The following is a 57,036-nucleotide window of genomic DNA, read 5'->3' on the forward strand; positions in this document are numbered from 1 at the left end:
GTCGGCATCTCGACGGTGGTGTGTGGCCCCGGCTCCATCGCGCAGGCGCACCAGCCCGACGAATGGATCGCCGCAAGCCAGCTGCAGGCGGCCGACCGCTTCATGCAATCGGCCGGCGCATGGGCCCTTTCCAGGTCCGCCACCCGTTCAACGACTCCAACTCTCAAGACAGCATGAAAAACCTTGACGCTGCCGCGCTGGCGGACGCCACGAGCAACCTCGCTCCCCTTTCCTCTTCCCACGAAGTTCCCGTGCAGGCCGCACGAACACAGGATGCGGCGCGCCGCACAATCCTCGCTGCCGTCATCGGCAACACGCTGGAGTGGTTCGACTTCGCGGTCTACGGCTTCTTCGCGCTCACGATCTCGCGCCTCTTCTTTCCCACAGGCGACGAGACCTCCTCGCTGCTGCTGACGGTGGCGACCTTCGGCGTGGGTTTCGTGATGCGGCCGGTCGGCGCGGTGGTCCTGGGCGCGATCGGCGACTCGCGCGGGCGCAAGGCGGCGCTGTCCACCACGATCATGCTGATGGCGCTGGGCACGGCCATGATCGGCTTTGCGCCGACGTATGCCGACGCGGGCCTCTGGGCGCCCGCCTGGATCGTGCTGGCGCGGCTGATACAGGGCTTCTCCGCCGGCGGCGAGGTCGGCGGCGCGACGGCCTTCCTGGTCGAGCACGCGCCCAAGGGCCGACGAGGCTACTTCGGGAGCTGGCAGCAGGCGAGCCAGGCCGGCGCGCTGCTGCTGGGTTCGGTCTTCGGCGCGACGCTGACCGATGTGCTCACGCCGGAGCAGCTCCAGGCGTGGGGGTGGCGAGTACCCTTCCTGTTCGGGTTGATCATCGGGCCGGTGGGCTGGTACATCCGCACCCGCACGCAGGAGCCCGAGAGCTTCCGGCAGGCCAGGGCGGCCGGCCAGCAGGCTTCGCCCCTCAGGCAGGCGCTGGGGTCCTATCGCAGGGAAATCATCGCCGGCTTCGGCGTGACCATCGTGTGGACGGTGTGCACGTATTTCTTCCTGGTCTACATGCCGACGTATGCGGTGCGCACGCTGAAGCTGCCGCAGAGCGTGTCGCTGTGGGCCAATGGCGCGGGGCTGATGGTGCTGGTGGTGCTGGCGCCCTTCTTCGGCGCGCTGTCGGATCGCATCGGGCGCAGGCCGCTGCTGATCGGCTTCGCCACCGCGATCCTCGTGCTGGCCTATCCGGCACTTTGGCTTCTCACGGCCGTGCCCAACCCGTCGACGCTGACCATCGTGCTGCTGGTCTTCGCGGTGCTGATCGCCGGCTTCACCGGCCCCGCGCCCGCTGCCATGGCCGAGCTCTATCCGCCGCAGGTGCGGTCCACGGGTCTTTCCATTGCCTACAACTTCGCTGTCACGATCTTCGGGGGCTTCGCGCCCTTCATTGCAACGGCGCTGATCGCGCGGACGGGGAATCCGCTCGCTCCCGCCTGGTACGTGGTGTTCGCGGCGGCGGCCAGCCTCGTCGCGCTGCTGGCGGCCGGCTCGGCCTTGCGCAACAGGGACCGACCGACAACAACGCAACCGACCGCTCTCCCGAAAAAAGAAAACACCGCATGCCAGACCTGAAAGACACCCTGAACTTGCTGAAGACACCGTTCCCGATGAAGGGAGACCTGCCGAAGCGCGAGCCCGCACTGGTCGAGCGCTGGGCGCAGCAGCGCATCTACGGGCGGATGCGCGAAACGGCCGCCGGGCACCCGCCGTTCGTGCTGCACGACGGCCCGCCGTACGCGAACGGCGACATCCATATCGGGCACGCGGTGAACAAGGTGCTCAAGGACATGGTCTTCAAGAGCCGCTTCTTCGACGGCTTCGACTCGCAATGGATTCCGGGCTGGGATTGCCACGGCATGCCCATCGAGCACCGCATCGAGCAGATGAACGGCCGGGGCCTGCCGACCGAGCAGGTGCAGAAGCTGTGCCGCGACTACGCCATGCAGCAGACGCTGAGCCAGAAGAAGGTCCTGAGGGTCGGCAACAAGGTCGACGTGAGGGTCAGACAGACCTCGTTCCTGCGCTGCAGGAGGTGCTGGCGGCACGACGCCACCGTGGTGGACGAGGAAGGCGAGCAAGGAATGCTCTGCGAGCGATGCCGGACAGTGCTCGCCGGACTTCCCGAACTGCACGGCGCCTGATGGCTCCGTCGCCGGATGGAGCCGGCAAAGAAAAAACCCCTGTAGCTGGAGAGCTACAGGGGTCACATCTTGGCGGAACCGGAGGGATTCGAACCCTCGATGAGGCTCTACACCCCATACTCCCTTAGCAGGGGAGCACCTTCGGCCACTCGGTCACAGTTCCTGAAAGAAGCTGAGATTATGCCACTACTTAGGTGCCCGGCTGATCCAGATCGAAGGCTTTGTGCAGTGCGCGCACTGCCAATTCCATATATTTTTCGTCGATCACGACCGAAGTCTTGATTTCGCTCGTCGAGATCATCTGGATGTTGATACCTTCTTCGGCCAGCACGCGGAACATCTTGCTCGCCACGCCCACGTGGCTGCGCATGCCGATGCCCACGATGCTGACCTTGCAGATCTTGGTGTCGCCGACCACTTCGGTCGCGCCCAGCGAGGGCATCACCTTCGACTGCAGCAGGTCGATCGTCTTCGCGTACTCGTTGCGGTGAACGGTGAAGCTGAAGTCGGTCTTTCCGTCCTTGCTGAGGTTCTGGATGATCACGTCGACTTCGATGTTGGCGTCGGCCACCGCACCGAGGATGTGATACGCGATGCCCGGCTTGTCGGGCACGCCGAGCACCGAGATCTTGGCTTCGTCGCGGTTGAAAGCGATGCCGGATACGACGGCTTGTTCCATGTTTTCGTCTTCCTCGAAAGTGATCAGCGTGCCGGACTTGGCCTCTTCATTGATGTCGATGTCCCACGGCGTGAAGCTCGAAAGCACACGCAGCGGCACCTTGTACTTGCCGGCGAATTCCACCGAGCGGATCTGCAGCACCTTGGAGCCCAGGCTCGCCATTTCGAGCATTTCCTCGAAGCTCACGGTCGTCAGGCGGCGCGCATCGGGCTCGACGCGCGGGTCGGTCGTGTAGACGCCGTCCACGTCGGTGTAGATCAGGCACTCGTTGGCCTTCATCGCCGCTGCAATGGCCACGGCCGAGGTGTCGCTGCCGCCGCGGCCCAGCGTGGTGATGTTGCCGTCGTCGTCCACGCCCTGGAAGCCCGTGATGACCACCACCCTGCCGGCATTGAGGTCGGACATGACGCGCTCGCTGTCGATGCTCTCGATGCGGGCCTTGGTGTAGGAGTTGTCGGTGCGCACCGAAACCTGCCAGCCCGCGTAGCTCACGGACTCGACGCCCTCGGCCTGCAGCGCGATGGCCAGCAGTGCCGACGAAGCCTGCTCGCCTGTGGAGGCCAGCATGTCGAGCTCGCGGTTGTGGGCCACGCCGGGTTTGCTGGGCGCCAGTTCCTTGGCCAGGCCGAGCAGGCGGTTGGTCTCGCCGCTCATGGCACTCGGAACCACGATCATCTGGTGGCCTGCGCGCGCCCACTTGGCGACACGCTTGGCGACATTCTTGATGCGCTCGGTCGAGCCCATCGACGTACCGCCGTATTTGTGAACGATCAATGCCATGGGTGAAATCAGAGAAAAGGAAAGGGCCGCTTGATGGGCGGCGCCCTGCAAGCGGTCAGAGCGAAGTCTTCGGCGAGGGCGCAACATTGTACCAATGCAGCAAGTCGCCCCTGCGTTCGACGAAACCGGCGCCCACCTTGAGGTGGATGCGATGGCCGCGCGTGGTGCAGGCACGGACCTGATCGAGCAGCTGTTCCAACTGCGCCGCGCTGGGCCCGCAGCCGTGCGAGCGCATCAGCCAGTGGCGCAGCACGTTGGCCTGGCGCGCGCGCGACAGTGCCTGCAGCGTGGCGATGCGCGGCGGGCTGCCCACGCTTTCCAGGTCGTGCGCCGCCAGTTCGTTCAGCAGTTGCTGAGCCTGCGCGGCGTGGCCCACACTGCGCGCGAAGGTGGAGCGGAACTGCGGAAAAGCCTGCTCCAGCGCGGGCAGCAGCACGGAGCGGATCCTGTTGCGGGTGTAGCGCGCGTCCTCGTTGGTCGGGTCCTCGATCCACGGCAGCTCGCGGCCGGCCAGCCATTCGCGAACCTCGGCGCCCGCCACCGCGAGCAGCGGACGGTAGATGTCGAGCCCGTTGCGCTGCGCATGCGCCGGCATGGCCGCCAGCCCCGGCAGCCCCGCGCCGCGCGACAGCGCCAGCAGCAGGGTCTCGACCTGGTCGTCGGCGTGGTGCCCCAGCACGACGGACCTGATCGCTCCCCTGGCCTCGTCCGCACGCGCCATCTCGGCGAATGCCGCGTAGCGGGCCCGGCGGGCGGCGTCTTCAGGGCTTTCGCCCGTCGCATGCCGCGCATCGACGCGATGGACGACCAGCGGCACGCCCAGGCGCTCGCACATCGAACGGCAATGCTGCTCGAATCCGTCGGCCGCAGCCTGCAGCCCGTGATGTACGTGGAAGGCGACCACCTGCCCCGGCCAGCGCGCTGCGCAGGCGGCCAGCAAGGCGGTCGAATCGGCGCCGCCGCTGAACCCCACCGCCAGCGGCCAATGCGCCGGCTCGAACGCGGCAATGGCGCGTTCGAAAGCGGAGTTCATGACGGCGCCTGTGAGTTACCTGCCGCCGCTGTCGGCCTTGGTGTCGTTGAAGCGGCCGTAGCTCTGCAGGCGCTCGTAGCGGCGCTCCAGCAGTTCCTTCGGCTTGAGGTCGCTGACCTGGCGGAAGGCGTCGTTGAGAGCGCGCTTGAGGAAGGCAGCCATCTGGCGATGGTCGCGGTGCGCGCCGCCCACGGGCTCGTTCACGATCTTGTCGACCAGGCCCAGCGCCTTGAGGCGGTGCGCGGTAATGCCCAGCGCGTCGGCGGCTTCCTGAGCCTTCTCGCCGGTCTTCCAGAGGATGGAAGCGCAGCCCTCGGGGCTGATCACGGAATAAATGGAGTACTGCAGCATCAGCAACTGGTCGCCGACCGAGATCGCCAGCGCGCCGCCGGAGCCGCCCTCGCCGATGATGGTGACGATGATCGGCACCTCGAGCTGCGCCATCTCGAAGATGTTGCGGCCGATGGCTTCCGACTGGCCGCGCTCCTCGGCGTCGATGCCGGGGTATGCGCCGGGGGTGTCCACGAAGGTGAAGACCGGCAGCTTGAACTTCTCGGCCGTCTTCATCAGGCGCAGCGCCTTGCGGTAGCCCTCGGGCTTGCTCATGCCGAAGTTGCGCGCGGTGCGCTCCTTCGTGTCGCGGCCCTTCTGGTGGCCGATGACCATGCAAGGCACGCCGTTGAAGCGGGCCAGGCCGCCCACGATCGACAGGTCATCCGAGAAATGGCGGTCGCCGTGCAGTTCGACGAAGTCGGTGAAGATCTCGTTGACGTAGTCCAGCGTGTACGGGCGCTCCGGATGCCGTGCGATCTTGGTGATCTGCCAGGGCGTCAGGTCGCTGTAGATGTCCTTGGTGAGCTGCTGGCTCTTCTTGCCGAGCTGATCGATCTCTTCAGAAATGTCGACCGCGGATTCGGTCTGCACATAGCGCAATTCTTCGATCTTTGTTTCGAGCTCGGCAATCGGCTGCTCGAAGTCGAGGAAGGTTCGTTTCGCCAACGTCTTCTCCTGTTTATTTCAATTTGCTGCCCGCGAGCCCGTCGCATCCCATTCCAGGAACACCGCGGAACCGGCTTTGCCGGGCCGCAGGTGTTGCCCCCTCGAGGGGGTTGGCGAAGCGACACGAAGTGCGCGCAGCCTGGGGGTGTTGCTAATACGTTACTGGAGCGGGATCCAGCGATCGCCAAATATACCAAGTCGCCACGCTGCAATAAGGCGCCCAGGCCACGGCGACATCGCGGGCATCGCTGCGGCTGACCGGGTCGCCCGAGAAGTAGTTGACGCTGATGCCGTTGAGCAGCCCCAGGTCGTCCACGGGCAGCACGTTCGGGCGCATGAGGTGGAAGATGAGGAACATCTCGGCCGTCCAGCGGCCGATGCCGCGGATGGCCACGAGTTCCTCGATGATCTGCTCGTCGTCCATGTCCTTCCATGCATCGACGTGCACCAGGCCCGAGTCGAAATGCAGCGCCAGGTCGACGAGGTACTCGATCTTGCGTGCCGAGAGCCCCGCGCCGCGCATGTCGTCGACCTTGAGCTTGAGCACGTTGGCCGGCGTCAGCTTGCGCGGCAGCGCGGCGAACTTGTCCCAGACCGACTGCGCGGCCTTGACCGAGATCTGCTGGCCGACCACGCTGCGCGCGAGCGTGGTGAACGCATCGCCGCGCGACTCCAGGCAGGCGTCGCCGAACTTCGGGATCAGCCGCTTCATCACGCGGTCCTTGCGCGAGAGGTGCTTGCACGCCTCCTCCCAATAGTCCGGCGTGTAGATCTTGACGCTGGGCTTCCTTGGGGCGGGCATGGGATTCGTCGTTCCGTTCACTGCGCAGCCGCCCAGGTCGTGCCCGTGGGCGAATCCTTGAGCACGATGCCCTGCTCGAGGAGTTCCTGGCGGATGCGGTCGGCTTCGGCGAAGTTCTTCGCGGCCTTGGCGGCGGCGCGAGCGTCGATCCTGGCCTGGATGGTGGCTTCGTCGAGCGTACTGCCCGCCTGCAGGAAGGCCCGCGGATCGCCCTGCAGGATGCCCAGCGAAGCCGCCAGCGCCTTCAGCAGCCCAGCGGTTTCGGGGGACTTGGTACGGTTCACCTCACCGGCCAGCTCGAACAGCACGGCGATGGCCTCCGGCGTGCCGAAGTCCTCGTCCATGGCGGCCTTGAAGCGGGCGGCATGCGGGTGGGCCCAGTCGATGGCCACCTCGGCCGGCACGACCAGGTCGAGCGCGGTGTACAGGCGCTTCAGCGAATTGCGCGCGTCGTCGAGATGGGCGTCGCTGTAGTTGAGCGCGCTGCGGTAATGCGTGCGCACCAGGAAGAAACGCAGGGTCTCGGCATCGTACTTCTGCAGCACCTCGCGGATGGTGAAGAAGTTGCCCAGGCTCTTGGACATCTTCTCGTTGTCCACGCGCACGAAGCCGTTGTGCACCCAGAAGCGCGACAGCGGCTTGCCGTTGGCACCCTCGCTCTGCGCGATCTCGTTCTCGTGGTGCGGGAACTGCAGGTCGGCACCGCCGCCGTGGATGTCGAAGGTCTCGCCGAGGGTGGCGCAGCTCATGGCCGAGCATTCGATGTGCCAGCCCGGACGGCCGGTGCCATAGGCGCTTTCCCATTTCGCGTCAGCGGGCTCGGTCGGCTTTGCGGCCTTCCAGAGCACGAAGTCGAGCGGGTCCTGCTTGCCATCGAGCACGGCGACGCGTTCGCCCGCATGCAGTTCGTCGAGCGACTTGCCGGAGAGCTTGCCGTAGCCCGGGAACTTGCGCACCGCGTAGTTCACGTCGCCGTTCTCGGAGCGGTAGGCCAGGCCCTTCTGCTCGAGCTTCTCGATGATGCCGAGCATCTGCGGCACGTATTCGGTGGCGCGCGGCTCGACGGTGGGCGGCTCGATGCCGAGCGCGCCGATGTCCTCGTGCATGGCCGCGATCACTTCGTCAGTCAGCTCGCGAATGGTGATGCCGCGCTGCACCGAGCGGGCGATGATCTTGTCGTCGATGTCGGTGATGTTGCGCACGTAGGTCACGGCGTAGTCGCTGGCGCGCAGCCAGCGCTGCACCACGTCGAACGCCATCATCATGCGGGCGTGACCGATATGGCAGAAGTCGTAGACCGTCATGCCGCAGACGTACATGCGCACCTGTCCCGGTTGCAATGGGGAGAATTCCTCCAATTCACGCGACAGCGTGTTGTAGATGCGCAGACTCATGAGATTCGGAAAACGTCATTTCGCGCGCGTGCGGCACGGGCGAAAGACGGTGTTTTTCAGGGGTGACTGGGACTGTGTTCGCGAGGGGGTCGACATGGCCCCTCGGTTACAATCCGGTCAAGTATAAACGGCCGCCATCGGGTAGCGTCCGGGTGTTCCCCAAGCCCGCGCCCCCGAGTTCGTTCCCCGCATCTCCCCCAAATCCGTCGAGGCTTCATGAAGCACTCCGCTTTCTCCAGACTCTCCATTGCCTTCGCACTGCTGTTCAGCCTCTGGGGCTCCGCGGCGCATGCGAACGAATACGACGACGTGAACGCGCTGCTGCGCCAGGGCAAGTCGAACGAGGCGCTCGCCAAGGCCGACACCTACATCGCCGGCAAGCCACGCGACCCGCAGATGCGCTTCCTGCGCGGCGTGATCCTCACCGAGCAGAACAAGCAGGCCGAGGCCATCATCGCCTTCACCCAGCTCACGCAGGACTTTCCCGAGCTCTCCGAGCCCTACAACAACCTCGCCGCGCTCTACGCGTCGCAAAGCAAGTTCGACCAGGCGCGCGCCGCGCTCGAACAGGCCATCAAGCTCAACCCGAACTACGCCACGGCCCACGAGAACCTCGGTGACGTGTACGCCCGCCTGGCGGCGCAGGAATACGTGCGCGCCCAGCAGTTCGCCAGCACCAACCCCAGCGTCGCGCCCAAACTCGCGCTGATCCGCCAGATCTTCACCTCGAAGACCGAAGCCGAGGCGGCCGCCCTGCCCGCCGCACCTGTGGTCATCCGCAAGCCGGTCGGCCGCGCCAGCAAATAATCTGTCGCCGCTGTCGCGGCACCGCCATGGTGTCGACGGCGCGGCACCGTTCCTCCATCCGCACACGGAGCCTCATTTGACGATCAACTCCTTCTCCTGTTTCAGCCGCCGCGGCGCCCTCGTGCTGGCCGCCGCATTCGCGTTCGCCGCCGGCGCTCATGCACAAGCGGCCACGCCGCGCGTCAAGCTCGCCACCTCGGCGGGCGACATCGTGGTCGAGCTCGACGCGGCAAAGGCACCCAAGACGGTCGAGAACTTCCTGCAGTACGTCAAGGACAAGCACTACGACGGCACGGTGTTCCACCGCGTGATCGACGGCTTCATGATCCAGGGCGGCGGCTTCACGGCCGACCTGCAGCAAAAGCCCACGCGCGCGCCCATTCCGCTGGAAGCGAGCAACGGCCTGAAGAACGACAAGTACACGATCGCCATGGCCCGCACCGGCAACCCCAATTCGGCGACCTCGCAGTTCTTCATCAACGTGAAGAACAACGACTCGCTCAACGCGCCCAACCCCGACGGCTACGGCTACACCGTGTTCGGCAAGGTCGTCGCCGGCACCGACGTGGTCGACAAGATCCGCGCGGTGGCCACCGGCAACAAGAACGGCATGCAGAACGTGCCGCTCGAGGCCGTCACCATCAAGTCCGCCACCGTCGTGGCGAAGTAATCGGATCGGTTTTCGAATCGGTTTTTCCCTTCCCAAGCAGGAGCCCAATCATGAGCAATCCCCAAGTCGAACTGCACATCAAGAACCTCGGCGTGATCACGCTCGAACTCGACGCCGCCAAGGCGCCGAAGTCGGTCGAGAACTTCGTCGCGTACGTGAAGAAGGGCCACTACGACAACACGGTGTTCCACCGCGTGATCCCCGGCTTCATGGTGCAAGGCGGGGGCTTCGAACCCGGCATGAAGCAAAAGCCCACCGACGCCGAGATCCAGAACGAAGCCAACAACGGCCTGAAGAACGACACCTACACCGTGGCCATGGCCCGCACCAGCGCGCCCCACTCGGCCACCGCCCAGTTCTTCATCAACGTGGCCGACAACGGCTTCCTGAACCACACCGCTCCCTCGGCCCAGGGCTGGGGCTATGCAGTGTTCGGCAAGGTCATCGCCGGCACCGAAGTGGTCGACAAGATCAAGGCCGTGAAGACCGGTCGGAAGGGCTTCCATGACGACGTGCCGCTCGAGGACGTCGTGATCGAAAAGGCCGTCGTCACCGCGGAATGACCCGCAACCGGCGCAACGCGCTCGCGGCAGCGACAGCAGCATGAGCACGGCGGCGAACCCAGCTTTCCCGGAGCTGGTGGCGCCGCCCGCGTGGCGCACGGTCGACCTCATCTCCGACCTGCACCTGCAGGCCGGCGAGCCCGCCACCTTCGAGGCCTGGCAGGGCTATCTGCAGACCACGCCGGCGGACGCGCTCATCATCCTGGGCGACCTGTTCGAGGTGTGGGTGGGCGACGATTCCGCCACGCAGCCAGGCTTCGAGGCCCAGTGCGCCGAACTCCTGCGCCGCACCGCGCAGCGCATGCCCGTGTTCTTCATGCACGGCAACCGCGACTTCCTCGTCGGCCCCGCGTTCGCCGCGCAATGCGGGCTCACGTTGCTCGACGACCCGACCGTGCTGGTGCTGCACGGCCAGCGCTGGCTGCTGAGCCACGGCGACATCCTTTGCCTCGAGGACACCGAATACCTGAAATTCCGCGCGCAGGTGCGCACGCCCGAATGGCAGGCCGCGTTCCTCGCCCGGCCGCTTGAAGAGCGCCGCGCGCTCGCGCGCTCCATGCGCGTGCAGAGCGAAGACCGCAAGCGCAATCCGTCGATGGTCTGGGCAGATGTCGATACGCCGGCCGCGCACGACTGGCTGCGGCAGGCCAACGCCCACGCGCTGGTGCACGGCCACACGCACCGCCCGGCCGACCACGACCTGGGCAGCGGCCTGCGCCGCATCGTGCTGAGCGACTGGGATGCCGCCGCGCACCCGCCGCGCGCGCAGTTGCTGTGCCTCTCGGCTGCCGGCGCGCAGCGCGTCGACCTGCGCTAGCCGCGCCGCCGCCAGCAATGTTCAAGTGGCTGCGCCGCCTGCGCGCCCTGCCCCCGATCCCCGAAGCCGCGTGGCAGGCCACGCTCCGGCGCTACGCCTTCCTCGGCGCGCTGCCCGAAGCCGACCGGCAGCGGCTGCGCTCGCTCACCGCCGGGTTCCTGCGCGACAAGGAATTCCACGGCGCCAAGGGCTTCACCATCACCAACGAAGTGGCGCTGGCCATCGCGGCACAGGCCGTGCTGCCGGTGCTGCACCTCAAGGGCGGGCTGAACTGGTACGACGATTTCGTCGGCATCGTCGTGCACCGCTCCGAGGTGGTGGCACGGCGCAAGGTGATCGACGAAGCGCAGGTGGTGCACGAGTACGGCGAAGTCGTGGCCGGCGAGGCCATGGAGCGCGGCCCCGTCATGCTGAGCTGGGACGACGTGCTGGCCAGCAGCATCACCAGCGAGCGCGGCTACAACGTGGTGATCCACGAGTTCGCCCACAAGATCGACATGCGCAGCGGCGACGCCAACGGCTGCCCGCCCCTGCCGCCGGGCTTCGCCGGCCAGCGCAGTTCGCGCGCGGCCCGTGAGGCGTGGCTGGCCGTCCTGCAGCCCGCGTACGACCACTTCCGCGAGCAGACCATCAAGGCCGAGCGCTTCGGCACTGAAGCGCCGTGGCTCGATGCCTATGGCGCCACCTCGATCAGCGAGTTCTTCGCGGTGGCCTGCGAGGCCTACTTCGTGAACCGCCCGAACTTCGCGCGCGACTTCCCCGGAGTGCTCGCGATCTTCGATGAATTCTTTCTGCCTAAAAGGCCCTGAACGTACGTCCAGCCTCAGTTGTTTGCCATCTATTTGATAGCAATTCAACCCTTAACATCGACGGGTTATCAACTCGTCCAAAAAGGCACACAACATGAGGGATTGGTTCTATCAGCTCACGGGCAAGGCGTGGATCGCGCTGGTGTTCGGCATCGGCATCCTGGGCTGGGCAGCGTATGCACAGTTCAAGGCCAGCTCGGACACGCACGGCACCGCCGTCGAAGACCTGGTCGCGAAGAGCGGCACGATCGTCAGCGGCAGCGAAGTCACCGAAACAACCAAGCGCCGCCGCGGCGGCAGCAGCACGCGTCGCTACTTCGTGCTCGACGCCAGGCTGGCCGACGGCAACACCGAGAAGTGGCGCGTCGATTACGCGGTCGGCCGCAGCAAGCTGGAGCCGCTGATCGACGAAGCCGTCGAAGTGCGCGTCGATCCCTCGGACAACAACCTGGTCTACGAAGTGAAGCTCAAGGGCAAGCCCGTGGTGTCGCTGGCCGACGTTCAGAAGATCATGGAGGTCAAGGACAAGGCCGCGGCATCGAGCGCCACCGACAAGGGCACGCTGATCGTCGGCGCCCTCGCCCTGCTGCTGGGCATCGGCGGGCTGCTGATCCGCCGCAAGATCCGCGACGGCTATCTGGCCGAGCAGGCTGCGCCAGTGCAGACGCCAGCCATCGGCGAGAAGGTCTGAACCCGGGCTGCAAGGCTCTTACGCAACTGCACCAAAGAAGAAGGCGCCCCACGGGGCGCCTTTTTCGTGGCCGGAAGGCCGCTTGCTCCCTACTTGCGCAGCAGCGCCTTCAGCGCGTTCTGCAGGCGCCGTGCGCTGGCGGCGTCGTGCGCCGCGGCGAGCACCTTGCCGGCATCCTGGCCCCAGGTCTGGGCTGGCGCCGGGTCGCCGCGCTTCGTCAGCAGCTTGAGCTGCAGGGCACGGCGCGCTTCGAGTTGCTCGGCGGGCGTCGGCACTTCGGCGGCCATTTCGAGGCGCAGCAGCGCTTCGGCGGCGTCGTTCGCGGCAGCCGAGGGCGCGGAGCCGATGGCTTGCGACCAGCCGCTGCGCACTGCCGGCGTGACCGCGCGGCCCAGCTCCTGGATGCTCGGCAGACGGCTGGCGTCGCGCTGCTCCCAGGCGCCCAGCACCTGCGTCAGGGCTTCGCCGTGCGCCTGCGCGGCAAGCTTGCGCAGCGCCATGTCGGCGCGCTCGAGTGCCTCGCGTTGCGCGCGGAAGGCTGCATCGCCCAGGCGCGGTCCGCGATCTTCGCGCGGCGGGCGGTCGCCGAAACGGCCGCCGGGCGCGCCACGGTCGCCACCACGAGGGGCTCCACGGTCACCGCGATCGCCACGATCACCACCAGGACGCCCTGGCCCCCCGGCACCGGGGCGGCCGCCGTCGCGACGGTCGCCGAAACGGCTGCCGGCACCGCCGCGCGCGGCAGGTGCCGGCTCGGCCTTCTTGCTGCTCGGGCGGTCGTCGCCGCGCATCGCCACGACGGGCTTGGGCGCGGCCTTCGGCGCTGCGGCCGGCGCTTCGACGGCTGCGGCTTCGCCGGCGTCGTGCGCCGCGCCATCGGTGCGGGCCGAAGCGTCGGCGCCGTCGGCGGGTGCAACGAGGTCAGCCGAAGCCGCAGGCGCTGCGGCCTCGGCGGGCGTGCCGGGCGATGCTTCCGCGTCGCTCGGGCTCGGCGCCTGTTCGGCGCTTTCGCTGAATTCGGCGGCCGCCTGCCCCGGCGCCACGACTTCGGTCGCGCCGACCGACGGACCGTCGGCCTTGGGCGCGGGCGGCGGCGTCTCGCCACGCAGCGCGCCTTCGAGGCGAGCGATGGCGGCGCGGATCTTCTGCGCATCGCCGCCGGCATTGGCCGCGTCGAGCGCCTTGGACGCCTCCAGCACGTTGCGGTCGTGCTCGTTCATCGCAGCCGAGGCCTTTTCACGCTCGGCGGTCTTGCGGTTGAAGGCTTCGTCGATGGGGGCACGGAAGGCGTCCCACAGCTTCTGTTCCTGGCGGCGGTCGAGCGGCACGGTCTGCGCCTCGGCCTGCCAGCGCTGCTGCAGCGCCTTGACGGCGTCGATGCGCAGCACCGGCTGCGCGCCGAGTTCGGTCGCCTCGGCGATCATGGCCTGGCGGCGTTCGATGCTGGCCTTCTGCGCGGTCTCGAACGGTGCACGGGCGGCGCCGAAGGCTTCGTTCCACAGCGGCTGGAGTTCGGCGAACACCTTCTCGCCCACGTGGCCGGCATCGCGCCAGCGGTCGGCGAACTGGTGCAGCGCGCGGTTGTGTGCCTTCAGGTCGGTGGCGCCGGCGTGCTGGGCCGCCCAGGCCTTAACCTCCTCGATCAGCGCGACGCGCAGCGCGCGGTGCTCGGCCGCGTCGGCGCGAACCTTCTCGAGCCAGGCCTCGACCACCTTGTGGGCTTCGTTGCAGGCTTCGTCGAAGCGCTTCCACAGCGCGTGGTTCGGCACGCCGCCCTGGTCGGCCTGCTTCCACTGGTCGCGCAGCGAGCGCAGCGTTTCCTGCATCTTGCGGCCGCCGAGGGCCTGGCCTTCGGGGCGCTTGAGCAGGCCCTCGGCCTTGGCGACCAGATCTTCGCGCACCTTGTCGGCGCTCCAGCGCTGCCAGCCTTCGAGTTCGCCGGCGGCGACCAGCGCGGCATGCACGCGGGCTTCGAGCGGTGCGTCGACCAGCTTGCCGTGCTCCTTGAGCACGGCGCGCAGCGCGGCGGCCGCGCCGGCGCTGGCCTTGCCGTGGCCTTCGGCAGTTTCCTGCTCGAGCTTGGCGAGCGCGGCCTGCACGGCTTCCTGGGCGGCGGCGCGCATGGCCGGGTCGACCTTGGGCGCAGCCGGGCGAGCGGGAGCAGCGGGCTTGGGCGCCACGACTTCACCGCGCGCGGCGCGCAGCTCGTCGGCCCACACGGGCACAGGCGGCAGCGGCGCGGCGGCATCCGCGGCGGCGGCAACGGCCTGGGCCAGCGCGCTGTGGAAGGCGTCGGACACCACCAGCAGTTGCGACCTGGACGATTCGAGCTGCGGCGCGAACTTGGCGTCGAGGCTGTTCCAGTTGGCATCGGCCACGATCTCGGCGGCCTGCTGCTGCCAGTGCGCCACGTCGGCGCGAAGCGATTCCTCGGCGACCTGGGCGTCCTGCCAGCCCTTGGTGGACAGCACCTCGAAGCGCTGCGCCAGCAGCACGGCGGCTTCGCGATGGACCTGCGCACGGTGCTGCAGGTCTTCGATGCCCTTGACGCGCTCCGACAGCTTGAGCTTCAGGCTGGCCAGCGGCTCGCGCGACAGCGGCGCGCCTGCCTTGGCGGCGTCGCGCTGCCAGGCGAGCGCGTCGGCGATGTTGAGCTTGGACTGGGCGACGAGCGCTTCCGCCTTCTGGGCCCATTCGGCGGCAATCGCCTCCTGGCCCTTGGCGCGCTTGAGCTCGTCGAGTTTTTCGCGCAGCAGGCGCGCGGCGCCCTTGTCACGCCCGCTCAGCTCCTTGAAGACTTCCTGCATCTGCTCGGGCGCGGGGTTGCCCGCGAGCCAGTCGCGGATGCGCGCGGCGCGCTCGCCGGAGGTCGGCGCGGTGAAGGCGCCGCCGGTCAGCGTGTCGAGGGCCTGAATGTCGTGTGGCTTGGAAGGAGTAGAGGTCACTGCGCGAAATCGTTGTCTTGGTAGAGAAAGCGAAGGCGCCGGCAAAGGCCGGCGCACATCGACATTTTCACCCACTTGCGGCCGGCCACTGAATTCCGTCGTGAAACGGAGGTGCTCGGCGGGGTCGTGGGCGGGGAAGCTGGCGGACTACATATATAGCAAGCCTTGGGAAAAAACCAAGTCGGCGCGACGGATCGGGCCGCCGCGCCGTGCCTGTTCAGCCCTACTTCATGGTCAGGCTGAGCTCGGCGCCCGGCTTCCAGTCGCTGCCGCTGGCGCTGGTGCGCACCGCGCCCAGGAAGAGCCGCTCGCTCGGCAGCTTCTTCGCAAGCAGGTAGTCGCGCACCGCCGCGCCGCGCTCCACGGCGAGCTGGCGCATCGACTCCTCGTCGACGGGCACGCTGGCGAACAGCAGCTTTTCCATGTCCTGCAGCGGCAGGTCCTTCGCCAGGCCGACGATGTTGCGCGGCTTCGTGATGTCGGCGCGCTTGTACACGGCGGTCAGCAGCTCGGGGTATTCGGCGTCGGTGACGGGCGGCACGTCGGTGCCGGTCTGGCCGCCGCGCACCGCGACGCGGCGCTTCTCCGCATAGGCAAGCTGGCGCACCCGCTGGCGCTGGTAGGCATCGCGCTCCTTCTCGAGGCTGGAGGTGCCCACCACCGTCATCTGCAGCGTGGGCCGGTCGGTCAGCGCCTTGGCGACCTTGTCCAGGCTTTCCCTCGCGGAGGCGCTCAATTCGGAACTGCCGGGTTCGAAGGTGATGGCGCTCGATTCGCCGCTGCCGCCGCCCAGGCCGCCCGTGAGCAGGCTGAACGGCGCCGTCACCGCCTTCACGACCAGGTTGACCACGGCCTTCCAGATCAGCGGGCCGACGCTGAACTGCGGGTCGTTGAGCGAGCCGCTGAGCGGCAGGTCGACGTCGATCACGCCGTTGCGGTCGGCCAGCAGCGCCACGGCCAGTTTCACCGGCAGGCTGTTGGTGGACCCCGCCACCTCGTCGCCGAACTGCAGCTGGTTGAGCACCAGCTTGTTGGTGGCGGTGAGCTGGCCATCGGGCGCGACCTTGTAGTTGACGTCCATGCTCATCTTGCCGCGCTCGATGCCGTGGCCGGCGTAGCGCACCGAGTATGGCGACAGCGGCGCCAGGTCGAGGTCGCGCATCCTGGCGGTGATGTCGAGTTCGAGCGGCTTGGCCAGCGGGTTGAGCTTGCCGGTGATTTCCAGCGCCGCGGTCTGCTGCGCCTTGCCGCGCAGCTCGAGGTCGGCGAGCGCGGGCCGGCCGCTCTCGCCCTTGGGCGGGTTCGACGAGAACGAGCTGAGCTTGCCGGTCAACTCGCTCAGGTCGGCCGAGTAGTTGGGCTTGACGAACAGGTCGGTGAAGTCGATCTTTCCGTTGACCAGGCTCATCGGGCCGAAGTTGATGACCGGCGCCGGCCCCGAATCGGCTGGGGCCGCCGGCGCGGCAGCGGTTGCCGCCGCCGCCGGCTTGGCGGGTTCGGGAGCCGCGCCGACCATTTCCTCGGCCGACATCGGCCTGCCGCCGGCGGCCTTCGGCGCCGAGGCCTTGGCTGCCGTGGTGGTGGTCGTGCCGCCCGGGCCCTTGCGGGTGCTGGCCTCGCCAGCTGCCGCGGCGGCAGCGGCCGCTTCGGCCTCGCCCTTCTTGGTCAGGCTCAGCAGGTTCAGCCGGCCGGTGGGGTCGACGATCACGCGGGCAAAGAAGTCGGTCAGCGTGGTTTCGCGCACGTCCACGTTCGGCGGCGCGCTGGGCGCGAGGCTGACCTGCAGGCCGCGCAGGCTCAGCGTCTTCCAGCTCAGCAGCTGGTTGTTGTTGCGGTCGAAGCCGGGCGACTGGGTCAGCGAGACGCTGTTGGCGCGGAAGTCGTCCAGCGCGGTGTCGCCGGCCAGCTTGACGCTCATGCCCGCCGGCGACGTCGCGTAGCGCACCGTGCCGCGATAGCTCGCGAAGGCGCGGCGGATGTCGACATTGAGGGAATCGGCGTAATAGGCCTTGAAGGCGTGCGCGGGGAAGGACGCGATCTCCACCCTGCCCTCGGCCGCCAGCGGCTTGAGCACGATGTTGCCCTTGTAGTCGAAGCGGCCGGGGTCGGAACGCCCGGAGCCGATGCGGCCCGAAACCTCCAGCGGCGAAGTCGTATTGGTTTCGGGCGCGAGCTTCTGGGCGTGCAGCTTGAAGGCCGTGACCTCGACCGTCACCGGCGTTGCGCCTGCCTTGTCTGAATAAGAGAGCGCGCCGTTGTCGACCGCCAGCGTGCCGACGGTCAGCGCCCAGGGCTTGGTGTTGGCACCGGGCTGCGGCGTTTCGGCGGTCGCGGGCTTGGGTGCGGCGACCTTGGCTTCGGCCTCCTTCGTGCTGCCGCCGGCGGGCGTCTTGAGCCAGCGCTCGAACATCCAGCGCTTCTCGCTGTCGCGCTCCACGCGGATCTTGGGGTTGGTGGCGGTGAACGAAGCCACGTTCAGCGTGTGCTTTGTCATGTCGGCCTCGGCGTCGACCAGCTCGAAGCGCCCGACGCTGGCCAGCGCGGTCTTGCCCTGGGTCAGCGCCAGGCCGTCGGCAGCAACGCGGCGCGCCTTGAACTTCAGGTCGGGCTGGGCCCAGGCGATGTCGATCTGGCCGCTGAGCTTGCCGTCGAGCGTGGGCTCGAGGCTCTGTGCCAGATAGGGGGCGGCCAGCGACAGCGGCAGCGCGTCGACCTCGGTCTGCACGTCGGCCACCTTGTCGGTGGCGCTGCCCTTGAACTTGAGCGAGGCGCCGGCGACGGCAGTGCTGCCGCTGAACTCGGCCGGCTTCTCCATCGGCCAGGTGACGCCTGCGACGTCGATGCCGAGGTCGGTCAGGTCGACGGCTGCGGCGGGGTTGACGGTTTCGTCGCGCCAGCCGATGCGGCCGCCGTTCAGGGCCACCTTGTCCACCTGCACCTTCAGCGCCGGCTTCGGCGCGGGCTTGCCTGCCGCCGGCGCGCTAGCCGCCGCGGCGGGCGGCGGGGCGGCCTTCTCCGCCGCACCGGTCGCCGGGTCGGTCGCGAGCAGGTTGAGCCTGCCGGCCGCGTCGCGGGCCACGGCGAGCTGAGGGTTGGCCAGGGCCAACTCGCTCAGATGGAACACCGACTCCAGCGGACGCACGTCGGCCAGCCCCAGCTTGAGCGACTCGAAGGCCAGCAGGTCGCGCCCGCGCGCGTCGGCGACCTTGGTGGTGTGGGCCTCGACCGTGCCGGTGATCTTCAGCCCGGTAGTGGCGGCCTGCTCGAAGCCGATCTTCAGGTCGGCGTCCAGGCTGCCCGCCTGCAGCTTCACCGGCAGGCCGCCCGGGATGTAGCCGAGGTACGGCACCAGGTCGAGCCCCTTGAACTGCACGTGGGCGTCGGTCTTGCGGCTGTCGGCGAAGGGCGTGGTGAAGGCGGCCGAGTCGAACTTGCTGCCGTTGAGCGCGAAGGCGAGCTTGGGCTCGGTGTTGATGTCGCGCTTGGAGTCGAGGTTGCTCAGGAAAGGCACCTTGAGCACGAAGTCGCGCAGCTCGTGCTTGCGCTTGACGGTCTGGTCGTCGAAGTCGACCGAGCCGCCATTGATCGCGATGTTGTAGATGGCGAAGCGCGCGGGCTTGGCGTTCGGGTCGGGCGGCGGGCCGGCCGCGAGCCTGGCCAGGATGTCGTCGATGTCGTACTTGCCGTCGGCCAGGTGGGTGAGCAGGATGGCCGGGCCGTCGATGGTGACGGCGTCGATCACCGGCGCGAGGCGGAAGATCGACTGCAGCTCGGCGTCGGCATAGATGCGGTTGACCGCCACCTGCGGCTTGCTGCCATCGGCGGTGGCAATGCGCAGGTCGTCCAGGGTGAGTTCGAGGGTCCAGGGCTTGAAGTCGATCTTGCCGACGGTGACCTGGCGGCCGAGCTTCTCGCTCGCGATCTTCTGGAGCTGGCTCTTCGCGATCGGCGGCACTGCCAGCCAGGCGATGACCCAGATGGCCAGCAACGAAAGCAACGCGACGATCCCACGCCGCACCCATTTGTTCTGTTTGATCGAAGCTACGTCCATCGCTGGAGTGTGCCGCAAACATGCGCCGACGCTAGGTACGCAGAAAGGACGCAGGCCTCGTCCCGGAAGAATTACCGAAGAAAGGTCTTCATCGGCTCTCCCAGATGAAGAAAGCCCGGTGAGTCGACGGAATGTCTAGTCACCGGGCTTGATGGCGGGCCCAAAACCCATGCCATCGATTCGCGCGACGGGAAGTCAATGGTTCCCGCCGTGCTGGCAGCAAGAGATTGCCACCGTGGCTCCTCGACCGCCGAACCCTCGGACTTGCACCTCGGGTTTCCCGGGCCTCGGAAGAACGCCTGAAAAGCCAGGCCCGTCCAGATTAGGCGTCGCTCCCTCCGATTGCAAACGTGTTTTACAAAGGGATTTCCCCTAAGCCGAAACGCCTCGGTGAGAGCCATTTTTTAAACAACTATTAGCATAAGAAAACAAATACTTATACTTGACCGGGTATTTAGCCACGCTAGAATCCGCGCTGCCCTGACTGCCCGACGCAGAGGGGCCACCTGAATCCGCTGCCGAATTCCCCCGGCTTGATCAGGCCGCCGCGCTCCCAACCAACCCCACACTCCTTGCGCGGAGCCTGATTCGTACCAATCCAAGCGCCGCTGCCTTCATCCCTCGCCTTCGATGGCGTTGCGAATCGGGTGCCGCACAGAAAGGAAGAGCGATGAACAAGGCGTTTGATGTCACGGCCCGCGGGCTACGGACTTTCCTGTCCGATGTGGCAGACGGCTTTTTTGAAATCACCCACAACGGGTTTGCACTGGTCGGTCTGGCCATCGTGTTCGCGGCCCTCGCCCTGGTGGCACGGCCCGACCTGCGCAAGACCGGCGAAGAGGAACTGATGGGCTGGCTGCAGTCGCGCAAGCCCGCGCCCGAAGCCACCGACCTCGAGCCGACCGCCATCGAGCGCACCACGGCCGCGAGCCCCGCCGACCTGCCCAAGCAGCAGGCGGCCGTGGCCTACTGGCTGAGCAAGAAGTACCGCGTGGCCGCCGAGCCGCTGAGCGTGCTGGTGGCCGAGGCCTACGGCATCGGCAAGCGCACGAAGATCGACCCGACCCTGATCCTCGCGATCATGGCCGTCGAATCCAGCTTCAATCCCTTCGCCCAAAGCCAGGTCGGTGCCCAGGGCCTGATGCAGGTCATGACCCGCGTGCACGGCGACAAGTATGAAAGCGCGGGCGGCACGCTCACCGCGTTCGACCCAGTCACCAACATGCGCGTCGGCGTGAAGGTGCTGCAGGAATGCATCGCCCGCGCCGGCTCCCTCGAAGGCGGCCTGCGCTACTACGTGGGCGCGGCCAACCTCGAGGACGACGGCGGCTACGCCGCCAAGGTGATGGCCGAGCACGAGCGCCTGCTGCAGGTCGCCAACGGCCGCGCGCCGTCGACGATCACGCCGACGGTGCGTCCGCAGCCGATCCCGGTGGCGGCGCCTCCCGCCAAGCGCGAGGAAGGCAGCGAGCCGGCGAAGGTGGCCCTGCTCTCCTCCGTTTCCTGAAGGAGTTTTCGCCACGCGGGTACAGCCTCCTGAGCTACACTCGCCCGGTACGCGACTGGCGATAGGCGCAGCACTCTGCAAGGTGCCCCGCGCTGACGTGGAATACCACTGGGAAGCGTACCGCCTGGTCACACAGGCGTTCAGCCGTTCGCCTGGGCAGCCCTTGTTTGGTTGAAGAACAAGGACCTCGTCTTCAAAGGACTGCCATGTACCAACGCAATATCCTGGTCGAACAGACCGACCCCGAAATCTGGGCCGCGATTCAAGCCGAGAACGCACGCCAGGAACACCACATCGAGCTGATCGCCAGCGAGAACTACGCCTCCCCGGCCGTCATGGCCGCACAAGGCTCGCAGCTCACCAATAAATACGCCGAAGGCTACCCGGGCAAGCGCTACTACGGCGGCTGCGAGCACGTCGATGTGGCAGAGCAGCTGGCCATCGACCGCGTCAAGCAGATCTTCGGCGCCGACGCCGCCAATGTGCAGCCGCACTGCGGCGCCTCGGCCAACGAAGCCGTGATGCTGGCCTTCCTGAAGCCCGGCGACACCATCATGGGCATGAGCCTGGCCGAAGGCGGCCACCTGACCCACGGCATGCCGCTGAACATGAGCGGCAAGTGGTTCAACGTCGTGAGCTACGGCCTGAACGACAAGGAAGAGATCGACTACGACGCGATGGAGCGCAAGGCGCATGAGCACATGCCCAAGCTGATCATCGCGGGCGCCTCAGCCTACTCGCTGCGCATCGATTTCGAGCGCTTCGCCAAGGTGGCCAAGGACGTCGGCGCGATCTTCATGGTCGACATCGCCCACTACGCCGGCCTCGTGGCCGCGGGCGTGTACCCCAACCCGGTGCCGCACGCCGACATCGTCACCTCCACCACCCACAAGAGCCTGCGCGGCCCGCGCGGCGGCATCATCCTGATGAAGTCGCAGCACGAGAAGGCCATCAACAGCGCGATCTTCCCGGGCCTCCAAGGCGGCCCGCTGATGCACGTGATCGCCGCCAAGGCCGTCGCGTTCAAGGAAGCCATGTCGCCCGAGTTCAAGGCCTACCAGCAGCAGGTGGTCAAGAACGCCCAGATCGTGGCCGAGACGCTTACCCAGCGCGGCCTGCGCATCGTGAGCGGACGCACCGAAAGCCACGTGATGCTGGTCGACCTGCGCGCCAAGGGCATCACCGGCAAGGAAGCCGAAGCCGTGCTGGGCAGCGCCCACATGACGATCAACAAGAACGCGATCCCCAACGACCCGGAAAAGCCGATGGTCACCAGCGGCGTGCGCATCGGCACCCCCGCCATGACCACCCGCGGCTTCAAGGACGAAGAGGCCCGCATCACCGCCAACCTGGTTGCCGACGTGCTCGAGAACCCGCGCGACGCGGCGAACATCGAAGCCGTGCGCGCCAAGGTTCACGCCCTGACCAGCCGGTTCCCGGTCTACCGCTGACCTGTTGTCGGCCCGTAGAAAGAAGAAAGAAGTCCTGGCCGCATGAAATGCCCGTTTTGCGGCCATCTTGAAACGCAGGTCGTCGAGACCCGCGTTTCGGAAGACGCCGACTTCGTCCGCAGGCGCCGCCAGTGCAGCGCCTGCGACAAGCGCTTCACCACCTACGAGCGGCCCGACGTCAACTTTCCCGTGGTCGTGAAGAAGGACGGCAGTCGCGCCGACTTCGACTCGACCAAGGTGCGCGCCTCCATGATGCTGGCGCTGCGCAAGCGCCCCGTGAGCATCGAGCAGATCGACAACGCGCTGCTGCGCATCGAGCAGAAGCTGCTGGCCAGCGGCCTGCGAGAGATCGACTCGACCAAGGTCGGCGAGCTCGTCATGCGCGAACTCAAGAAGCTCGACAAGGTCGCCTACGTTCGCTTCGCCTCGGTGTACCGCAGCTTCGAGGACGTGGACGAGTTCCGGCAGCTGCTGCGCGACATCTGATCGACGCTGCCGCCCTTGCCCGGCCGGCCCTCAGCGGGTCCAAAGAGCTGAACCAGCGAATCCGCGACGCTCGTGCGTCCTCCGGCAAGCTTGACTCCTTGATGGTTCACCGTGAGCGTGCCGCACTCGTCTGCGGCTGAAGCGCCCTGAGGTACGGCCTTCAGGGTGTAGCTGCTCTCGCTCCTGTCGACATAGCCGATGTCGTAGCTGGCCGAGCCGGACGACGGCGACTGCTTCAGCCCGGCCGGCAACGCAACGCTGGTGGGCGGATATCTGCCGTTGGCCGTCAGGTAGCGCTCGTTCCATTGCGCCGCCTGCAGCAGTTGCTGCTTCGCATCGGCACGCTTGGCCCGCAGCACATAACGCGTATAGCTGGGATATGCGATGGCGGCGAGGATACCGATCACCGCCGTCACGATCATGAGTTCGATCAGCGTGAAGCCGCGCGAACGAGTTTGCCGGCTGGCTTGTGCTCCGGGATGGTTGTCCATGGCTTTCGTTTCAGTTGCTCGAGATCAGGCTGCGCCAGCCGAAGCGGCGCACGTTGTCCGGCCGGGTGACTGACTTGCAGTCGCCCGCGGCATTGCAGATCACCTCCGTGCCCTTCTGCCGGTTCTGCGGCTGCAGGACGAGGTCGCTTCGGCCGGAGCGGTTTCGGAACCCCGCGTAGGCGCCCACCGCGCCGGCCGTGGTGTACGAAATGCCCGCCGGCGCGGAGCCGCTGAAGAAGTCGATCAGCAGCGACCACCCGTCGTCGCCCGTTCCCGCCGTGCAGTCGACAGAGTTGCTGCTCGATCCGGGGATGGTTGTCGAGAACAGGCCGATGCCGCTGCCCAATGCTTGGCCGGGATAGACGACGCGCTCGCCCGCCGTCGGCAGCTTCAGATACCAGCCGCGCCGGGCCTGCGAACCGCCGAAGCTCACGCCGTTGCGGGAGACGGTGCGCAATTCGGTATCGCCTTCGTGGACGGGGGTATCCCCGATGGTCTGCGCCACCAGGTCGGTGGAGGCCGCGGTGCCGGAGCTCCCGTTGGCCGGGTCACGGATGCCGTAAAGGTATTGGTCCGCAGTGGAGCTTTCGTCGCCCGAGGCGAACAGCCGTCCGGTGCCGAACACCACCATGTAGCCTCCTCGAGGATGCCCGACCACGAGGGGCGCTGCCGTGATCGGCTGGCCCGCGCCTGCCGCGAACAACGGCTTGTCGTCGAGGCCGGAGGCAGACTCCGAACCGGCCGCGCGGCGCTTGTCGAAGGGCCCGATGGTGGCCGTCCACCGGCGGCTGTCGGTGCTGCTGAGGTCGAACTTCCAGAGATTGCCGAGCAGGTCGCCGGCGTAGACGAGATCGACCTTGCCGTCGCCGTCATGGTCCACCGGACGTGGCGCGGACAGCCCGTTGCCCGTGTCTTTCCCCTGCGTGGCCGGGGCGGGAATCTTGAGGATCTCCTTGTCGCCATCGAGATACTGGATCCACAGCACGGCTTTCTCGCTCTTGCTGTTGTAGCCGTTGCCCAGGATCAGGGCCTTCCGGTCGTTGCTCAACTGCGCGACCTGAAGCGCCCGCCCCGAGAAGGAATCGAGCGCGGGCTGCTGGAACTGATGGCCCAGGTCGTCATCCGCAAGCGCGGTCGTGTCGATCAGCGCGATGCTGGCGGCCTTGCGCTCGTCGACGTTCTCGGGCCTGGTGACGTCGAGCACGAAGTAGCCCTTGCCACCCGCGCCCAGCGTGCCGACCAGCAAGGACTTCCAGTTCGCCGCCTTCTGCTCGTCGGTCGTCCTGGCCGGGGATTTCGGCCCCATGTAGATGTCGGCGACGAAGGGACTGCCGTCGACGTAGTACCGATGGGTGTAGCCGGCTTCGCTGAGCCGATTGAGATTCGGCGCCGCCGCCGTGCCGTAGAGGCCTTCGGGCACGTAGGCGAACGCCTCCTTGCCGGTGCTCGCATTGAAGGCATGCAGCATGCCGTCGTTGGCGCCCACATAGACCATCGGCGCGCGGGGGATGGCCGCGAAGGCCGCATAGGCGTCGCCGGTGAAGCCGCTATTCGGCTGTCCCGCGTACCAGACGCTGGAGCCCACGATGTCGCCAAGCACATGGCCGCGCTTGCGGAACTGGCGGCCGGTGCCCTCGTTGCTGCGATCGCCGCGCAGGAAGTCGAGCACGGCCCTGCCGAAGGCGGTGCTCTCGGCGCCGGTGTCGGTGCTGGCCTTGAGCGCGGCCTTCTGAGCGTCGCTCAAGTCGGCCCACCTGAAAGGCACGCCCGCGCCGGTGGTCGCCGCGCGGCCCGCCGACGCGACGGTGGTGCCGGAGAAGCTGAGCACGACGCGATCCCGGTCGTGCGCGCCGGCGCTTGCCATTCGGGTATCGAGGAGGTCGCGCGCCGACCAGTCGGATTTGGCGGCCAGCTTGCCGTCGGTGCCGAACTTCGTGGCGCCGAGGCTGCCGGACCAGTCGGCCGTGTCGTAGCCGGCCCGATAGACGGAGGTGCCTGTCGAGACCCTGGAAGCGCTTGCCGAGATGGATGTCAGCGGTTTGCTGGAGTTGACCAGAACCTGTCCGAGGATCGATCTGAATGCGCTGCTCAGGGCTTTGGCATTGGAGGCCGGCGTGAACGTGCCGCGGCTGTTCAGGGCGGCATGCCAGAGGTCCATTCGCGCATTGCCGTTGAACGGATCAAGCCATTGGATCGAGCCATCGACCACGCCGGCATAGTCTTCGCTGTAGGTAGGCTGCGAGGCCGTCGTCGAGATTTTCGGTCGAGACCACCAGGTGCCCGCGGCACCGAACCCGATGAAGTGGGTCGTCAGGTGCTGCCAGGTGGCCGGATCGTTCTTGGGGTTCCAGTACTCGGAGACCTTGGCGCGCCCCACTGTCACGTCGCCAGGCTCGGCGATGATCTTCTTCAGGTTGTTCGGCACGCCGGGTTGCAGGTCACGGGCCCAGTACTCGAAAGCCAAGTCGGCGAGCGTCGGGCGCTTCATCCTCCCGAAGTTGTCGGCATAGGGTGGGCGCGGCGCATAGAGGGTGCCGTCGGGGAGCGAGCGGTGCGTGCCATCTTCGTTGGCGACGATGGGCATGAAGCTCTCCAACCCCGAGGGCGGCCAGTAGTCGCCATCGGTCATGAAAATGTGGAACGACCTGCGGCAACCCGAGTGCGAGGCTCCCGCCACGCCCGGATCATCCGAGAAGGGACTGTGCTGCCCCGTGGTCTGCATGTATTGGCCGGCACGGGTCATCATCTCGTGCAGAGGCGTGCCCCCCGTCGCCTGGATGGCATTGACCCAGGACATGAAGTTGGCGCGGTGCGTCCGGTCCAGCGAACGCATCAGGTTCGCGTTGACACGTCCGCCAATCTTGCAAGGGCGCGCCCCGCTCGCGAATGCAGCGCAGTTTCGGTCGGTGTGATCGTCGTTCAGCGCCTGCCAGGCGAGGCGGATGCGGTGATCGGGAATGCTGGCCTCGGAGAAGTTCTCCTTGAGCGCCGCCTGCAGGGCGGCCATGCCGCTGCCGTACATGCTTCCGGAGTTGTCGACGGAAACGATCACGTTCGGCGCCGGCTCCGCGACCGCGGAATTTCGCGGCACCTGCGCCAGCGGGTACTGCGCGGCGTGCACGACGGCCTGTGCCAGCACCAGGCCGGACACGACGGCGCGCCCCGGCAGCTTCATGATCCTCATCTTTTTCTCTCCCTGTATTCAGTTCACTCCGGAGACCGGGTCCGGATCGAAGGACACCTGCAGCTCGACCTTCGTCGCGCCGTCTTTGCCGACGCTGCGCAGTCCCGTGGCAGTCGCCGTGATGCGATACAGCGGGTATTTGCTGTTCCGCCGGTCGATCACCTCGATCCAGTACCTGGCACCGGCCAGCGCCGGCCTGCTGGCCTTGGGCGCTCCGGTGAACTCGCCGTACCTGGCGGACTTCGCCTTGTAGGCATCTGCGCGCCAGAAGCGGTAGGCCTCGCTGCCGTGGGCGGCAGCAACAGAACCCGCTTCCGAGAAGTAGCAGATGCCCCGATCGCAGCTGTTGGGGCCGTCGTTCATGTAGGCGGTGACCCAGCCCGTATCCCGGTCGGGAAAGACGCGACCGTCCTCCGCCTTTCGGCAAGGCGCCGTGGCGAGCGCCGAGCACGCCACGTAGGTCTTGCTCGCGGAATCGAAGGCCAGTTGCCGGATGTCGCGCTCCGCATCCAGCAGCGCCGCCTCGGCGGCTTCGAAGGCGCGCTGGTACTCGCGCTGGTTGCCTGCCATCGATTCGAGTAGCACCGCGGTACGCGCCCCGCCGATCAGCAGCAGCGCCGAGAGCAGCAGCATGATCATCACGATGAAGAGCGTGAAGCCATGCTGCGCCGGCAGTTTGCGGGCCAGCCTGCGGGTGCCGACCGTGCTTCGCGCCATGCTCACAGCGCCCCCAGGTCGTTGCGCAGCGAGAACACTGCCGTGTAGACGCGCCGCAGCCTGCCGTCGCTGCTCGTCCTGGCGACCCCGTCGCAGTCGACATGGTTGCCTGCGGGGCTGCTCCTGGAGGTGCCCACGAGCTGCAGGCAGATGCGTACCGTCCGGACGTCGCGAAAGCCCGCACCGACATCGTCGGCCTTCACGTAGCCCGCCACCTGCCGGTTTCCGGACGTGGCGCTGACCCCATACATGACGTCGAAGCGCTCCACACCGTCGATGACCGGCTGCGGCGTCGCATTGCCGCTGCCCTGGCACCTGAGCGTGTAGTTCGACACGGAGAACTCGCTGGTGATGAGCCGCGCATTGCCCCACGCTTCGGGATCGGCCCGGTCGTATTCGCCGCCCGAAGCACGCCCCGGCTCCTGGCCCAGGCAGTCCTTGAAATAGTCGGGGTTCGGCGCGTAGCCCAGCTTCAGCTTGTCGTTGGAGCCGTCCGCGGACTCCACGCCCTTGATCGCGAAGAAGGCGGGCTCGGCGGTCAGGTTGGTGCCCCGGTCGGCGCTGGTGCTGAAGTAGTAGAGCGGCTCGGTGGGATCGATGGGGATATAGCCGGCCTGCCGTATCTGCTGGCCCAGCAGCCTGAAAGCCAGCGCCGAGGACTGGTTGAGCGTGTTGACGTCGTCGCCGGTCATGGCGGTGCTGCGCGTGCCGAGCATGGCGGCGATGGCGGCCAGCACGATCAGCATGCCGACGACGAGCGCGACGAGGAACTCGACCAGCGTGAAGCCGGATGGCGTTCGGCGCTTCATGGCTGCGGCACCGCGACGGCGACTTCGAGGCAGGTCTTGCCCGTGGGGCACTGCCAGTCCGGGTCGGGCGCGATCGGGTCGAGCACCGCCGGCTCGTCCCAGGCAACGTGCACGAACAGCATGCCGCCCGCCGTCGCACTGGTCCTCACGTCGGCCACCCCGCCGGGCAAGGCGGCAGCTATCGCACGCTTCCAGCCCCACAGATCGTGCGCCGCGAGTTCGGCGGAGTTGCAGGCGGCCCTGGCCCCCTCGCAAGAAGGCCTGGGCCCGCTGGCTGCTGCAGCCGACCAGTCGGCCACGTACCCGCTGGGCGTCGTCGCCGCTGCCGCGGGATTTGCACGGATGCGATCGGCCATGTCGCCGGCCAGTTGCATCGCGAGGTTCTGGTTGCTTGCGCCGACGCTGTCGACCAGCACGCGAACCTGGAAGCCGGCCAGCGCCAGCAGGCCCAGCGAGAGCACGAGCAGCGCGACCAGCGCTTCGATCATCGAGAAGCCCGCATGCACACCACGCAGGCGACGAACGCGAAGGCACTTCATGAGCACGATTCGCGTCCCTTCACCAGCCGCACACGCCCGCCGAGCGTGAGGCATACCGCGACGATCCTGGATGCATCGTCGCTGTCGGCCGGGCGAAGGCGAAAACGGCCCCCGCCGGTCGAATAGCCCATGGGGTCGAAGGACATGGCGCCGTCCGAGCCCTTCTCGATGGCGACGCGGCCGTCGGGGTCCTGGCGCTTGAGGAATTCGGCGGCGTCGCCGCTTCCGACCAGCGTCTCCCAGCCGCAGCTCCAGTCCCGGCCCTGGCACCCCGTGCGCTGCTGCATGGTCACCTTCACCCCTCGGCGAGCCGCCTCGGCGCGGGCGTCGGCGATGCTCGCCATCAGCGCCTTGGCCATGGCTTCGACCCGATACCGTTCGACGAGGCCGTTGAAACTCGGCAGCGCCAATCCCAGCATCACGGCCATCAGTACGATCACGACCATCATCTCGATGAGCGTGAAGCCTCGTTCGGACGCGCAGAATCCGTTGTTGTCCATATCGTGCCGCCCGCCGCCTTGCACCTGCGTGCCGGACGGGCGTTCCTCCCTGATTTCGATGGGCGCGAATTCTATTTATCCGATTGACCGTCGGCCGGCCAATAACGCCAATTACGCGACAGGCGGTCAAAACAAATGGATTGGCGGCGAATTGTTTTCGATGGATTTCGAAATTGACATTTGCAAGGCAATTGATTTAGCAAAAGAATGACAAAAGAAAATCCGAATTTCATGATTCAGGCCCTGGATCTCGCGCGCCAGGCCGGCCCGGAAACCGATCCGAACCCCCGCGTCGGCTGCGTGCTGGTGGCCTCCGACGGCACGGTGATCGGGCAGGGCCATACCCAGCAGGTCGGTGGTCCGCATGCGGAGGTGATGGCGCTGCGCGATGCGGCGGCGCGGGGCAATTCGGTTGCCGGGGCGACGGCCTGGGTCACGCTGGAGCCCTGCTCCCACCACGGCCGCACCGGCCCGTGCTGCGATGCGCTGGTGGCGGCCGGCGTGGGCCGGGTGGTGGCGGCGATGGCCGACCCCAATCCGCTGGTCGCCGGCCAAGGCTTCGAGCGGCTGCGCGCCGCCGGGGTCGAAGTCGAGGTCGGACCCGGCGCCGACGACGCACGGGAGCTCAACCTCGGCTTCTTCAGCCGCATGGTCCGCAAGACGCCGTGGGTGCGGCTCAAGGTCGCGGCCTCGCTCGATGGCAAGACCGGCCTGCACAACGGCGTGAGCCAGTGGATCACGTCCGAGCCCGCACGCGCCGACGGCCACGCCTGGCGGGCGCGCGCGAGCGCGGTGCTGACCGGCGTGGGCACCGTGATCGAGGACGACCCCAGGCTCGACGTTCGCCTCGTGCAGACCACGCGGCAGCCGCGCGTGGTGGTGGTCGACAGCCAGCTCCAGACCCCCCCGGGCGCGAAGCTCTTCATGCCCGGCCGCCCAGTCTGGATCTACGCGGCGGTGCAGGATGAACGGAAAGCCGCCGCCCTCGAGGCGCGCGGCGCCACGGTCACCTGCCTGCCCAATGCGCAGGGCAAGGTCGACCTGGTGGCGATGCTGAAGGATCTTGCCCGCCGCGAGGTCAATGAATTGCACGTCGAGTCCGGCCACAAGCTCAATGGCTCGCTGCTTCGCGAAGGCCTGGTCGACGAATTGCTGGTCTATCTGGCGCCGAAATTGATCGGCGACGGACTGGATATCGCCTCCGGCATTCACGCCGGCGGCCCGCTGACTGAATTGGCGGGCGCCCTGCCCCTCGAATTCCGAAACTTCGAGCAGATCGGCCCCGACCTGCGCATCGTCGCCAGGATCGCCGGAAGGGATGCCTTCTAGCCCGGCCGCCGCGTAGCCCCTTCGTTCTCTGCGAAAATGCCGGGATGTTCACCGGAATCATCACCGGCGTGGGGCGCATCGCCGCCATCCACGACCTCGGCACCACCTCCTCCCATGGCAAGAGACTCAGCATCGAGGTGCCCGCGGGCTACCTCGACGACGTCGGTCTCGGCGACAGCATCGCGCTCAATGGCGCCTGCATGACGGTCACCACGCTCGCTCCCGAGCGCCAGCAGTTCACTATCGACATTTCCGCCGAATCCCTCGACAAGACCGCCGGCCTGACCGACGAAGGCAGCCGCATCAACCTCGAGAAGGCCCTGCGCGCGAGCGACCGCCTCGGCGGCCACATCGTGTCGGGCCACGTGGACGGCATCGGCAGCGTCAGCCGGTTCGAGCCGGTCGGCGAAAGCTGGGAACTGCGCGTGGTCGCGCCCGTCGCGCTGGCCCGCTTCCTCGCCTACAAGGGCTCGATCACCATCAACGGCGTGAGCCTCACAGTCAACAGCGTGAGCGACATCGCCGACGGCGCGGAGATCAGCATCAACCTGATCCCGCACACCGTCGAGAACACTTCCCTCGGCGGCCTGAAGGCCGGCTCGAAGGTCAACCTCGAAATCGACACCGTGGCGCGCTACGTGGAGCGCATGCTTCAAGCCGGCATGCTCACGACCACACCCAAGGACACTTCCAGATGAACGCCTCCGTCACGCCGATCGGCGCCGCCCCCAGCGCCGCGCGCGCACCCGCCCCGATCTCGTCGGTCGAGGAGATCGTGGCCGAGCTCGCCGCCGGCCGCATGGTGATCCTGGTCGACGAGGAAGACCGCGAGAACGAAGGCGACATCGTCATCGCGGCCGACCACATCACGCCCGAGGCGATCAACTTCATGGCCCGCCATGCGCGCGGCCTGATCTGCCTGACGCTCTCGCGCGAGATGTGCGAGCGGCTGCAGCTGCCGCCGATGGTGCAGCGCAACGGCGCCAAGCATTCCACCGCCTTCACCGTCTCCATCGAGGCGGCCGAGGGCGTGACCACCGGCATCTCGGCTGCCGACCGCGCGCGTACCGTGCAGGCCGCCGTGGCACCCAACGCCGTGGCCGCCGACCTGGTGCAGCCCGGCCACATCTTCCCGCTGCAGGCTGTGGACGGCGGCGTGCTGATGCGCGCCGGCCATACCGAAGCCGGCTGCGACCTCGCCGCGATGGCCGGCTGCTCGCCCGCTTCGGTGATCTGCGAGGTGATGAACGAGGACGGCACCATGGCCCGCCTGCCCGACCTGCAGGTGTTCGCGGCGGAGCACGGCCTGAAGATCGGCACGATCGCCGCGCTCATCGAGCACCGCAGCCGCGTCGAGTCGCTGGTCGAGAAAGTCGGCTGCCGCGAGATCCAGACCGCCTGGGGCGGCTTCACCGCCCACGCGTTCGTCGACAAGCCCAGCCGCGGCGTGCACCTGGCGCTGGTGCGCGGCAAGTGGGCGCCCGAAGAGACCGTGTCAGTGCGCGTGCACGAGCCGCTGTCGGTGCTCGACGCGCTCGAAATCAATCGCTCGCTGCACTCCTGGAGCCTGGACGCCAGCCTCTCGCACATCGCGAACGAGGACAAGGGCGTGGCCGTGCTGCTGAACTGCGGCGAAACCGCGAGCGAGCTGCTCGCGCAGTTCGACGGCACCGCGCGCCCCGCGCAGGCGCCCGAGCGTGGCCGCATGGACCTGCGCAGCTACGGCATCGGCGCGCAAATCCTGCGCGAATGCGGCGTGCACAAGATGAACCTGCTGGGTACGCCGCGGCGCATGCCCAGCATGGCAGCGGGCTACGGCCTCGAGATTGCCGGCTACCTCACGAAAGACTGAAACCATGCAAGGTGCAAACAAGGGAGCGGAATCGAAGCCGCTGAACGGAAAGGGCCTGCGCATCGGCATCGTGCAGGCGCGCTTCAACGCCGACATCACCGACGCGCTGGCCTCGGCCTGCCTCTCGGAGCTCGAGGCGCTGGGCGTGGCCGCCAGCGACATCCACCATGTGCAGGTGCCGGGGGCACTCGAAGTGCCCGTGGCGCTGCAGGCGCTCGCCGAGCGCGGCGGGTACCACGCGCTGGTGGCGCTGGGCTGCATCATCCGCGGCGAGACCTATCACTTCGAACTCGTGGCCAACGAATCGGGCGCCAGCGTGAGCCGCGTGGCCCTCGACTACCGCCTGCCCATCGCCAACGCGATCCTCACCACCGAAAACCTCGAGCAGGCCGTCGCCCGCCAGACCGACAAGGGCCGCGACGCTGCCCGCGTGGCTGTCGAGATGGCGCAACTGCTGGCCACCCTTTCATGACCGAAGACAGCTCCAAGTCCCTCAAGGCCCTGAAGGCCGCCGGCGAAAAGCCCAGGCAGTCGCGCGTGGGCCTCACCAGCACCGGTGCGCGCAAGGCCTCGGCCAAGTCGAACCGCACCCGTGCGCGCGAGTTCGCGCTGCAGGCGCTCTACCAGCACCTGGTAGGCCGCAACGACCCGACCGACATCGACCACTTCACGCGCGACCTCGCCGGCTTCCACAAGGCCGACGCGCTGCACTACGACGCGCTGCTGCACGGCTCCATCGAAGGCGCCGAGCAGCTCGACGCGCTGATCCGTCCGCTGCTCGACCGCAAGTTCGAAGAGATCTCGCCGATCGAACATGCCGTGATGTGGATCGGCGTCTACGAGTTCCAGAACTGCCCCGACGTGCCCTGGCGCGTGGTGCTCAACGAGTGCATCGAGCTCGCCAAGGAATTCGGCGGCACCGACGGCCACAAGTACGTGAATGCCGTGCTCAACGGCCTGGCGCCGCAGCTTCGCCCGCTGGAGGTCGAAGCCGACCGGGCTTCCGGCAAGGCCAGGGCATGAGAATCTCGACGCGCGCGCAGCGCATCGAGCCCTTCTACGTGATGGAAGTGGCCAAGGCGGCGGGCGTGCTCGCCCGCGAGGTCGCCCACACCGACCGGCCGATGATCTTCCTGAACATCGGCGAGCCCGACTTCACCGCCCCGCCGCTGGTGCAGGAAGCCGCCGCCCGCGCGGTGCGTGCCGGCGCCACGCAGTACACGCAGGCCACCGGCCTCGATCACCTGCGCGAGCGCATCAGCGCCTGGTACCGCCAGCGCTTCAACGTCGACGTGCCGGCGCGCCGCATCGTCGTCACCGCCGGTGCCTCGGCCGCGCTGCAGCTGGCCTGCCTGGCGCTGATCGAATCGGGCGACGAGATCCTGATGCCCGATCCGAGCTATCCGTGCAACCGCCACTTCGTGAGCGCTGCCGAGGGCAAGGCGGTGCTGATTCCGACCACGGCCGAGGAGCGCTTCCAGCTCACCGCCGCCAAAGTCGAGGCCGCATGGACGGACAAGACACGCGGCGTGCTGCTGGCATCGCCCTCGAACCCGACCGGTACCTCCATCGCGCCCGACGAGCTGCGCCGCATCCACGAAGCGGTGTCGAAGCGCGGCGGCATCACGCTGATCGACGAGATCTACCTGGGCCTGTCCTACGACGACGCCTTCGGGCAGACGGCGCTGGCCATCGACGAGAACGTCATCAGCATCAACAGCTTCAGCAAGTACTTCAACATGACCGGCTGGCGCCTCGGCTGGCTTGTGGTGCCCGAGGCGCTGGTGCCGGTGGTCGAACGACTGGCGCAGAACCTCTTCATCTGCGCGAGCACGGTGTCGCAGTACGCGGCGCTCGCCTGCTTCGAGGACGAGAGCATCGCCGAGTACGAGCGCCGCCGCGCCGAATTCAAGGCGCGCCGCGACTGGTTCATTCCGCAGCTGAACGCGCTGGGCCTGAACGTGCCCGTGGTGCCCGATGGCGCCTTCTACGCCTGGGCGGACTGCACCGCCTTCGCCGAGAAGCTCGGCATCTCGGGCAGCTGGGACTTCGCCTTCGAGACCATGAAGCGCGCGCACGTGGCCGTCACGCCCGGTCGCGACTTCGGCACCGCCGAGACCGCGAAGTTCGTCCGCTTCTCCACCGCCAGCTCGATGGCGCACCTGCGGGAATCCATCGAGCGCCTGCGGGCGATGGCCGAGAACAAGGACCGATGAGCTACGCGTTCCCGATCCGCGTCTACTGGGAAGACACCGACGCCGGCGGCATCGTGTTCTACGCCAACTACCTGAAGTTCATGGAGCGCGGCCGCACCGAGTGGCTGCGTTCATTGGGCGTGGAGCAGCGCAAGCTGCGCGAGGAAACGGGCGGCCAGTTCGTGGTGAGCGAAACCCGGCTCAAATACCATCGGCCCTCGCGGCTGGACGACGAGCTGCTCGTGACTGCCGATCTCGAACAATTGGGCACGGCGTCGTTGATAATCGGACAGCGCGTGCTATCGAAAACAGAGCAAGAGCGAACCGGGGCCCCGGCACCCGTCTTGCTGTGCGAGGGCACGATCCGCATCGGATGGGTGGACGCCGCCACGCTGCGGCCCGCACGCATCCCAAAACAGGTGACGGGAACCCTGGAGCGCTACAGCGGCTCCATGACTCAAACTTTCAAGCCATGAACCAAGACCTTTCCATCATCAATCTCCTGCTCCATGCGAGCTTCGTGGTGCAACTGGTGGTGGCGCTGCTCGTGATCGTCTCGATCGCCAGCTGGGCCGCGATCATCCGCAAGTACTTCGCGCTGCGTCGCATGCGCGCCCTCAACGAGGACTTCGAGCGCGAGTTCTGGTCGGGCACCAGCCTCAACGAGCTGTTCGCTTCCGCCGCTCAGAACGCCAAGTTCGCCGGCCCCATGGAACGCATCTTCGCTTCCGGCATGCGCGAGTACCAGAAGCTGCGCGAGCGCCATGTCACCGATGCCGGCACCCTGCTCGACGGCGCCCGCCGCGCGATGCGCGCGAGCTTCCAGCGCGAGCTGGATGCGGCCGAGCAGAATCTCTCATTCCTGGCCACCGTCGGCTCCGTCTCTCCGTATGTCGGCCTGTTCGGCACCGTCTGGGGCATCATGCACGCCTTCACCGGCCTGGCCGCCCTGGCGCAGGTGACGCTGGCCACCGTGGCCCCCGGCATCGCCGAGGCGCTGGTTGCCACGGCCATCGGCCTGTTCGCCGCCATCCCGGCGGTCGTGGGCTACAACCGCTTCGCCCGCGAGATCGACAAGATCGCCATCGCCCTCGAGACCTACATCGAGGAGTTCTCCAACATCCTGCAGCGCAACCTGTCGGCCAACCCGGCTGCCGGCGGCGCGGGCTCCTCGGTGGCTCCGGCCAACCGCTGAACGGAGGCGCAGCGCATGCCCGCCGTTTCATCCCGGGGCCGCGGCCGCCGGACGATCAACGAGATCAACATGGTCCCGTTCATCGACGTGATGCTGGTGCTGCTGATCATCTTCATGGTCACCGCACCGCTCATCACGCCGAGCGTGATCAACCTGCCCTCGGTCGACCGCGCCAGCAAGCAGCCCGACAAGCCCATCGAGATCGTCATCAAGAGCGAGGACGAAGTGCAGATCAAGAAGGACCCGTCCGCCGGCACGGGCGGCACCTCGATTCCCATGACCCAGATCGGCTCGGCCGCGAAACAGGCGCAGGGTGGCGACGACCAGCGCCCGGTGGTCATCAGCGCCGACAAGGCCGTGAAGTACGAGACCGTCGTGAAGGCGATGAACCAGCTCAAGCGCAGCGGCATCGAGCGCGTGGGCCTGTCCGTCACGACCACGGGCGGCAAGTAAGGCATGTCGCTCGCACTGGATCGCCCCGAGTTCGCACCGCCGCCGCAGCGCGGCACCGGGCGTGCACTGGTACTGGCGCTCATTGCCCACGGGCTGCTGATCGCGGCGCTGACGTGGGGCGTGCGCTGGCGCAGCGACGCCGACGAGGGCGCTGTGGACGCGGAGCTGTGGTCATCCACGGTGCAGCAGGCGGCGCCTCGCCTGCAGGCGCCGCCGGCGCCCACCCCGGTTCCCACGCCGCCGCCGCCCGCCCCTGCTCCGCCGCCGCCTCCGGCAGCGAAGGCGCCGGAGCCCGCTCCCGCGCCCAAGGCCCCTGACATCGCGCTCGAGCGCGAGAAGAAGCTCAAGGAACAGAAGGAGCAGCAGGAGCGCGAACTCGAGCGCCAGCAACAGCAGAAGAAGAAAGAGCTGGAAGCCAGGCAGCGCGCCGAGGAAGAGGCCGAGCGCAAGAAGGAACAGCAGAAGAAGCTGGCCGAGCAGAAGAAGCAGCAGGAAGCCGAAGCCAAGCAGGCGGAGCAGAAGAAGGCCGAGGCCGCCGCGAAGCAGGCAGCCGCCGACCGCGCCGCCGCGCTCAAGCGCATGCAGGGCCTTGCGAACGCCACCGGTAGCGACGATTCGCGCGGCACGGCCCAGCGCACGTCCGGTCCTTCCAGCGGCTATGCAGGCCGCATCGCGGCCGCGGTGCGCCCGAACATCACCTTCCCGGATGCCGACACCGTGAACGGCAACCCGGCGGCGGAGTTCGAGGTGAGCCTGGCGCCCGACGGCACCATCGTCGGCGTGAAGCTCAGCAAATCGAGCGGCCTGCCGGGCTGGGACGACGCCGCAGAGCGCGGCCTGCGCAAGACCGACAAGCTGCCTCGCGACACCGACGGGCGCATCTTCCCGTCGCTGATCGTCACGCTGCGGCCCAAGCGCTGATTTGCAGCCTGCGCCTAACGCGCAGCTAAGAAAACGGGCCCTTTCCGGGTGACTTTCACGTCACCCGGAACTCGATAATCAGGGCTCATGACCCCCAACGGCCGCATCCGCTACGGCAGCAGTCCCCTGCTCGCCAGCCCCACTCCCGTGTGGCGCAGCAAGTTCATCGTGGCCAGCATCGCCTTCGGCTTCCTGCTGCTGGCCGGGCGCGCAGCCTACGTCCAGATCTTCGCCAACGACTTCTTCCAGCACCAGGGCGAAGTACGCTACCAGCGCACGCTGGAGCTTCCGGCCAACCGCGGCCGCATCCTCGACCGGCACGGCCTGATCCTGGCCTCCGACATCCCCGCCCCCAGCATCTGGGCCATTCCCGAGGACATCGAGCGCGACGACCCTGCCACGCTGGAAAAGCTCAAGCAAGCAGCCAAGCTGCTCGGCATGCCGCAGAAGGACTTCGACAAGAAGCTGGAGGACGAGGACAAGAGCTTCGTCTGGATCAAGCGCCAGGTCGACGAGCCCATCGCGAAGCAAGTGGCCGCGCTCAACATCAAGGGCGTCTACCTGCGCCGCGACTACCGCCGCCAGTACCCCGAGGGCGAGGCGGCGGCGCATCTGGCGGGCTTCACCAACGTGGAAGACGTGGGCCAGGAGGGCATAGAGCTCGCCTTCGACCACGACCTGGCCGGCAAGGCCGGCTCGCGCCACGTGCTGAAGGACCGGCTGGGCCACATCATCGAGGACACGGAAGACCAGGTGCCTCCCACGCCAGGCCACGACATCCAGCTGAGCATCGACGACCAGGTGCAGTTCGTCGCCTACGAGAAGATCCGCGACGCCGTGGTCGCCAACAAGGCACGCGCCGGCAGCGTGGTGGTGGTCGACGCGCAGACCGGCGAGCTGCTGGCCATGGCCAACTACCCGAGCTACGACCCCAACGACCGCCGCAACCTCACCGGCGAGCAGCTGCGCAACCGCGCGATGACCGACGTGTTCGAGCCCGGCTCGACCATGAAGCCCATCACCATCGCCACCGCGCTGCAGCTGGGCCGCGTCACGCCCAAGACCATCATCGACACCAACCCGGGGCGCATCACCGTCTCTGGGGCGACCATCCACGACGACGAGAACTTCGGCGTGCTCACGGTCGAGGGCGTGATCCAGAAGTCGAGCAACGTCGGCGCCACCAAGATCTCGCAGCGCATGTCGGCGCAGGAGATGTGGAACTCGCTCACCGCCGTGGGCCTGGGCCAGAAGCCGCAGACGCCCTTTCCCGGCGCGGTCACGGGCAGGCTGCGGCCGTGGAAGTCGTGGCGCCCCATCGAGCAGGCCACCATGTCGTACGGCTACGGCCTGTCGGCGTCGCTCTTCCAGATCGCGCATGCCTACACGGCCTTCGCGCACGACGGCGAGGTGATCCCCATCAGCCTGCTGAAGAACCACGGCGAGGAACCGCCCGGCGTGCAGGTGTTCTCGCCGCTGGTGGCCAGCGAGGTGCGGCAGATGATGCACATGGCCGCCGCGCCCGGCGGCACCGCGCCGCTGGCCCAGACGGTGGGCTACTCGGTGGGCGGCAAGACCGGCACCGCGCACAAGCAGGTCGGCAAGGGCTACGCGAGCAACAAGTACCGCGCCTGGTACACGGGCATGTCGCCCATCGACAAGCCGCGCATCATCGTCGCGGTGATGGTCGACGAGCCGAGCGCCGGCAAGTACTTCGGCGGCCTCGTGGCCGCGCCGGTGTTCAGCCAGGTGGTGCAGCAGACGCTGCGCATCATGAACGTGGTGCCCGACCTGGCCGTGACGCCGATGGCGCACTGAGCGCGCCGGGCCGACTGCCGCGGCGCTCGTTTAGGATCGTCGGCAACACTTGTTGCCGGCGCTCCTGACATGGTCGAAACAACCCCTGCCGTAAGCCTCGAAGACCTGGCTCCGCTGCCCTACCAGCGGGCACTGGCCGCATGGCTGGAGGCGAACGAACCCGAAGTCTGGCGCTGGGCCGCCTCCGCCGAGGCGCGCGAGGAGCACGCCGCCGCCGTGCGCGCCGAACTGCTGCGCAACTCCTACCGGCTCGACGCCGCCGCGCACCCCGAACTGCACTCGCATGCGCAGGTGGCCGCGCAGCGCCTGGGCATCACAGCCTCCGTCACGCTCTACCAGGCGGGAGACGGCGCGATGAACGCCTCCATCCATTTCATGCCGGGCGAAGCGCACATCGTGCTCTCGGGCCCGCTGCTGGAACGCCTGCAGGGCGCCGAGATGCAGGCCGTGCTGGGCCACGAGCTGGCCCACTACCTGCTGTGGGAGCGCGACGGCGGCAGGTACCACGTCGTCGACCGGCTGCTCAATGCCACCGCCGCCAATCCGCGCGCCGATGCCAGCCACCTGCAGGCGGCGCGGCGCTACGCGCTCTACACCGAGGCCTTCGCCGACCGCGGAGGCTGCGTGGCCTGCGGCGCGCTGGAGCCGGTCGTGAGCGCGCTGGTGAAGGTGCAGACAGGGCTGAGCCAGGTCAACGCCGCCAGCTACCTGCAGCAGGCCGAGGAGATCTGCGCCGCGCCCGACATGCACACGCGCGGTGCCAGCCATCCCGAAGTGTTCGTGCGCGCCCGCGCGCTGCGCCTGTGGACCGGCCGCGAGCCCGAAGCCGACGAATGGCTGGCCGGCGCGCTCGAAGGCCCGCTCGACCTGGGCACGCTGGACATCCTCGGCCAGCAGCGCGTGGGCGCCATCACCCGAGCCACCATCGCTCAGCTGCTGCAGCGGCCCTTCCTGCAGTCGGAGCCGCTGCTGGCGCACGCGCGCCGCTTCTTCCCCGACTTCAAGCCCCCCGCCTCCGACATGCCGCCGCCCGAGGCGGTGCCCGCCGGGCTGCACGACTACCTGGCCAGCGTGCTGGTCGACTTCGTCGCGGCCGACCCCGAACTCGACGACGTCACCCTCGCCGCCGCGCTCGGCATCGCCGAGGCGCTCGGCTGTGCCGGGCCCCTGGAGCAGCGCGTGGTGAAGGACATGCGCTTTCCCAAGCGCAACCTCACGCGCGTGAAGCGCGAGGCCGCCGCGCTGCTCGACAAGGCGCAGTCCCAGCATCAGCAAACCGCCGCCACATGACAACCCAGGCATCCGCTCCCCTGCTGCAGCTGATCGACGCCGCCGACGCCCATGGCGGACTGCAGACCGACGACGTGCTCAAGCTCGTGCTGCCGCTGCTGCGCGAAGTCTCGGCCCTGCACGAGCAAGGCAAGGTCGCCGCGCTCGGCAACGCTTTCGCCTACCGCGTGACCGAAGCCCCGGCGCTTGCACTCGCGCAGCCCGAAGGCACCGAGCCGCGCCGCAACCCCGAAGCCATCGCGCCGCTGGAGCAGCCCGCCACCTCTGTGCTGCGCGTGGTGGGCGAGCAGCGCGTGACCATCGACGCCGATGCCGGCGTCTCGGTCGAGAACCTGATGCTCATGGCCGACGCCGCGCCCGACGCGCTGCCGACGCGCCCCGTCTACCTGCCCGGCTACGGCGCCTGGGAACAGCGCTTCGGCCACCACGACGCCCTCGGCGACATCCTGTGCCTGGGCCAGGTGCTCGCCAGCCTCTCATGCGGGCTCGACTTCGGCGACGGCGAGGAACTGGGCCGCTTCGTCGCGAACCGCGGCAACCTGTTCAACCTGAACCGCCGGCTGCATCCGGTGGTGGCGGCGGTGATCTTCGAGATGACGGCGCTGAACCGCCACGAGCGCGCGCGAGACCTGCCCTCGGTGATCCGCCGCCTCGAAACCTACCGCGATCAGCCGCTGGACCTGGACCTGGGCCTGGAGCGCATCGCCCCCGCGAAGGACGGCGCAGGCCAGCGCCGCGAGGCGATCCAGCTGCACCTGCGCGACCGGCTGTTCGACCTGTCGCGGCGCAACCGGCTGCTGTACTTCAAGCCCACGCAGGCGCATGTGAACCTCACCATCGCCAGCGTGCCGCTGGTGGTCGACATGCACAGCATCCGCGTCGACCAGCTCTGCCTGTGGGACGGCCGCTTCGCCTCCGACATCACCGCCTGCAGCCCCGTGCCGCTGGCGCGCTGGCTGCGCTTCGAAGACCAGCCCTACCTGCCCGGCGCGCTCGACCGCATCCTGCAGGAGGCGCGGCGCGACCGCTCGGAGTACGGCTTCTCGCAGCTGTCGCTGGTCATCGCCTTCCTGCGCTGGCACAACCTGAAGGAAGACGCGGCCGAGCGCATCGCCTCGCCGCTGCTGATGCTGCCGGTGGAGCTCACGCGCAAGAAGGGCGTGCGCGACCAGTACCTGCTGGAAGCCGCCGCCAGCGAGGCGCAGGTCAACCCCACGCTGCGGCACCACCTGCGCCAGCTCTACGGCATCGTGCTGCCAGAGACGGTGGACCTGCGCGAGACCACCATCGAGCAGTTCCACGCCCAGCTGGCCGCACAGATCGCACAGAGCGAGCCCGGCGTGCAACTACGGCTGGTTCGCCAGCCCGAGATCGCGCTGATCCACCAGCGCGCGCGCCAGCGGCTCGAGCAGTTCAGGCGCCGCACCCGGGTGCGCGCAGCCTCGGCGCAGCCGGCCGCGGTGCACGATTTCAGCTATGCGCAGGACGACTTCCGTCCGCTCGGGCTGCAGCTCTTCCACGCACGCGTGCGCGGCGTGCCGCTGCCGGTGCGCGACGCCGTCGGCGCAAGGCCGCAGCCGCGTGCGCCGCAGATGGCGCCCGACAGCGCCACCACCACGGCGCAGACCGAGCGCAAGACCATCGAGCTGCGCGAGAGCAGCGGCAACCCGTACCAGTGGGACATCGACCTCACAGCCGTGACGCTGGGCAACTTCAACCACCGCAAGATGTCGCTGGTGCGCGACTACTCGGGGCTGGCCGAATCGGGCATCGCCAACGAGGCCTTCGACCGCGTGTTCTCGCTGCAGCCGAGGCAGGTGGACGCCGAGGCGCCGCCTTCGCTGCCGCTGGCCGAGCAGTGGCCGGTGGTGCAGGCCGACGCCACGCAGACCGCCGCCGTCGCGCTGGCGCGCACGGGCACCAGCTACATCATCCAGGGGCCTCCGGGCACCGGCAAGTCGCAGACCATCACCAACCTGATCGCCGACTACGTAGGGCGCGGCAAACGCGTGCTCTTCGTTTGCGAGAAGCGCGCCGCCATCGACGTGGTGTTCCATCGCCTGCGCCAGCAGGGGCTGGACGAGCTGTGCTGCATGATCCACGACTCGCAGGGCGACAAGAAGGCCTTCGTACAGAACCTGCGCAAGACCTACGAGCACTGGCTCGAAGCGCCGGAAGAGCTGGCGCAGGAGACGGCCGAGCGCAACCAGCTGGTCGATGCGATGGAGCTGGACCTGCGCGCCCTCGAACGCTTCGACGCCGCCATGCGCGAGGTGCCGCAGCACATCGCGGTGACGCTGCGCGAGCTGGTCTCGCGGCTGATCGCACTCAAGCCCCAGGACCCGGCGCTGACGCCGCTGCAGGCCGAGGCCCTGCCCGCCTACGCCGCATGGCGCGGCCATGCCGAGCTGATCTCGCGCCTGCATCTGGCCGTGACCGAAAGCCTGGGCTCCCAGAGCCTCGCGCAGCACGTGTTCTCGCAGCTCGCGCCCTCGCTGCTGCGGCAGGAAAAGCCGCTCGCGAAGCTGGTCGAACTCTCCGAGCGTGCCGCCGATTCGAGCGGCGCCTGCCGCGATGCGCTGGCCGATGCCTGGCCGCCGCTGGCCGAAGCCCGCGCCACATGGGCCGACGCCCTGTCCGTGGTGGCGGATGCGCGCCGCGTGGCCTCGCTGGCAACGCGCGGGCAACTCAGCCTGCTGGACGGCACGCACGCCGACAGCCTCGCGCTCGGCAACACCATGGCCGAGCGCCGAAGCCTGACGCAGGCGCTGGACGAGGCGCTGCAGCGCACCGCCCAGTGGCGCGACAAGCTCTCGCCCGCCGACACCGAAGCCGGCCTCGCGCAGGCCCGCGAACAGCAGAGCTCCATCCTCCGCTGGCTCAGGCCCTCGTGGTGGCGCCTGCACGGCGAGCTCAAGCGCCGCTACAACTTCGCCGCCCACGCAGTGCGTCCGCAGCCGAGCCAGGTCCTCGAACAGCTGCTGGCCGAGCACACGGCCCGTTCCGCGCTGCAGAAGCACCAGTCGCGGATCGAAGCCGACTACGGCTGCGCCGACCCCGAAGCCTTCGTGCAGCAGCTTCAGGCGCTGCGCAACCCCGACGGCAGCACCGGCCTGCGCTCTGAATTCCAGGCCCATCTGCGCACCGGCGCGGGCGCAGCCACCCGCAGCGTCGAGCAGCTCGCCGCTGCCGGTACGCGCACCGACACGCTCGATGCCCTGCTGCGCGAACTGATGCACGACGCCGCCAGCCAGCCGCTCGACGCGCTCGAAAGGCTGGCCCGCACCCTGCGCGAACAGGCCGACGCCCTGCCCTCCGTGCTGGTGCCGTTGCAGGAGCTGGCCGATGCCGACCCGGCCGTCGCTACGGCTCTGCGCACCCTGCCATTGCCGCCCGACGCCATCGAGTACGCGGTGGCGCGCGAAAGCCTGGAGCGCGTCTACCGCGCCGAGCGCTGGCTGCCGCGCTTCGACGGCGCCGCGCTCGCGCGCCATGCGCAGCGGCTGGCCGAAGCCGAACGCAAGCTGCTCGGGCGCAATGCCCGCACGCTGGCCGCCGCGGTGCGGCAGCGCTTCCGCGACCATGTGCAGAAGAGCGCTCTTTCAGCCAGCCAGCTCGACGCAGAGGGCAAGCTCTTCAAGAAGAGCTACAACGCCGGGCGCCGCGAGCTCGAACACGAGTTCGGCAAGACCATGCGCTACAAGGCGATCCGCGAACTCGCCAGCGGCGACACCGGCCAGGTGGTGCGCGACATGAAGCCGATCTGGCTCATGAGCCCGCTGTCGGTGTCGGACACGCTGCCGCTGGCGGCCGACCTGTTCGACGTGGTGATCTTCGACGAGGCCAGCCAGATCCCGGTGGAGGAAGCCGTGCCCGCGCTCTACCGCGCGCCGCAGATCATCGTGGTGGGCGACGAGATGCAGCTGCCGCCGACCAGCTTCTTCTCGTCCGGCCGCGACCCCGAGGACGACACCGTCTCGGTCGAGGAGGAAGGCGACCGCATCGCCGTGGTGCTGGACGCCGACAGCCTGCTGAACCAGGGCGCGCGCAACCTGCCCGCCACCCTGCTGGCCTGGCACTACCGCAGCCGCTACGAGTCGCTCATCGGCTTCTCGAATGCAGCCTTCTACGCGGGCAACCTCTACACCATCCCCGACCGCAGCCTGCCGGCGCCCGAGCGCGACGAGCTCCTGGTGCAGTCGCGCAGCCCGTCCGATGCATCGGTGGCGGCGCAGGCCGACGCCCTGCTCTCGCGCGCCATCAGCTTCCACCGAGTGACCGACGCGGTGTACGAGAACCGCGTCAACGAGGGCGAGGCGCGCCACATCGCGCAGCTGGTGCGCGAGCTTCTGCGCCGCGAAACGGGGCTCAGCCTGGGCATCGTGGCTTTCTCGGAAGCGCAGCAGGGCGAGATCGAGGACGAACTGGAGGCCCTGGCCGCCGTCGACAGCGAATTCGCGGCCCGGCTAGAAGCCGAGTACGTGCGCGAGGAGGACGACCAGTTCTGCGGCCTCTTCATCAAGAACCTGGAGAACGTGCAGGGCGACGAGCGCGACATCATCCTGCTGAGCATCTGCTACGGCCCGACCCCCGAGGGCCGCATGCTCATGAACTTCGGGCCGATCAACCAGCGCGGCGGCGAGAAGCGGCTGAACGTGATCTTCAGCCGCGCGCGGCACCACATGGCGGTGGTCTCGACCATCCGGCACGAGGCGATCACCAACGACCACAACGAGGGCGCGGCCGCGCTGAAGAACTTCCTGCGCTACGCGGAGTGCCTCTCGCGCGGCGACGCGGGCACGGCAAGACGCGTGCTCGAAGGCATGAACCCGCTTACGCGCGGCAGCGGCGCACCGCGCCATGCGCGGGCCGACGAGGTGACGGCGCAGATCGCCGCCGCGCTGCGTGCGCGCGGCCATGCGGTGGACGAGCAGGTGGGACAGTCGCGCTTCCGCTGCGACCTCGCATTGCGTGCGCCGGGTTCATCGCCGGACTCAACGCCGAATGACGGCCACTACGCGCTGGGCATCCTGGTCGACACCGCCACGCACTACGAGAACCGCAACGTGCTGGAGCGTTACGTTTCGCGCCCGCGCATCCTCGACGCCTTCGGCTGGCGAGTGCTGCAGGTGCTGGGCAAGGACTGGCTGCACGATCCCGACGCGGTGCTCGGGCAGATCGAGCAGGCCCTGGCGAAGGCCGGGGCTGCGTCCGAGGAGGAGATCAGCGCAGCACGCTGAGGCGCTTCACGTCGAGCTCGACCTTGCTGCCGATCAGGTCCTTGTCGAACTCTCCCGTGATCTCGACGCGCACCTTGTCGTCGATCTTCACGCCCGGAGGGAAGTGCCTGGCGTCGATCTCCACCTTGATCCGGCCGGTGTCGTCGGCGAAGGTGTAGTGCTCGCCGCCGTCGTGCGAGACGATGAAGCCGCGCAGCGTGGCGTGCTGGTCGTCCTTGCCGGTGTCGATCAGCTGCTTGACGGTCATGGTCGGCACGGTGCTCGGGCCGGCGTAGGGCGTGCCCGCGGCCGCGTTCTGCGGGGTCGTGCTCGGGCCGGTGTATTGCGCCGAAGCAGCGAAAGGCAATGCCAGGGCAAGCGCGAGGACGAGGGACGATTTCTTCATGCGGAGTTCCTCCTGAACTTCTTGGTTGAAAGACGGGAGGAATCCTAGCCAGCAGCCCAAAGAGCCCACGCCCGCCGGGCACTTGCAGTGGCGCAGGAAGAAATCGATCAGTCGTAGACGATCAGTGCCTTACCGGCCTCGGCCTGCGCGGTCCAGCTGGCCAGCGCCGCGTCGGTCGGGAAGAACTTGGCGCGGTCGCCCAGCTGCAGCTCGACCTGCGCACCCGCGCGCGCCATCGACAGCCGCACCGGCAGGCCCTGTATCAGGTCGCCCACCTCGGTCTGCTCGGTGCGCGGCGGAAAGTCTTTCAAGAGGCGCGCGATGTCGGGCGCCTTGCCGTTGACCGCCACGCGCAGGAACTTGCCGAAGCGGCAGCGCGCCGAGGCCAGGTCCCACACCTGCTGCACCTGGAAGCGGGCCTCGAAGCCGCCGCGCGCGGGCTGCAGCCGGCCGCTGACGATGACGAGCTCGTCGTCCTTCAGCGTGTTGCGGTTGGCGTTGATGAGCGCCTCGTCGGCCGTGGCCTCGATGGAATCGGACTTGTCGTCGAGCTTGAAGATCGCCAGCCGGCCGCGCTGGCCGTTGATGACGCGGAAGTCGCTCACGATACCGGCGATGACCTGCTGGTCGCGGCTGTCGAGCAGGTCGGTGATCTCGCGCTTGCAGAAGCGCCGCACCTCGTGCGAGACCTCGTCGAACAGGTGGCCCGAGAGATAGAAGCCGATGGCGGTCTTTTCGAGCGTCAGGCGCTCCTTCACGCCCCAGGGCGTGGCGTCGACGAGGTCGGGCTCGGCGGTGGCGGATCCGTGGTCGCAGTCGCCGAAGATGTCGGCCTGCGAGGCGTTGGCCGCCGTGGCATTGGCGAATTCGAAGGCGCGGTCGAGCGAGGCGACCAGCGCCGCGCGGTTCTGCTGGATGGCGTCGAAGGCGCCGGCCTTGATCAGCGCTTCCACCGTGCGCTTGTTGATGCGCTGGCGGTCGATGCGCACGCAGAAGTCGTACAGGCTCTTGAACGGCCCGCCCTCCTCGCGCGCGCGCACCACGGCCTCGACCGCGAGCTGGCCGGTGCCCTTGACGGCGCCCAGGCCGTAGCGGATCACCTTGTTGGTGACCGGCTCGAAGCGGTAGTTGCCGCGGTTCACGTCCGGCGGCTCGAAGGTGATGCCGAAGTTCTTCTGGGCGTCCTCGAACAGCAGCTTGAGCTTGTCCGTGTCGTCCATTTCCACGGTCATGTTGGCGCAGAAGAACTCGGCCGTGTAGTGAACCTTGAGCCAGCCCGTGTGGTACGCCAGCAGCGAGTAGGCGGCGGCGTGCGACTTGTTGAAGCCGTAGCCCGCGAACTTCTCCATCAGGTCGAAGATCTCGTCGGCCTTGTCCTGCTCGATGCCGTGTGTGGCGAGCGCGCCCGCGCGGAATTTCTCGCGGTGCTCGGCCATCTCCTCGAGCTTTTTCTTGCCCATCGCGCGGCGCAGCAGGTCGGCGCCGCCGAGCGAGTAGCCGCCCAGGATCTGCGCGGTCTGCATCACCTGCTCCTGGTAGACCATGATCCCGTAGGTCTCGGAGAGCATCTCGGCCACGGCCGGGTGCGGGTACTCCACGTCCTCGCGGCCGTGCTTTCGCGCCACGAAGCTGGGAATCAGGTCCATCGGGCCCGGGCGGTACAGCGCGTTCAGCGCGATCAGGTCTTCCAGGCGGGTCGGTCGCGCGTCCTTCAGCATGCCCTGCATGCCGCGACTTTCAAACTGGAACACGGCTTCGGTCTTGCCGTCGGAGAAGAGCCGGTAGGTCGCGCCGTCGTTCAGCGGGATGTTCTCGAACGCGAAGTTCTCCTGGCCCTTGTGGCGCTTCATGATGAACTCGCGCGCGATCTCCAGGATCGTGAGCGTGGCCAGGCCCAGGAAGTCGAACTTCACGAGGCCGATGGCCTCCACGTCGTCCTTGTCGTACTGGCTCACGGCCGATTCGCTGCCGGGCTGCTGGTAGAGCGGGCAGAAGTCGGTGAGCTTGCCCGGCGCGATGAGCACGCCGCCGGCGTGCATGCCGATGTTGCGGGTCATGCCTTCGAGCTTCTGCGCGAGCTCGACCAGCATCTTCACTTCTTCTTCCTTCTCGATGCGCTCCGCGAGCTGCGGCTCCATCTCGATGGCGTAGTTGTTCTTGTCGCCCTCGATCTTCTTCTCGGGCGGGTACTGCAGCGTGACCGACATGCCCGGCTTGTTCGGAATCAGCTTGCTGATGCCGTCGCAGAACATGTAGCTCATGTCGAGCACGCGGCCCACGTCGCGGATGGCCGCGCGCGCGGCCATGGTGCCGAAGGTGGCGATCTGGCTCACGGCGTTGCGGCCGTACTTGTCCTTCACGTAGTCGATCACGCGGTCGCGGTTGCCCTGGCAGAAGTCGATGTCGAAGTCGGGCATCGAGACGCGCTCGGGGTTCAGGAAGCGTTCGAACAGCAGCTTGTATTCGAGCGGGTCGAGGTCGGTGATCTTCAGCGCGTAGGCCACCAGCGAGCCGGCACCCGAGCCCCGGCCGGGGCCCACCGGGCAGCCATTGTTCTTGGCCCACTGGATGAAGTCGCCCACGATCAGGAAGTAGCCCGGGAACCCCATCTTCAGGATGGTGTTGATCTCGAACTCCAGCCGCTCCACGTAGCGCGGACGCTCGGCGTCGCGCCTGGCCTCGTCGGGGTAGAGGTGCTTCAGGCGCAGCTCCAGGCCGTAGAACGATTCCTGGCGGAAGAAGTCGTCGATGGGCATGCGCACGCCCTCGGCGACGAAAGGCGTCGGAAAGTCCGGCAGCTGCGGCTTGCCCAGCACCAGCGTCAGGTTGCAGCGCTTGGCGATCTCGACCGTGTTGGCCAGCGCGCTGGGCACGTCGGCGAAGAGCGCCTGCATCTCGGCGCTCGACTTGAAATACTGCTCCTCGGTGAAGCGGCGCACCCGGCGCGGGTTGCCCAGGATTTCGCCTTCGGAGATGCACACGCGCGCCTCGTGCGCCTCGTAGTCCTCGCGGGTGGCGAACTGCACGGGGTGCGTGGCGACCACCGGCAGGTGCAGCCGGGCCGCCAGTTGCACGGCGGCAACGACGTGCGGCTCGTCCTCGGGCCGGCCCGCGCGCTGCAGCTCGATATAGAAGCGGTGCGGGAAGATACCCGCCAGCTGCAGCGCAAGCTCGGCCGCGCGCTCGCCCTGCCCCTGCAGCAGCGGCTGCCCCAGCGGCCCGGCCTGCGCGCCCGACAGCGCGATCAGCCCGCCCGAGAGCTCCTGCAGCCACTCGAGCTTGCAGGCCGCCTGCGACTGGCCCCGGCCCACGTTCTGCGTCCATGCCCGCGCGAGCAGCTCCGACAGATTGAGGTAGCCCTCCATGTTCTGCACCAGCAGCACGATGCGGGTGAGAGCGCCGGGCTCCTTGCCCAGCCCGTCCACGAAGGCTTCGGCGCCGACGATGGGCTTGACGCCCTTGCCCCGGCCCTGCTTGTAGAACTTGACGGCCCCGAACAGGTTGTTCAGGTCGGTGATGGCCAGTGCGGGCTGCTTGTCGGCAGCGGCGGCCTTGACGACGTCGTCGATTCGGTTGGTGCCGTCGACGACGGAAAACTCGGTGTGCAGGCGCAGGTGAACAAACATGCTTCCATTGTAGAAAGCGGGCCCTCCACGATGTGGGTTGGCAATCCCTGAATCACCCCGGCAGAGGCCCTGTACCCGGGCGATATTCCGCCGGCACCTAAAATCCCGCCCCGTGCAAGAGATTTTGAATATCGCGGCCTACAAGTTCGTGGCCATAGACGACAGCCCCGCGCTGCGCGAAGACCTGCGTGCCCGCACCCAGGCCCTGGGGCTGATGGGCACCATCCTGCTGGCACCCGAAGGTATCAACATGTTCCTGGCCGGAACGGCCGAGGGCGTGCGGGCTTTCCTGGCCTATCTGCGCGCCGACGCCCGTTTCGCCGACCTGGAGGCCAAGGAAAGCTGGTCGGCCGCGCAGCCCTTCCGGCGCATGCTGGTGAAGCTCAAGCGCGAGATCATCCGCATGGACCACCCCGCCATCCAGCCCGAGGCCGGCCGTGCGCCCGGCGTGGACGCCGCCACGCTCAAGCGCTGGCTCGACCAGGGCCATGACGACCAGGGCCGCGAGATAGCCTTGCTGGACACCCGAAACGCCTTCGAGGTCGACTACGGCAGCTTCGAAGGCGCCATCGACTGGCGCATCGGCAAGTTCACCGAATTCCCGCCCGCCCTGCGCGCGCACCGCGACGAGTTCAAGGGCAAGACGGTGGTGAGCTTCTGCACCGGCGGCATCCGCTGCGAGAAGGCGGCGATCCTGATGCACGAGGAAGGCGTGGAGAACGTGCTGCAGCTCGAAGGCGGCATCCTCAAGTACTTCGAGGAGGTCGGCGGCGCGCACTACAAGGGCGACTGCTTCGTCTTCGACGGCCGCGAGGCCCTGGCGCCCGACCTGAGCGCGCGTTCGGCACGCGCCAGCGCCCGCGCCTCGGAAGACCCCGACCTCGCCATCAAGCAGTAACGGCAACAACGACGACAACGAGACGCGGCAGGCCCCATGCGCATCCTCCTGGTGGAAGACGAACTGGACATGGCCTCCTGGCTGGTCCGCGCGCTCACCCAAAGCGGCTTCGTGCCCGACCACGCACCCGACGCCCGCACGGCCGAGGCCTTCATGGCCGGCACCGAGTACGACGCGGTGGTGCTCGACCTGCGCCTGCCCGACAAGCACGGCCTGAGCGTGCTGGCCGACATGCGTGCGGCGGACGACCGCACGCCGGTGCTGATTCTCACCGCGCAGGGTGCTCTGCAGGACCGGGTGCGCGGCCTGAACCTGGGCGCCGACGACTTCCTCACCAAGCCCTTCGAGCTGGCAGAGCTGGAGGCGCGGCTCTCGGCGCTGGTGCGGCGCAGCCGCGGCAAGCAGCACCCGCGCCTGCAGTGCGCCTCGCTCTCCTACGACAGCCAGAGCCGCGCATTCACGCTGCGCGGCACGCTGCTGTCGCTCACGCCGCGCGAGCAGGCCGCGCTCACCGCCTTGCTGCTGCGCAGCGGCTCGCCGGTGGGCAAGTCGCAGCTCTTCGCCAAGGTGTTTACCAACGACAGCACCGCCGGCCCCGATGCCATCGAGGTGGTGCTGCACCGGCTGCGGCGCAAGCTGGCCGACAGCGACGTGCGCATCGTCACCGTGCGCGGCCTGGGCTACATGCTGGAGAGCATTGCCGATGGAACCTCAGCTTCAGCCCGCAGCGACCTCCCCGGCGACGGCGGCTGAGCAGCAACAGCAGCCGTCACCGCGGCCGCAGCGCTTCGGCATCCGCGCGCGCCTGCTCGCGCTGCTGCTGCCGGGCCTGGTGCTGCTGCTGGCGCTGGACAGCTGGAGCGACTACCGCGCGCTGACCGACTCGCTGGTCGTCGCCTACGACCAGAGCCTGCTGGAACCCGTGCAGGCGCTGGCCAACGGCATCGTGGTGGCCAGCGACGGCAGCGTGCGCGTGCAGGAGCCCTTCTCGATCCAGGCGATGTTCGAGTCGACCCGGCTGCGCTACAAGTACCTGCACGTCGGCGTGCAGCGCATTCCCAAGGGCGGGACGCTGGATGTGAACTCGCCCGAGACAACCCTCATGGGCGTGCCCGGCCTGCCGCGCCCGGCGCACCGCCCGCCCGACGGCACGCCGGTGTTCTACGACGCGGTCTACCAGCAGCACCCGGTGCGCGTGGCCGCGCTGCGCCAGACGGTGTACGACAACGTCCATCCCGGCGAGGCCTACAGCGTGCTCATACAAGCGGCCGAGGGCACGGGCCCGCGCACCGAGGCGCAGGCCGAGACGCTGCGCCAGGAGTTCCTGCGCGACACGCGCATGGTGGTGGTGATGGCGCTGCTGGTGTGGCTGGGCGTGGCCTGGACGCTGCGCCCGCTGGAACGCCTGCGCCGCTCGCTGCGCGAGCGCCCGCGCGACGACCTCACGCCGCTGGACGCCAGCGGCGTGCCGCATGAAGTGGCGCCGCTGGTCGACGCGGTCAACCACCACATCGCGGGCCACCGGCGCATGGTGGCGGAGCAGTCGCAGTTCCTGGCCGACGCCTCGCACCAGCTGCGCACGCCGCTGAGCATCCTGTCGATCCAGGCCGGCTACGCAGTGCGCGAGACCGATCCGGCGCGCATGCGCGAATCGCTGCAGGCCATCGTCGTGCAGCTCGCACGCACCCGCCGCCTGAGCGAGCAACTGCTGGCGCTGGCCCATGCCACCGCGGGCGACGAAGCCGCGCCGGCAGGGGCTGCAGTGGCCGACCTCAACGCCATCGCGCGCGGCGTGGTGCTGCAATACCTGCCGCTGGCGCGCGAGAACGACCAGGACCTGGGCTGGGTCGACGCGCGCGGCGACATCGGCACGGACGATGCGGAAGGCAGCGATGAATCGAGCGACGACGACGAGGACGACACGCCCGTGCTCCCCGTCGCGGCCAATGCTGCGGAGCTGCACGAGGTGCTCGCCAACCTCGTGCACAACGCCATCAAGTACACGCCGCGCGGCGGCAACATCACCGTGACCGTGCGGCGCGATGCCACGCATGCGCTTGCCGAGGTGTGCGACAGCGGACCGGGCATCGCACCCGAGCGGCGCGAGAGCGTGTTCGAGCGCTTCAACCGCGACAGCGCCACGGGCACGGGAGCGGCACAAGGCGCGGGTCTCGGCCTCACCATCGCGCGCGGCTATGCGCGGCGCAACGGCGGCGAGATCGAGCTCTCGAATGCCGACACGCCCGAGCGTCCCAACGGCGGCGGATTGCGCGCGACGCTGAGGCTGCCGCTGCACGCTTCGTGAGCCGCATCCACGCTCGTTTTTGCAAGGGTTTCACCGGATAGGCCGGTACGTGATTACACGTATTTTGCGGCCCGCAAGGCCGCGAGAGCCCCTGCCGAAAGGGGATTGAAAGTCTCGATTCCTAGACTGCGCTCCTTCCAGACGAAGGAGACTTATGCAGCACCAGCTCGGTGAAGATCCGGCCTCGCACGCGCCCCGGCCCGCTTCGAAATTCAAGAAAGACTACTACGGCGGCGCGCTGCTGATCGTCGTCGGCCTGGCCGCCGTGTATGCCGGTGTCGGCTACCGCGTCGGCGAGCTGGCGCACATGGGCCCGGGCTTCTTCCCCGTCGCGCTCGGCGCGCTGCTGGCACTCACGGGGCTGCTCATCGCGGTCTCCGCGCGCGGCGAAAAATCGGCGGAAGGCGCGAGCGAGGAAGCGGCCTCGCACGGGCACCCGGGCGGCATGCCCGACCTGCGTGGCGGCATCTGCATCATCCTCGGCATCCTCGCCTTCCTGCTCTTCGGCGAGTACGGCGGCCTGCTGCCGGCGACCTTCGCGATCGTGTTCATCTCGGCGCTGGGCGACCGCGACAACACGCTGACCGAGGCGTTGCTGCTCTCGCTCGCGATGTGCTTCATCGCGGTGGTCGTTTTCTGGTGGGCGCTGAAGCTTCAGCTGCCCCTGTTCCAGTGGGGAGGCTGAAGCCATGATCGGTCAATCGCTCCACGACCTCTGGTACGGCTTCGGCGTCGCCTTCCAGGGCTCGAACCTGCTGTGGTCCTTCTTCGGCGTGCTGGTGGGCAACCTGATCGGCGTGCTGCCGGGCATGGGTGCGCTGCAGGCCATCTCGATCCTGCTGCCGCTCACCTACGTGATGCATCCGGTGCCCGCCATCCTGATGCTGGCCGGCATCTTCTACGGCTCGCAGTACGGCGGCGCCATCGGCGCCATCCTGATGAACATGCCCTCGCACCCGCCGCATGCGGTGACCTGTCTCGACGGGTACCCCATGACCAAGCAGGGCAAGGGGGGCGTCGCGCTCGGGGTGACGATGATCGCCTCGTTCTTCGCGGCCTCCGTCGGCATCATCGTGATGATCTTCGCTTCGCCGCTGCTGGTGCAGATCGCGTTCAAGTTCGGCCCGACCGAGATCTTCTCGATCATGCTGCTGGGCCTGCTGGCCGGCTCCACCATGTCGCGCGGCTCGCCGCTCAAGGGCGTGGCGATGACGATCTTCGGCCTGCTGTGCGGCGTGGTCGGCACCGACGTGAACAGCGGCAGCTTCCGCTTCGCCTTCGGCCTGCCTGAACTCAGCGACGGCCTCGAGCTGGTGGCGATCTCGATGGGCCTCTTCGGCGTGGCCGACTTCCTGCTCAACGTGAACCGCATGAAGGCCATCGGCGACACCGGCACGCTCAAGCTCAGCGACATGCGCCCGAGCAAGGAAGAACTCAAGCGCGCGTTCCCCGCGATGATCCGCGGCACGCTGGTGGGTACGGTGTTCGGCGCGATGCCCGGCACGGGCCCGACCATCACCACCTTCATCGCCTACGCGCTGGAGCGAAAGGTGTCGAAGACGCCGAACAAGTTCGGCACCGGCATGATCGAAGGCGTGGCCGGCCCCGAGGCCTCGGCGCACTCGAAGACGCAGGTCGACTTCATCCCGACGATGAGCCTGGGCATTCCGGGCGACGCGGTGATGGCACTGATCCTGGGCGCACTGCTGATCCAGGGCATCCAGCCCGGCCCGCAACTCATCACCGAGCATCCGGACATCTTCTGGGGCCTGATCGCCTCGTTCTGGATCGGCAACGTGATCCTCGTGATCCTGAACGTGCCGATGATCGGCGTGTGGGTGAAGCTGCTGAAGGTGCCCTACAAGTACCTGTTCCCGGCGGCGATGTTCTTCATTGCCACCGGCGTGTACAGCACGCAGAACAGCCTGTTCCAGATCTGGGAGGTGCTGGTGTTCGGCATCGTCGGCGCGGTGCTGATGTCGCTCGAATTCTCGGTCGCGCCGATCCTGCTGGGCTTCGTGCTCGGGCCGATGGTGGAAGAGAACTTCCGCCGCGCGCTCCTGCTCTCGCGCGGCGACATGTCGGTGTTCGTCACGCGGCCGATCAGCGCCACCTTCATCGGCCTGTGCACGCTGCTGCTGCTGGGCGTGAGCTACTCCGCATGGCGCGGCCGCGGCAGCCGCAAGGCCGTGCTCGAGCTGCCGAAGACGCCCGATGGCGCACCGCCTGCGGAGAGCCTGACGATCGGCGGCAAATAACCGGCCCCGACCGCCTCGGTAAGAAGACGAAAGGCCCGCATCGCGGGCCTTTTCTTTGTTCTTTGCCGTTACCACCGCATGCTGGAGGCTCAGACCGGCGTGGTGCCCGTGTCGGGCTCGCGCACGCCGAAGGGCTTTCCGGGCAGCGGGATGAACTCGGTCTCGCCGGGCACGTGGCCCATGCGCTGCGCCGCCCAGTCGGCGCCGGCTTCGAGGATGCGCTCGCGCCGGCTGGAGACGAAGTTCCAGGTGATGTAGCGCGGGCCGTCGAGCGGCTCGCCGCCGATCACCACGAGGCGCACGGCGGCATCGGCCGTGAGCACGCCGCCCTGCCCGTTCGGCAGCACGGCCATGGTGTGGACCGCGACCGGCTCGCCGTTCACCGCGAGGTCGGCATCGACCGCGTAGACGGCCAGCTCGGGCGCCAGCGGGGGCAGCTCGAAGCGTCCGCCCGCGGGCAGCGCGATGTCGAGGTAGACGGTCTGCGAATGCGTCTTCACCGGCGAGCGCGCGCCGAAGGCCTCGCCCACCAGCACGCGCACCGCCGCGCCCTGCTCCACCAGCTCGGGAATCGCGTCGGCAGGCGTGTGCTCGAAGCTGGGCTCGATTTCTTCATGCGCCTGCGGCAGCGCGGCCCACAGCTGCAGGCCGTGGTTCACGTAGGTGTCGGCCTTCAGGCGCTCGGGCTTGCGCTCGGAGTGCACGATGCCGCGGCCGGCGGTCATCCAGTTGATGGCGCCGGGCAGGATCTCCTGCACGCTGCCCAGGCTGTCGCGATGCATCATCGCGCCCTTGAAGAGGTAGGTGACCGTGGACAGCCCGATGTGCGGATGCGGCCGCACGTCGTGCTCGCTGCCCGGCTGCTCGGTGGCTGGACCGAAATGGTCGAAGAACACGAAAGGCCCGACCGAGCGCTGCTGCGCCGCGGGCAGCAGGCGCCTGACCTGGAAGCCGCCTCCGAGGTCCTTGTCGTGCGGCTTGAGCAGTCGGGTTTCGGGGGCGATGTCGGTCATCGTGGGTTCTCCTTGGGGTCCGGTTACTTGCGGGATCTTGCCACTTCACCCACGCGCTCGCCGAATGCGCGGGCGGTGTCGAAATCGCCCTTGGACATCTCGGCGGGACTGGCATCCGACGGCGACTGCGTCAGCAGGCCGCCGTAGCCGCCCACGTAGTTCATCGCGTCGCGCGTGGCGGCCTTGCTGTTGCTCGGCAGGATGCCCATGCTGACCCAGATGCCGCTGTGCTGCATCGCGAGCGTCCACAGGTAGGTCATGGTCGTGACCTTGTCGCCGTTCATGGTGGCGCTGTTGGTGAAGCCGGCGAAGAGCTTGTCCTTCCAGCCCTGCGTGTACCAGACCTTCGAAGAGGCGTCGGCGAACTTCTTGAACTGCCAGCTCACGCCGCCCATGTAGGTCGGCGAGCCGAAGATGATCGCGTCGGCCGCGGCCAGCAGCTCCCAGCCGCCCTCGGGCAGGTTGCCGTCCGCGTCGATGGCCAGCAGCTGCGCGCCCGCGCCGTCGGCCACGGCCTGCGCCACGCGCTGTGTGTGGCCGTAGCCGGAATGGAAGACGACGACGATGTTTGCCATGTGATGGTGCTCCTGTCGGTGATGGTGATGTCGCGATCAGCGCTTGTCGATGCTGAAGCGGCCGGGGCCGAAGGCGGCCAGAGCCAACAGGCCGCCGGCGATCGCGATGTTCTTGTTGAAGTTGATCTGCTGCATCATTTTCATCGCCTCGGGCGCCGACCAGTACTTGTGGAAGAACAGAGCAGTCGCCACGGTGAAGATCGCCATCACGATCGCGGTCCAGCGGGTCTTGAAGCCCAGCAGCAGCGCGATGCCCAGGCCCAGCTCCACGATGATCGCGATCGCCGCCGCCACCTCGGGCATCGGCAGGCCTGCGGAAGTGATGTAGCCGACGGTACCGCCGAAGCCCATCAGCTTGCCGATGCCGGCGGGAATGAACAGGTAGGCGATAAGGATGCGGCCGACGAGGGCCAGAGTGTCTTGTGCGGGATTCGGTGCGGTGTTTGCGGTTGCCATGGTTGAAAGCTCCTCGGTTCGGTTGGATTGGATAGAGAGAGAAATGAAAAAAGCCGGGCGGCCAGCGCCCGGCAAGGGGGAGAAAGATCAGGCGGCCAGGTCGAACACCAGCACTTCGGCGTCCTTGCCCGCGCCCAGCGTCACCTGCGATTCGCCTTCGAGCATCGCGGCATCGCCGCCGGAGAGCTTCTGGCCGTTCACCTCGAGCTCGCCGCGCACCAGGTGCACATAGCTCTTGCGCTTCGGGTCGAGCGCGAGGCTGGCCTTTTCATCGCCGTCGAAGAGGCCGGCATACAGGCTCGCGTCGGCATTCACCTTCACCGAGCCTTCGCTGCCCTCGGGCGA

The 57,036-nt window shown here is 67.9% G+C and carries 48 protein-coding genes, 1 tRNA gene, 2 pseudogenes and 1 riboswitch (2 of these 52 running past the window's edge); of the genes and pseudogenes, 31 read left to right on the top strand and 20 right to left on the bottom strand.

What is annotated here, in order from left to right; all coding sequences use genetic code 11:
* The 3 genes and pseudogenes from argE to ABL843_RS17700 all read left to right on the top strand — a co-directional run.
* Positions 1-177, top strand: the 3' portion of a protein-coding gene (gene argE / locus ABL843_RS17690) for an acetylornithine deacetylase (protein ID WP_184637353.1). Its footprint begins 966 nt before the window's first position; only the last 177 of its 1,143 coding nucleotides appear in the window; the start codon falls outside the window, past its left edge; the stop codon is at positions 175-177.
* Positions 174-1,589, top strand: a complete 1,416-nt coding sequence (locus ABL843_RS17695) for an MFS transporter (protein ID WP_418116687.1) — start codon at positions 174-176, stop codon at positions 1,587-1,589. Before argE ends, ABL843_RS17695 begins: the two co-directional genes overlap by 4 nt.
* A pseudogene (locus ABL843_RS17700) lies at positions 1,577-1,999 on the top strand (class I tRNA ligase family protein); the annotation flags it as partial. The gene ABL843_RS17695 and the pseudogene ABL843_RS17700, both read left to right, overlap by 13 nt.
* Before the next feature lie 229 nt (positions 2,000-2,228).
* Here the strand turns inward: ABL843_RS17700 and ABL843_RS17705 are convergent.
* The 6 genes from ABL843_RS17705 to cysS form a co-directional block, all read right to left on the bottom strand.
* A tRNA-Ser gene (locus ABL843_RS17705) sits at positions 2,229-2,321 on the bottom strand.
* Positions 2,322-2,348: 27 nt separating this feature from the next.
* Positions 2,349-3,617, bottom strand: coding sequence for an aspartate kinase (locus ABL843_RS17710; RefSeq protein ID WP_126023864.1), 1,269 nt, complete (start codon positions 3,615-3,617; stop codon positions 2,349-2,351).
* A 55-nt stretch (positions 3,618-3,672) separates the two neighbouring features.
* Positions 3,673-4,650 carry a tRNA lysidine(34) synthetase TilS gene (tilS, locus tag ABL843_RS17715; RefSeq protein WP_418116689.1) on the bottom strand — a complete coding sequence of 326 codons (978 nt, stop codon included), beginning with the start codon at positions 4,648-4,650 and terminating at the stop codon, positions 3,673-3,675.
* A gap of 15 nt (positions 4,651-4,665) precedes the next feature.
* A complete protein-coding gene (locus ABL843_RS17720) occupies positions 4,666-5,649 on the bottom strand; it encodes an acetyl-CoA carboxylase carboxyltransferase subunit alpha (protein ID WP_184637343.1) in 984 nt (327 codons plus the stop codon).
* 151 nt (positions 5,650-5,800) lie between these two features.
* Positions 5,801-6,451, bottom strand: a complete 651-nt coding sequence (locus ABL843_RS17725; RefSeq protein ID WP_176666692.1) for a DNA-3-methyladenine glycosylase family protein — start codon at positions 6,449-6,451, stop codon at positions 5,801-5,803.
* A gap of 17 nt (positions 6,452-6,468) precedes the next feature.
* Entirely contained in the window at positions 6,469-7,845 is a 1,377-nt protein-coding gene (gene cysS, locus ABL843_RS17730; protein ID WP_418116690.1) for a cysteine--tRNA ligase, read from the bottom strand.
* Between the two features lie 216 nt (positions 7,846-8,061).
* Here cysS and ABL843_RS17735 point away from each other — a divergent pair, with 216 nt between their 5' ends.
* From ABL843_RS17735 to ABL843_RS17760, 6 genes are all read left to right on the top strand, one after another.
* Positions 8,062-8,652, top strand: a complete 591-nt coding sequence (locus ABL843_RS17735) for a tetratricopeptide repeat protein (RefSeq protein WP_126023859.1) — start codon at positions 8,062-8,064, stop codon at positions 8,650-8,652.
* A 76-nt stretch (positions 8,653-8,728) separates the two neighbouring features.
* A complete protein-coding gene (locus tag ABL843_RS17740; protein WP_418116691.1) occupies positions 8,729-9,322 on the top strand; it encodes a peptidylprolyl isomerase in 594 nt (197 codons plus the stop codon).
* A 50-nt stretch (positions 9,323-9,372) separates the two neighbouring features.
* Positions 9,373-9,885 (top strand): peptidylprolyl isomerase, encoded by a 513-nt coding sequence (locus ABL843_RS17745; protein WP_184637337.1) that lies wholly within the window; start codon positions 9,373-9,375, stop codon positions 9,883-9,885.
* A 40-nt stretch (positions 9,886-9,925) separates the two neighbouring features.
* The gene (locus tag ABL843_RS17750) at positions 9,926-10,702 is read left to right on the top strand and encodes a UDP-2,3-diacylglucosamine diphosphatase (RefSeq protein WP_418116692.1); all 777 of its coding nucleotides are present in this window, start codon (positions 9,926-9,928) and stop codon (positions 10,700-10,702) included.
* Between the two features lie 17 nt (positions 10,703-10,719).
* The gene (locus ABL843_RS17755) at positions 10,720-11,511 is read left to right on the top strand and encodes a zinc-dependent peptidase (protein WP_184637333.1); all 792 of its coding nucleotides are present in this window, start codon (positions 10,720-10,722) and stop codon (positions 11,509-11,511) included.
* A gap of 94 nt (positions 11,512-11,605) precedes the next feature.
* A complete protein-coding gene (locus tag ABL843_RS17760) occupies positions 11,606-12,202 on the top strand; it encodes a hypothetical protein (protein ID WP_418116693.1) in 597 nt (198 codons plus the stop codon).
* 89 nt (positions 12,203-12,291) lie between these two features.
* Here the strand turns inward: ABL843_RS17760 and ABL843_RS17765 are convergent, their stop codons facing one another.
* On the bottom strand, positions 12,292-15,147 hold the full coding sequence (locus ABL843_RS17765) for a DUF349 domain-containing protein (RefSeq protein WP_418116694.1): 2,856 nt from the start codon (positions 15,145-15,147) through the stop codon (positions 12,292-12,294).
* Between the two features lie 223 nt (positions 15,148-15,370).
* Complete coding sequence (locus ABL843_RS17770; RefSeq protein WP_418116695.1) at positions 15,371-19,198, bottom strand: DUF748 domain-containing protein; 3,828 nt, start codon at positions 19,196-19,198, stop codon at positions 15,371-15,373.
* 670 nt (positions 19,199-19,868) lie between these two features.
* On the opposite strand from ABL843_RS17770, the gene ABL843_RS17775 reads away from it, so the two are divergent.
* The 3 genes from ABL843_RS17775 to nrdR all read left to right on the top strand — a co-directional run bounded on the left by ABL843_RS17775 (position 19,869) and on the right by nrdR (position 22,642).
* Positions 19,869-20,705 (top strand): lytic transglycosylase domain-containing protein, encoded by an 837-nt coding sequence (locus ABL843_RS17775; protein WP_126023851.1) that lies wholly within the window; start codon positions 19,869-19,871, stop codon positions 20,703-20,705.
* Between the two features lie 41 nt (positions 20,706-20,746).
* Positions 20,747-20,870, top strand: a riboswitch (ZMP/ZTP riboswitch).
* 41 nt (positions 20,871-20,911) lie between these two features.
* On the top strand, positions 20,912-22,156 hold the full coding sequence (gene glyA, locus ABL843_RS17780; RefSeq protein ID WP_126023850.1) for a serine hydroxymethyltransferase: 1,245 nt from the start codon (positions 20,912-20,914) through the stop codon (positions 22,154-22,156).
* 42 nt (positions 22,157-22,198) lie between these two features.
* Positions 22,199-22,642, top strand: coding sequence for a transcriptional regulator NrdR (gene nrdR / locus ABL843_RS17785; RefSeq protein WP_007836918.1), 444 nt, complete (start codon positions 22,199-22,201; stop codon positions 22,640-22,642).
* 47 nt (positions 22,643-22,689) lie between these two features.
* Here the strand turns inward: nrdR and ABL843_RS17790 are convergent.
* The 6 genes and pseudogenes from ABL843_RS17790 to ABL843_RS17815 all read right to left on the bottom strand — a co-directional run.
* Positions 22,690-23,133, bottom strand: a pseudogene (locus ABL843_RS17790) (type IV pilin protein); the annotation flags it as partial.
* Between the two features lie 10 nt (positions 23,134-23,143).
* Entirely contained in the window at positions 23,144-26,317 is a 3,174-nt protein-coding gene (locus ABL843_RS17795; protein WP_418116696.1) for a PilC/PilY family type IV pilus protein, read from the bottom strand.
* Positions 26,318-26,335: 18 nt separating this feature from the next.
* A complete protein-coding gene (locus ABL843_RS17800) occupies positions 26,336-27,034 on the bottom strand; it encodes a pilus assembly PilX family protein (protein WP_184637323.1) in 699 nt (232 codons plus the stop codon).
* Positions 27,035-27,036: 2 nt separating this feature from the next.
* Positions 27,037-27,843, bottom strand: a complete 807-nt coding sequence (locus ABL843_RS17805; RefSeq protein WP_184637321.1) for a PilW family protein — start codon at positions 27,841-27,843, stop codon at positions 27,037-27,039.
* Positions 27,840-28,382 (bottom strand): type IV pilus modification protein PilV, encoded by a 543-nt coding sequence (gene pilV, locus ABL843_RS17810; protein WP_184637319.1) that lies wholly within the window; start codon positions 28,380-28,382, stop codon positions 27,840-27,842. Before pilV ends, ABL843_RS17805 begins: the two co-directional genes overlap by 4 nt.
* Positions 28,379-28,882: a GspH/FimT family pseudopilin gene (locus ABL843_RS17815; protein WP_184637317.1), complete on the bottom strand. Its 504-nt coding sequence runs from the start codon at positions 28,880-28,882 to the stop codon at positions 28,379-28,381. Before ABL843_RS17815 ends, pilV begins: the two co-directional genes overlap by 4 nt.
* A gap of 58 nt (positions 28,883-28,940) precedes the next feature.
* Between ABL843_RS17815 and ABL843_RS17820 the strand changes: the two genes are divergently transcribed.
* The 14 genes from ABL843_RS17820 to ABL843_RS17885 all read left to right on the top strand — a co-directional run bounded on the left by ABL843_RS17820 (position 28,941) and on the right by ABL843_RS17885 (position 45,175).
* Positions 28,941-29,093 (top strand): hypothetical protein, encoded by a 153-nt coding sequence (locus ABL843_RS17820; protein ID WP_418116697.1) that lies wholly within the window; start codon positions 28,941-28,943, stop codon positions 29,091-29,093.
* Positions 29,090-30,211, top strand: coding sequence for a bifunctional diaminohydroxyphosphoribosylaminopyrimidine deaminase/5-amino-6-(5-phosphoribosylamino)uracil reductase RibD (ribD, locus tag ABL843_RS17825; protein WP_418116698.1), 1,122 nt, complete (start codon positions 29,090-29,092; stop codon positions 30,209-30,211). The genes ABL843_RS17820 and ribD overlap by 4 nt, the downstream gene beginning before the upstream one ends.
* A 44-nt stretch (positions 30,212-30,255) precedes the next feature.
* A complete protein-coding gene (locus tag ABL843_RS17830; RefSeq protein WP_184637311.1) occupies positions 30,256-30,909 on the top strand; it encodes a riboflavin synthase in 654 nt (217 codons plus the stop codon).
* Entirely contained in the window at positions 30,906-32,063 is a 1,158-nt protein-coding gene (gene ribBA, locus ABL843_RS17835; protein WP_418116700.1) for a bifunctional 3,4-dihydroxy-2-butanone-4-phosphate synthase/GTP cyclohydrolase II, read from the top strand. The genes ABL843_RS17830 and ribBA overlap by 4 nt, the downstream gene beginning before the upstream one ends.
* A 4-nt stretch (positions 32,064-32,067) precedes the next feature.
* Positions 32,068-32,535, top strand: a complete 468-nt coding sequence (ribH, locus tag ABL843_RS17840) for a 6,7-dimethyl-8-ribityllumazine synthase (RefSeq protein WP_126023840.1) — start codon at positions 32,068-32,070, stop codon at positions 32,533-32,535.
* Positions 32,532-33,086 (top strand): transcription antitermination factor NusB, encoded by a 555-nt coding sequence (gene nusB / locus ABL843_RS17845; protein WP_418116701.1) that lies wholly within the window; start codon positions 32,532-32,534, stop codon positions 33,084-33,086. Before ribH ends, nusB begins: the two co-directional genes overlap by 4 nt.
* Complete coding sequence (locus ABL843_RS17850) at positions 33,083-34,279, top strand: pyridoxal phosphate-dependent aminotransferase (protein WP_418116703.1); 1,197 nt, start codon at positions 33,083-33,085, stop codon at positions 34,277-34,279. Before nusB ends, ABL843_RS17850 begins: the two co-directional genes overlap by 4 nt.
* Entirely contained in the window at positions 34,276-34,734 is a 459-nt protein-coding gene (locus tag ABL843_RS17855; RefSeq protein ID WP_126023838.1) for a YbgC/FadM family acyl-CoA thioesterase, read from the top strand. The genes ABL843_RS17850 and ABL843_RS17855 overlap by 4 nt, the downstream gene beginning before the upstream one ends.
* Complete coding sequence (gene tolQ / locus ABL843_RS17860; protein ID WP_126023837.1) at positions 34,731-35,453, top strand: protein TolQ; 723 nt, start codon at positions 34,731-34,733, stop codon at positions 35,451-35,453. The genes ABL843_RS17855 and tolQ overlap by 4 nt, the downstream gene beginning before the upstream one ends.
* A 15-nt stretch (positions 35,454-35,468) precedes the next feature.
* Entirely contained in the window at positions 35,469-35,906 is a 438-nt protein-coding gene (locus ABL843_RS17865; protein ID WP_418116704.1) for an ExbD/TolR family protein, read from the top strand.
* A gap of 3 nt (positions 35,907-35,909) precedes the next feature.
* A complete protein-coding gene (locus ABL843_RS17870) occupies positions 35,910-36,827 on the top strand; it encodes an energy transducer TonB (RefSeq protein WP_418116706.1) in 918 nt (305 codons plus the stop codon).
* 87 nt (positions 36,828-36,914) lie between these two features.
* Positions 36,915-38,645, top strand: coding sequence for a peptidoglycan D,D-transpeptidase FtsI family protein (locus tag ABL843_RS17875; protein WP_418116707.1), 1,731 nt, complete (start codon positions 36,915-36,917; stop codon positions 38,643-38,645).
* 69 nt (positions 38,646-38,714) lie between these two features.
* The gene (locus ABL843_RS17880) at positions 38,715-39,935 is read left to right on the top strand and encodes a SprT-like domain-containing protein (RefSeq protein ID WP_418116708.1); all 1,221 of its coding nucleotides are present in this window, start codon (positions 38,715-38,717) and stop codon (positions 39,933-39,935) included.
* Positions 39,932-45,175, top strand: coding sequence for an AAA domain-containing protein (locus tag ABL843_RS17885; protein WP_418116709.1), 5,244 nt, complete (start codon positions 39,932-39,934; stop codon positions 45,173-45,175). Before ABL843_RS17880 ends, ABL843_RS17885 begins: the two co-directional genes overlap by 4 nt.
* Here ABL843_RS17885 and ABL843_RS17890 read toward each other — a convergent pair.
* The gene (locus ABL843_RS17890) at positions 45,159-45,560 is read right to left on the bottom strand and encodes a YgiW/YdeI family stress tolerance OB fold protein (protein ID WP_184637293.1); all 402 of its coding nucleotides are present in this window, start codon (positions 45,558-45,560) and stop codon (positions 45,159-45,161) included. The two genes, ABL843_RS17885 and ABL843_RS17890, sit on opposite strands and share 17 nt — an antisense overlap.
* 107 nt (positions 45,561-45,667) lie before the next feature.
* Positions 45,668-49,186 (bottom strand): DNA polymerase III subunit alpha, encoded by a 3,519-nt coding sequence (gene dnaE / locus ABL843_RS17895; RefSeq protein ID WP_418116710.1) that lies wholly within the window; start codon positions 49,184-49,186, stop codon positions 45,668-45,670.
* Between the two features lie 112 nt (positions 49,187-49,298).
* On the opposite strand from dnaE, the gene ABL843_RS17900 reads away from it, so the two are divergent.
* The 5 genes from ABL843_RS17900 (at position 49,299) to ABL843_RS17920 (ending at position 54,647) form a co-directional block, all read left to right on the top strand.
* Positions 49,299-50,084: a sulfurtransferase gene (locus ABL843_RS17900; protein WP_418116711.1), complete on the top strand. Its 786-nt coding sequence runs from the start codon at positions 49,299-49,301 to the stop codon at positions 50,082-50,084.
* A 36-nt stretch (positions 50,085-50,120) separates the two neighbouring features.
* Entirely contained in the window at positions 50,121-50,837 is a 717-nt protein-coding gene (locus ABL843_RS17905; protein WP_418116712.1) for a response regulator, read from the top strand.
* Positions 50,788-52,389 carry a sensor histidine kinase gene (locus ABL843_RS17910; RefSeq protein ID WP_418116713.1) on the top strand — a complete coding sequence of 534 codons (1,602 nt, stop codon included), beginning with the start codon at positions 50,788-50,790 and terminating at the stop codon, positions 52,387-52,389. Before ABL843_RS17905 ends, ABL843_RS17910 begins: the two co-directional genes overlap by 50 nt.
* Positions 52,390-52,543: 154 nt before the next feature.
* Positions 52,544-53,074, top strand: coding sequence for a tripartite tricarboxylate transporter TctB family protein (locus tag ABL843_RS17915; protein WP_126023828.1), 531 nt, complete (start codon positions 52,544-52,546; stop codon positions 53,072-53,074).
* 4 nt (positions 53,075-53,078) lie between these two features.
* Positions 53,079-54,647, top strand: coding sequence for a tripartite tricarboxylate transporter permease (locus ABL843_RS17920; RefSeq protein ID WP_418116715.1), 1,569 nt, complete (start codon positions 53,079-53,081; stop codon positions 54,645-54,647).
* Positions 54,648-54,736: 89 nt separating this feature from the next.
* Here ABL843_RS17920 and ABL843_RS17925 read toward each other — a convergent pair whose 3' ends face one another.
* The 4 genes from ABL843_RS17925 to ABL843_RS17940 all read right to left on the bottom strand — a co-directional run.
* Positions 54,737-55,660: a pirin family protein gene (locus ABL843_RS17925; RefSeq protein WP_418116717.1), complete on the bottom strand. Its 924-nt coding sequence runs from the start codon at positions 55,658-55,660 to the stop codon at positions 54,737-54,739.
* 23 nt (positions 55,661-55,683) lie between these two features.
* Positions 55,684-56,235 carry a flavodoxin family protein gene (locus ABL843_RS17930; protein WP_126023825.1) on the bottom strand — a complete coding sequence of 184 codons (552 nt, stop codon included), beginning with the start codon at positions 56,233-56,235 and terminating at the stop codon, positions 55,684-55,686.
* A gap of 36 nt (positions 56,236-56,271) precedes the next feature.
* A complete protein-coding gene (locus ABL843_RS17935) occupies positions 56,272-56,691 on the bottom strand; it encodes a DoxX family protein (RefSeq protein WP_184637278.1) in 420 nt (139 codons plus the stop codon).
* Positions 56,692-56,778: 87 nt separating this feature from the next.
* On the bottom strand, positions 56,779-57,036 hold the 3' portion of the coding sequence (locus ABL843_RS17940) for a pirin family protein (RefSeq protein ID WP_126023823.1). The gene runs 444 nt beyond the window's last position; 258 of the gene's 702 nt are visible here — the last part of the coding sequence; its start codon lies beyond the right edge, outside the window — the gene reads right to left on this strand; its stop codon occupies positions 56,779-56,781.

Origin of the sequence: Variovorax sp. 350MFTsu5.1 (assembly GCF_048302515.1) — a bacterium.
Classification (GTDB): Bacteria; Pseudomonadota; Gammaproteobacteria; order Burkholderiales; family Burkholderiaceae_C; genus Variovorax; species Variovorax guangxiensis.

Coding starts and splice junctions, on each gene's coding strand:
- ABL843_RS17695 (WP_418116687.1), top strand. CDS start 174: ATGAAAAACCTTGACGCTGCCGCGCTGGCGGACGCCACGAGCAACCTC.
- ABL843_RS17710 (WP_126023864.1), bottom strand. CDS start 3,617: ATGGCATTGATCGTTCACAAATACGGCGGTACGTCGATGGGCTCGACC.
- tilS (WP_418116689.1), bottom strand. CDS start 4,650: ATGAACTCCGCTTTCGAACGCGCCATTGCCGCGTTCGAGCCGGCGCAT.
- ABL843_RS17725 (WP_176666692.1), bottom strand. CDS start 6,451: ATGCCCGCCCCAAGGAAGCCCAGCGTCAAGATCTACACGCCGGACTAT.
- cysS (WP_418116690.1), bottom strand. CDS start 7,845: ATGAGTCTGCGCATCTACAACACGCTGTCGCGTGAATTGGAGGAATTC.
- ABL843_RS17735 (WP_126023859.1), top strand. CDS start 8,062: ATGAAGCACTCCGCTTTCTCCAGACTCTCCATTGCCTTCGCACTGCTG.
- ABL843_RS17745 (WP_184637337.1), top strand. CDS start 9,373: ATGAGCAATCCCCAAGTCGAACTGCACATCAAGAACCTCGGCGTGATC.
- ABL843_RS17750 (WP_418116692.1), top strand. CDS start 9,926: ATGAGCACGGCGGCGAACCCAGCTTTCCCGGAGCTGGTGGCGCCGCCC.
- ABL843_RS17755 (WP_184637333.1), top strand. CDS start 10,720: ATGTTCAAGTGGCTGCGCCGCCTGCGCGCCCTGCCCCCGATCCCCGAA.
- ABL843_RS17760 (WP_418116693.1), top strand. CDS start 11,606: ATGAGGGATTGGTTCTATCAGCTCACGGGCAAGGCGTGGATCGCGCTG.
- ABL843_RS17770 (WP_418116695.1), bottom strand. CDS start 19,198: ATGGACGTAGCTTCGATCAAACAGAACAAATGGGTGCGGCGTGGGATC.
- ABL843_RS17775 (WP_126023851.1), top strand. CDS start 19,869: ATGAACAAGGCGTTTGATGTCACGGCCCGCGGGCTACGGACTTTCCTG.
- glyA (WP_126023850.1), top strand. CDS start 20,912: ATGTACCAACGCAATATCCTGGTCGAACAGACCGACCCCGAAATCTGG.
- nrdR (WP_007836918.1), top strand. CDS start 22,199: ATGAAATGCCCGTTTTGCGGCCATCTTGAAACGCAGGTCGTCGAGACC.
- ABL843_RS17795 (WP_418116696.1), bottom strand. CDS start 26,317: ATGAGGATCATGAAGCTGCCGGGGCGCGCCGTCGTGTCCGGCCTGGTG.
- ABL843_RS17800 (WP_184637323.1), bottom strand. CDS start 27,034: ATGGCGCGAAGCACGGTCGGCACCCGCAGGCTGGCCCGCAAACTGCCG.
- ABL843_RS17805 (WP_184637321.1), bottom strand. CDS start 27,843: ATGAAGCGCCGAACGCCATCCGGCTTCACGCTGGTCGAGTTCCTCGTC.
- pilV (WP_184637319.1), bottom strand. CDS start 28,382: ATGAAGTGCCTTCGCGTTCGTCGCCTGCGTGGTGTGCATGCGGGCTTC.
- ABL843_RS17815 (WP_184637317.1), bottom strand. CDS start 28,882: ATGGACAACAACGGATTCTGCGCGTCCGAACGAGGCTTCACGCTCATC.
- ABL843_RS17820 (WP_418116697.1), top strand. CDS start 28,941: ATGGGCGCGAATTCTATTTATCCGATTGACCGTCGGCCGGCCAATAAC.
- ribD (WP_418116698.1), top strand. CDS start 29,090: ATGACAAAAGAAAATCCGAATTTCATGATTCAGGCCCTGGATCTCGCG.
- ABL843_RS17830 (WP_184637311.1), top strand. CDS start 30,256: ATGTTCACCGGAATCATCACCGGCGTGGGGCGCATCGCCGCCATCCAC.
- ribBA (WP_418116700.1), top strand. CDS start 30,906: ATGAACGCCTCCGTCACGCCGATCGGCGCCGCCCCCAGCGCCGCGCGC.
- ribH (WP_126023840.1), top strand. CDS start 32,068: ATGCAAGGTGCAAACAAGGGAGCGGAATCGAAGCCGCTGAACGGAAAG.
- nusB (WP_418116701.1), top strand. CDS start 32,532: ATGACCGAAGACAGCTCCAAGTCCCTCAAGGCCCTGAAGGCCGCCGGC.
- ABL843_RS17850 (WP_418116703.1), top strand. CDS start 33,083: ATGAGAATCTCGACGCGCGCGCAGCGCATCGAGCCCTTCTACGTGATG.
- ABL843_RS17855 (WP_126023838.1), top strand. CDS start 34,276: ATGAGCTACGCGTTCCCGATCCGCGTCTACTGGGAAGACACCGACGCC.
- tolQ (WP_126023837.1), top strand. CDS start 34,731: ATGAACCAAGACCTTTCCATCATCAATCTCCTGCTCCATGCGAGCTTC.
- ABL843_RS17865 (WP_418116704.1), top strand. CDS start 35,469: ATGCCCGCCGTTTCATCCCGGGGCCGCGGCCGCCGGACGATCAACGAG.
- ABL843_RS17870 (WP_418116706.1), top strand. CDS start 35,910: ATGTCGCTCGCACTGGATCGCCCCGAGTTCGCACCGCCGCCGCAGCGC.
- ABL843_RS17875 (WP_418116707.1), top strand. CDS start 36,915: ATGACCCCCAACGGCCGCATCCGCTACGGCAGCAGTCCCCTGCTCGCC.
- ABL843_RS17880 (WP_418116708.1), top strand. CDS start 38,715: ATGGTCGAAACAACCCCTGCCGTAAGCCTCGAAGACCTGGCTCCGCTG.
- ABL843_RS17885 (WP_418116709.1), top strand. CDS start 39,932: ATGACAACCCAGGCATCCGCTCCCCTGCTGCAGCTGATCGACGCCGCC.
- ABL843_RS17890 (WP_184637293.1), bottom strand. CDS start 45,560: ATGAAGAAATCGTCCCTCGTCCTCGCGCTTGCCCTGGCATTGCCTTTC.
- dnaE (WP_418116710.1), bottom strand. CDS start 49,186: ATGTTTGTTCACCTGCGCCTGCACACCGAGTTTTCCGTCGTCGACGGC.
- ABL843_RS17905 (WP_418116712.1), top strand. CDS start 50,121: ATGCGCATCCTCCTGGTGGAAGACGAACTGGACATGGCCTCCTGGCTG.
- ABL843_RS17910 (WP_418116713.1), top strand. CDS start 50,788: ATGGAACCTCAGCTTCAGCCCGCAGCGACCTCCCCGGCGACGGCGGCT.
- ABL843_RS17915 (WP_126023828.1), top strand. CDS start 52,544: ATGCAGCACCAGCTCGGTGAAGATCCGGCCTCGCACGCGCCCCGGCCC.
- ABL843_RS17920 (WP_418116715.1), top strand. CDS start 53,079: ATGATCGGTCAATCGCTCCACGACCTCTGGTACGGCTTCGGCGTCGCC.
- ABL843_RS17925 (WP_418116717.1), bottom strand. CDS start 55,660: ATGACCGACATCGCCCCCGAAACCCGACTGCTCAAGCCGCACGACAAG.
- ABL843_RS17930 (WP_126023825.1), bottom strand. CDS start 56,235: ATGGCAAACATCGTCGTCGTCTTCCATTCCGGCTACGGCCACACACAG.
- ABL843_RS17935 (WP_184637278.1), bottom strand. CDS start 56,691: ATGGCAACCGCAAACACCGCACCGAATCCCGCACAAGACACTCTGGCC.